Genomic DNA, 57671 nt, shown 5'->3' on the forward strand with positions numbered 1-57671 from the left:
TAAAAGCGATAATTGCTATACATGATACAACACTAGGTCCAGCGTTAGGTGGAACGAGAATGTGGACATACAAAACAGAAGAAGATGCAATTGTAGACGCCCTGCGACTGGCAAAAGGAATGACATATAAAAATGCTGCTGCTGGATTAAATCTCGGTGGTGGAAAAACAGTAATTATTGGTGATCCAAAGAAAGATAAAAACCCCGAAATGTTTCGTGCATTTGGTAGATACATCCAAGGTTTAAATGGTCGTTATATTACTGCGGAAGATGTTGGGACTACAGAAATAGATATGGACCTCATTCATTTAGAAACAGATTTTGTAACGGGTACTTCTTCTTATTCAGGTGCATCCGGCAATCCATCTCCAATCACAGCGCTAGGTTTATATCATGGCATGAAAGCGACTGCCAAAGAGGCTTTCGGATCTGAGTCACTTGAAGGTAAATCTGTGGCAGTTCAAGGTGTTGGAAATGTAGCATATCATCTATGTGATTTTTTACATAAAGAAGGTGCAGACTTAATTGTAACGGATATTAATAAAGAGTCTGTAAAACGAGCAGTAGATGATTTTGGTGCAAGGGCTGTAGACCCAGATGAGATTTATGGAGTAGAGTGCGATATTTATGCTCCGTGTGCACTAGGAGCTACAATTAACGATGAGACATTAGACAAGTTAAAAGCAAAAGCCGTAGCAGGCTCTGCTAACAACCAATTAATGACAACAAAACATGGTGATATGTTACATGAACGAGGAATTGTTTATGCACCAGATTATGTTATTAATGCGGGTGGAGTTATTAATGTTGCTGATGAATTGGTAGGTTATAACAGGGAAAGAGCAATGAAAAAAGTAGAAATGGTTTATGACAATGTAGAAAAGGTGTTTGAGATTTCAAAAAGAGATAACATACCTACACATGTTGCAGCAGATCGAATGGCAGAAGAACGCATTCAATCAGTACGTAACTCTAGAAGTCAGTTTCTACTAAACGAAAAACATATATTGAAATTTAATTAAGAAAGACAAGTCGTTGGAGGTTGTCTCGTGCAAACAAATAGAAGAATATTGGTGATTCAGCCAGAATTATACGCAACAACTATCGGCGTGTTTGAAAACGAAAGGCTTCTGTATGAGCAAACAATTCATCACAGTGAAGAAGAGATAAATAAATTTACTAGAATAATGGACCAAGTTTCTCATCGAAAACATACTCTTTTGCATCAATTAGATCTTGATGGTATAAACATATCAAAATTTAGTGCCGTTTGTGGAAGAGGTGGTTTACTCCAACCTATAACGGGTGGAACATATGCTATAAATGAAAAAATGCTTTATGATTTAAAAACAGCTTCTTTTGGAGAGCATGTCTCTAATTTAGGTGCAGTTATAGCGGATAGTATTGCTAAAGGATTAAACATTCCAGCATATATCGTTGATCCGCCTGTTGTCGATGAAATGCAGCCAATAGCCCGTATATCGGGAATTCCTGAAATTGAAAGGAAAAGTATATTTCATGCTTTGAACCATAGACAAGCAGGAAGGTTAGCTTCCAAACGTCTAGGAAAAACGTATAATGAGCTGAATCTCATTGTAATTCATATTGCACGAGGCATTACGATTGGCGCACATAGAAACGGGAAAATAATTGATGTTACTAATGGATTAGAAGGGGAAGGACCTTTTACTATTGATCGTTGTGGAGGTATTCCTATTGGAAGGATTTTACAATATGGGATAGAAAAATCTGATCAGATCGAGGATTGGGAACAGAAATTAATAAAACAAGCTGGCTTAAAAGCATATCTTCACACCGAGGATCCTAAGGTTATAGAATTAAATTTATTAAAAGAAGATCCTTGGACAATAGAAGTTATGCAAGCATTAGCATATCAAATTGCAAAAGAAATAGGTTCAATGAGTACAGTTTTAAATGGAGAAATAGATGGCATAGTTTTCACGGGGAATGTAGAAGAAGATGATTTTGTAATGAAAGAAGTCATTACAAGAATTAATTGGATTGCAGATATTATGGTTTTTCCAGGTAATAATGAATTGGAGGCTATGAATGAAGGAGTTCTTCAAGTAATTCGAGGAGAAGTCCCCGTGAAGACCTACCCGTAAAAAGGAGGGACATTAATGGCAACGGAGTACGATTTAGTAATTATTGGTGGAGGAACTGGTGGTTATGTTGCTGCCATTCGAGCTTCACAATTAAAAATGAAAGTTGCAATTGTTGAAAAAGCTGAATTAGGGGGAACTTGTCTACATCGTGGATGTATTCCCTCAAAAGCATTACTTCGAAGTGCTGAAGTATACCAACAAACACTTCATGCAGATGAATTTGGGGTCCAAGTAGAAAAGCCAAGTCTGGATTTTACAAAAGTTCAACAACGCAAACAGAAGATTATTGATCAATTACATCAAGGAGTCCAAAGTTTAATGAAAAAGGGTAAAATTGATGTTTATCAAGGCTTTGGAAGAATACTAGGTCCAAGTATATTTTCACCAATGCCTGGAACGATTTCAGTTGAATATAGTGATGGTAAAGAAAACGATATGCTTTTACCGAAAAATGTTCTGATTGCAACGGGATCAAGACCTAATCACTTATCAGGTCTTGAATTTGACCACAACCAAATATTAAGTTCGGATGATGCATTAACTTTAGATACACTTCCTCATTCTATGTTAATCATTGGTGGTGGAGTTATTGGTATTGAGTGGGCATCCATGTTAAACGATTTTGGAGTAGATGTTACTATTCTGGAATATCAAGATAGAATACTCTCTACAGAAGATACCGAAATTTCTAAGGAAATGAGCAAATTATTAACCAAAAAAGGGATAAAAATTATTACAAATGCGAATGTAAAAGCGGATTCTGTAAAGAAAGATAAGGGAGTTTCATTACAGGTAGATGTTAATGGAGAAACCCAAGCTTACCAAGCAGATAAAGTCCTTATGTCTGTAGGAAGAAAAGGAAATATAGAGAATATTGGCCTTGAGAATACGGACATTGTAACAGAGAAGAATTTGATAAGGACAAATGAGTTTTACCAAACGAAGGAGTCACATATCTATGCGATTGGTGATGTAATTGGTGGGCTTCAGTTAGCGCATGTTGCATCTCATGAAGGATTAAAAGCTGTAGAACATATGGCAGGGCATACTGTTGATAAAATGGATATCACATCAATTCCTTCATGTGTTTATTCGAGTCCTGAAGCAGCAAGTATTGGTTTAACAGAAGCGCAGGCAAAAGAGAATGACTATGAAGTAAAAGTGGGCAAATTTCCATTTAAAGCAGTTGGTAAGGCATTAGTTCACGGAGAAAGCGAAGGGTTTGTAAAAATCATTTCAGATAGAAAGACAAATGATTTATTGGGAGTTCATATGATAGGACCACATGTTACAGATATGATTGCTGAAGCAGGTCTTGCTAAATTTTTAGATGCTACTCCTTGGGAAATTGGTGAGAGCATACACCCACATCCAACGTTGTCAGAAGTAATTGGTGAAGCTGCACTTGCAGTAGAAGGAAATCAAATTCATGGTTAATTTAAGGAGGGACATGCGATGTCTGAGTCTCAACTAGGAGTAAGTAATGATATTGCTCTAGAGATGTATGAAATGATGTTATTGGCAAGAAAATTAGACGAGAGAATGTGGCTGTTAAACCGTGCTGGAAAAATTCCTTTTGTTATCTCGTGTCAAGGTCAAGAAGCTGCACAAGTGGGTGCTGCCTTAGCGTTAAATCGTACCTCGGATTATATTGCTCCGTATTACCGTGATTTAGGAGTAGTATTATCTTTTGGTATGAGTGCAAGGGATGTTATGTTATCAGCTTTTGCAAAATCCGAAGATCCGAATTCAGGTGGCAGACAAATGCCTGGCCACTTTGGACAAAAGAAAAACCGAATTCTTACTGGCTCATCACCCGTTACAACACAGTTACCACATGCTGTTGGAGTAGCATTAGCGGCAAAGATGGATAAAGAATCACTTGTATCTTTTGTTACATTAGGAGAAGGATCTTCAAATCAGGGAGATTTTCATGAAGGCCTTAACTTTGCAGGAGTTCACAAACTTCCCGTCATCACAATGGTGGAAAATAACAAGTATGCTATTTCCGTACCTTATGACCGCCAAGTAGCCAGTGAAACTATATCTGAAAGGGCAAGTTCTTATGGAATGCCTGGCATCACAGTGGATGGAAATGACCCCGTGGCTGTATATCATGCAATTGCAGAAGCAAGAGATAGAGCGGTAAATGGAGAAGGTCCGACTTTAGTTGAAGCGATTACGTACCGATTAACGGCGCATTCAAGTGATGATGACGATCGAGCATACCGTGAAAAAAATGAGGTAGAAGAAGCAAAGAAGAGAGATTCCATCATTACATTTGCGACTACTTTAAAAGAGGCTGGAGTACTTAGAGATGAAAAAGAGCAAGAAATCATGGCTCGTATTGATGAAATTGTTAATGAAGCAACGGATTATGCAGAAAATGCTTCCTATGCAAAACCAGAAGATGCTTTAAGATATGTTTATGAGGAAGAGTAGGGAGGAGGATGAGTTATGCCAGTAATGTCTTATATTCAGGCAATTACGACCGCAATAAAAGAAGAAATGCATAGAGATAAAGATGTTTTTGTCTTAGGAGAAGATGTTGGTAAAAAAGGTGGCGTTTTTAAAGCAACAGATGGGTTATTTGAGGAATTTGGTGAAGATCGAGTTTTAGACACCCCTTTAGCGGAATCAGCGATCGCTGGTGTAGCAATTGGTGCTGCGATGTATGGTAAAAGACCAATCGCAGAAATGCAATTCGCTGACTTTATTATGCCAGCGGTAAATCAGATTATTTCAGAAGCGGCTAAAATACGATACCGTTCTAATAATGATTGGAGTGTACCCTTAACAGTAAGAGCACCTTATGGTGGAGGAGTACACGGCGCACTATATCATTCTCAGTCTGTAGAAGCTGTTTTCGCTAATCAACCAGGACTAAAAATTGTTATGCCATCGACTCCATATGATGCTAAAGGACTTTTAAAAGCAGCAATTCGTGATAATGATCCGGTACTATTTTTTGAACATAAACGTGCTTATCGCTTGCTAAAAGAAGAAGTTCCTGAAGATGATTACGTACTTCCTATTGGAAAAGCAGACGTTAAACGTGAAGGAGAAGATATTACTGTTATTACGTATGGACTTTGTGTTCACTTTGCACTTCAAGCTGCTGAAAAATTAGCAGAAGAAGGTATTGAAGCGCATATTTTAGATCTTAGAACAGTTTATCCATTGGATAAAGAAGCAATTCGTCAAGCTGCAAGTAAAACTGGTAAAGTACTTCTAATTACTGAGGATAATAAAGAAGGAAGTATTATCGGAGAAGTTGCGGCAATTATTTCTGAATCATGTTTATTTGATCTAGATGCTCCAATTCAACGATTAGCTGGTCCAGATATTCCTGCTATGCCGTATGCACCAACGATGGAAAAGTATTTTATGGTTAATCCAGATAAAGTAGAAAAAGCAATGCGAGAGCTCGCAGAATACTAATTGGAGGTATACCGATGTCAGTAGAAAAAATTAACATGCCTCAGTTAGGAGAAAGTGTTACAGAAGGTACGATAAACACTTGGCTCGTAGCGGTAGGTGATAAAGTTAATAAATATGATCCCATAGCTGAAGTGATGACAGATAAAGTAAATGCGGAAGTTCCTTCATCATTTACAGGTGTGATTAAGGAATTAAATGCAGAAGAAGGAGAAACGGTAGAAGTAGGTCAGTTGATTTGCTACATCGAAACAGAAGAATCAGTTTCAGCAAATGGAACCACAAATAATAAAGGACATGCGCAAGATAATATAGAAAATGAGAATAATTCCAAAGAAAACGATGAATTTATGAAAAAAAGATACTCTCCAGCAGTACTTCGATTAGCTCAGGAAAACGAGATTGATTTAACAATGATTAATGGTACTGGGCGTATGGGGAGGATAACAAGAAAAGATGTAGAGAAATTAATTAAAGAAGGTAAAACAACTTCACCTACAGAAAAAGACAGTTCTCGTAAATCATCACAAAAAATAGATACCATATCAGCACCATCTTCTACGAGTCCTGTGGTTAGTGAAACGGGGGATAAGGAGATACCTGTAAAAGGTGTTCGAAAAGTAATTGCGGATAATATGGTTCGTTCAAAACAAGAAATCCCTCATGCATGGATGCAAGTAGAAGTAGATGTAACGAATATGATGAAGTATCGCAATTCTATTAAAGACAAATTTAAATCTGATGAAGGTTATAGTTTGACGCCATTTGCATTTTTTATAAAAGCCGTTTCTCAAGCTTTAAGAGAATTTCCAGAGTTAAACAGTGCTTGGGCTGGAGATAAAATAATTCAGAAAAAAGATATTCATCTTTCAATTGCTGTAGCCAAGGAAAATGAATTATTCGTTCCTGTAATAAAAAATGCAGATGAAAAAACAATAAAAGCAGTAGCTCGTGATATTTATGAACTTGCGAATAAAGCACGAACTGGGAAATTAACATCTGAGGATATGCAAGGTGGAACATTCACAGTAAATAATACTGGAACATTTGGCTCGGTTTCTTCAATGGGGGTAATTAATTACCCACAAGCAGCTATATTGCAAGTAGAATCGATTATTCGTAAACCAGTAATTATCGATGATATGTTTGCTGCCAGGGACATGGTTAACCTTTCTTTATCACTAGATCACCGTATATTAGATGGTTTAGTATGTGGTAGATTTCTTGCCAGAGTGAAAGAAATTCTAGAAGATATGAATGCTAATACGATTTCTCTTTATTAGGAAATTAATAAATTGAAATTTATGGATGATGCTGATAAGCTAGACCTATATACATTTCATATTAAAAGGATGGGTTATCATGGATTTCAATTTATTTATGCAGGATGTTGTAGATGCTGCTCGAAAGGATATAACGGAAGCTGGTTATCAAGAATTAAAAACAGAAGAAGAAGTTGACCAAGCGTTAAATCGTGAAGGTACGACATTAGTGATGGTAAATTCCACTTGTGGATGTGCAGGCGGTGTTGCTCGTCCAGCCGCAACGAATTCTATTCATTATGATAAACGACCAGATCATCTGGTAACTGTTTTCGCTGGGCAAGACCGTGAAGCAACGGAAAAAGCACGTACGTACTTTGAAGGTTTTCCGCCATCTTCACCATCTTTTGCATTGTTGAAAGATGGGAAAATTGTAACGATGATTGAAAGACATGACATCGAAGGCTTTAGTGCTATGGAAGTTACTGGAAAGCTACAAACATTATTTGATCAACACTGTGAAGAAATATAAGTCTAAGAACATAAGAATTTATTAAAGTTTATGCAGCAATTAAAATGTGAGTTACTCCAAAGTTAACAGACACAGAAGATGGTAGTTGAAAATATGTTTTAATTTTCACCGTTATCCAGAGACCATGCCAGGGGGAATACTCACATTTTTGCTGCAAACATATTTAGATGTAAATTTCATCTGTATTTAGAAATTTTGAGGGAGTAATGAAAGTTGAAAATTGGTTACCGCACAATAAAAACTGCAATTGGGACGCCAGTTTCCATAACACTTGCGCAACTTTTTGGTTTAACCAACTTTGTGTCAGCTGGAATATTAACAATATTATGTATACAGCCATCTAGAAAAAGATCATTGATGAGTGCATGGCAGCGTTTTCTTGCGTGTGTACTTGCAATGGTCTTTTCGTTTATTTTTTTCGAACTAATTGGTTATTCTCCGATCTCCATTTTTATCATGTTACTATTATTTATTCCTGTAACTGTATTTTTTAAAGTAACCCCGGGAATTGCTTCTAGTTCAGTAGTTACTCTAAATTTGTACAGTACTTCATCGATTACTGGGCCACTATTAGCTGACCAGTTACTTTTAATCACAATTGGTATTGGAACTGGTCTTTTATTAAACCTGTACATGCCGAGTCTTGATAAGATGTTGAAAACAAACCAAGATAAGTTAGAAGAAAATTTTAGTCGTATACTTTATGAGTATTCCTTATATATTCGTGATAAAGATTCTAGTTGGAAAGGTGAAGAAATTACCGATACGGAAGATATACTAACAAAAGCGAATACTTTAGTACAACGAGATAGAGAAAATCATTTATTACGAAGTGATCACACGTATTTTGATTATTTTCAAATGAGAAAAAGACAGTTTGAATTATTAAAAAAGATGTTACCATTAGTTACCCATTTACCGAACACAGATTATATATCCAATCGTATTGCAGACTTCTTTGAAAAATTATCTACTTCAGTGCATCCTGGAAATACTGCCATATTGTTTTTAGAGGAATTAAGACAACTTAGAAGAGAATTTCATGAAGAAGAACTGCCAACAAATCGAGAGGAATTTGAAACTCGAGCAAATTTATTTCAGTTACTACATGAAATAGAAGAGTACCTTATAATAAAAAATAAATTTAAGAAAACGGATATTCCTCCACGAAAATCTCATAAAGAAAAAAATCGAGAAAATAGCTTGTCTTAATGACTGCTATTCTCTCGATTTTTAAATAATAAATGCTAATCCAGCTGTTATCGTTGAGATTAACATAAGAAAAATCATAATATAAATAATGAATTTTGTTCTACGCTCACGCTTCGAACGTTTTTTCTTCAATGATTGATTCCCTTTAGAAGTCACAATGGCTCCTCCTTTAATTCACCGAAATTCAAATTTCTCTAATCTTTATTCTATCGTGAATTATTAATTAGAACAAGCTACATTTATGTTTTTATTTAAATTAAAGAATAAATACAAAAAAAATTTTATATCATGAATTACATGAGTAGGTTTTATTAAAGTTATTGATTCAAATAGGGGGGAGTTTATGCAAATTGGTCATATAGGAATTGCAGTTTATCAATTACAACCAGCCATATATAAATTCACACAGGAATTAGGGTTTCGGGTTGTAAGTGAGCAAATTATTTCACAAGAAGGAATTCGTATAGCGAAATTAATGAATGGTGATGTTTGTATTGAATTAATGGAACCTATGGATGATCACTCCTCGATATCGAATTTTTTAAGTCAACGTGGTGAAGGTATTCATCATTTGGCATTACAAGTTGAAAATTATCTTACTTATATTCTATCTGTATCAAAAAGCTCTGTACAAATGATTAAACCTACTATAAGACTTGGAGCTGATCAACGAAGAGTCACGTTTTTACATCCTCGTTCTCTGCATGGTGTTTTAGTTGAAATTTGTGACTTGTAAAAGGAGGGACAATTATAGATACTTATAAGAAATTAGAAGAACTTCAGCAAAGAAGAAAAATAGTTTTTAGAGGGGGAGGGAGTGAAAAGAATACTGAGCAACACCGAAAAGGAAAATTAACTGCTAGAGAAAGAATTGATACATTAGTAGATGAAGGTTCATTTATAGAGCTCTATCCATTTATGAAGAAATCTGAAGATAGTACTGATCCACCAGGAGAAGGCGTTGTCGTAGGCTATGCGACTATAAACCAAAAACCAATATATGTTTTTGCCCATGACTTCACCGTCCGAGGAGGTTCATTAGGTGAATTGCAAGGGAAAAAGATAGCATCCATGATGGATCTAGCAGCCAAAACAAAAGTACCAATTATTGGTTTGAATGAATCTGCTGGTGCTCGTATTCAAGAAGGGGTAACTGCGTTGGATGGTTATGGGCAAATATTTTATCGTAATGTTAAATACTCTGGAGTTATTCCACAAATATCTATCATTTTAGGCCCTAATGCAGGTGGAGCAGTATATTCTCCTGCACTAACTGATTTTATAATTATGGTGAAGGACATTTCTCAAATGTATATTACTGGCCCAAAAGTTATTGAAGCGATTACGAAAGAAACTGTTTCTGCAGAAGAATTAGGCGGAACATATATGCACTCTGTGGTAAATGGTAATTGTCATTTTCTAGCAACAGATGAACTAGAGGCTTTTCAAATTACAACAAAACTTCTCACATTTATTAAGTCAACGACTATGTCAAAACAGTTAACTAATAAAGATTATTGTGGTAGTTTATCTGATCTTGTGCCTAGTGAATCAGGTAAAACATATGATGTTATACCGATTATAGAGAAAATTGTTGATGACGGAAGCTTTTTAGAAGTACATAAATTTTTCGCGAAAAATATCGTAGTCGGTTTTGCATCAATGTTAGGTAAAACCATTGGGGTTGTTTCCAATCAACCGAAACATATGGCTGGAGGAATTGATTCCAACGCCAGTGATAAAGCAGCACGATTCATCAGATTCTGTGACTGCTTTGATATTCCAATTATAACTCTAGAGGATGTAACTGGATTTTACCCAGGGATACGTTATGAGAAAGAAGGAATAATACGTCATGGAGCGAAGTTAGTTTATGCATTTGCTGAGGCAACAGTACCTAAAATAACTGTGATACTACGTAAAGCTTATGGAGGAGCCTTTGTTGCAATGAATAGTAAAGCTTTAGGGGCGGATCTGCTATTTGCATGGCCAAATGCAGAAATTGCGGTTATGGGACCAGAAAGTGCTTCTAGTGTTTTTGAAACAGACGAAAAAGATAATCAAATATTAACAACAAGTCCATATTACGCTGCTGCGAAAGGAATGGTGGATGACATTATTGACCCAAGAGAAACAAGAATTAAATTAATACAATCTCTTATTATGTTAGAACATAAAAAAGAAACAGGTCCTAACCGAAAACATGGAAACATTCCACTGTAAAAAAAGAATATTTTGTAGTAGCCTATAATAGGGAGGTATTCAATTATGCTAGTAAATGAACAACGATTAGTAGATGAATTTCTAGAATTAGTACAAGTAGATTCTGAAACAGGATTTGAAGCAGAAATCGCTAAATTATTGGTGAAGAAATTTTCAGACCTTGGAGTGCAGGTGGAAGAAGACGACACCATGGAGCAAACCGGTCATGGTGCAGGTAATTTAATTTGTACATGGGAAGGAAATGTAGAGGGAGCTGATTCTATTTATTTTACTTCTCATATGGATACAGTAGTTCCAGGTAAAGGCATTAAACCACTAATTAAAGATGGCGTGATTTCTACAGATGGGTCGACGATTCTAGGTGCAGATGATAAAGCTGGTTTAGCATCTATGTTAGAGATGATTCGTGTAGTAAATGAGAATAATATTCCACATGGGCAAATCCAATTTATTATCACAGTAGGTGAAGAATCTGGATTAGTTGGAGCAAAAGCACTAGATAGTACAAAACTTGATGCTTCTTATGGTTATGCTCTAGACAGTAATGGGGAAGTAGGAGATATAATAGTAGCCGCTCCTACTCAAGCAAAGGTACACGCGATAATTAAAGGGAAAACTGCACATGCTGGTCTAGAACCAGAAAAAGGTATTTCAGCAATTACTTTAGCAGCAAAAGCTATATCTAATATGCCGTTGGGGCGGATCGATAATGAAACAACAGCAAATATCGGTCGATTCGAAGGTGGTAAGCAAACAAATATCGTAGTTGATCATGTAGAGATATTAGCAGAAGCTCGTTCATTAGTCCCGGAAAAAATGGAAGCACAAGTTAAAAAAATGAAAAAAGCCTTTGAAGAAACAGCCAAAACTTATGGGGGCTCTGCTGAAGTTACCACTGTAGTAGCTTATCCTGGATTTAATCATAAAGAGGGAGAACAAGTTGTTGAAGTGGCTCGTAAAGCAGCAAAAGCAATAGGTCGCGAAAGCAAATTAGAAAAAAGTGGTGGCGGTAGTGATGCGAATATTATCGCTGGATTTGGTATTCCTACTGTTAATTTAGCTGTTGGTTATGAACAAATTCATACCACAGATGAACATATTAAAGTAGAAGATTTAGTAAAAGTTACCGAGTTAATAACAGAAATCGTAAAGGAAGCTTCTAATCAATAATGTGAAGTGGAGGTATTGGCACCCTATTCGTAGAGAAGGGGTGCTTTTCCTCATAAAGGAAGGTTATTTATGCAACCAACTAAAGCCAGAAAACATCGTATTATTTTTCATATTGATATGAATTGTTTTTATGCTTCTGTAGAAATGGCATTTAATCCATCGTTAAAAGGAAAGCCGCTTGCAATTGCAGGAAACCCTGAAGAAAGAAAGGGCATTATTGTAACAAGTAGTTATGAAGCAAGAGGAAAAGGTGTAAAAACAACCATGCCGATATGGCAAGCGAAAAAGCTTTGTCCAGAATTGATTCTAATGCGTCCAAATTTTGAGCGTTATCGAGCAGCATCACGTGAAATTTTTAAAATGTTAGCAGAGATTACACCATATGTTCAGCCGGTATCGATTGATGAAGGATATATGGATATTACAGATACGATTTATGCGAAAGATCCATTGGTTACAGCGAATCAATTACAGCAACGAATTTTAAGCGAACTTGATATTCCTTGTAGTATTGGAATAGCACCAAATAAATTTCTTGCTAAAATGGCATCTGATATGAAGAAGCCGCTCGGGATAACAGTGCTTCGAAAAAGAGAGGTAGAGAAATTACTTTGGCCAATGTCAGTAGAAGAAATGTATGGGGTAGGAGAAAAAACAGCAGAGAAGTTAAATAGTATAGAAATTAAAACAATAGGAGACCTAGCTAAGAAAGATGTATATGAACTAAAACAACTTTTAGGTGTTAATGGAGAACGATTGCAAAATCGTGCCAATGGAATAGACAACCGCTTAGTAGATCCTGAAGCCGTCCATGATTTTAAAAGTATTGGCAGCTCTCAAACATTGCCTCACGATTCCACAGATGTAACAGAACTTAAACAATTAATTCATGAATTAGTCGACAATGTAGAACGAAGAGTGAAACGTAAGGAAGCTGCTGGTAAAACGGTCCAAATTACAATACGATATCATGATAGAAAAACGATTACAAGGAGCAAAAAGTTATATAACTATATTGATAATCATTCGGAGATATTATTTGTGGCGAAAGAGCTTTTTGAACAACATTGGAATGAAGAACCTGTCCGTTTATTGGGGGTATCATTACAAGATATGGAAACAAAAAGAAATATAGGAGAACAGTTAGATTTATTCACGTATGAATCAATAGAAAAGAAAGAAAAGCTCCAGGTAACAGTTGATAAATTAACAAAAAAATATGGTTCGAATATTATTACTAAGAATACAAATGAGAGTCAAGATAATCAGCAACCACGTACTAGTTTTCAAAAAGACTTTCTAGATGATTATAAAAAGCCATAAATCCTATTCTAATAAAGAATGGAAATATGGCTTTTTAATATGAATGGATACAGGATCTAACTAAGGATATAACACTTATCCATAAATTAAGTTAAAAACTTTTTGACGATATTTGAAGAAATCTTACCACCAGGATAACGAAATGGTATATCAAATTTAGTTGTCTGTTTCATGATGCTCTTATGATGTGAAAAAGTATCAAAACTTGCTTTTCCATGATAAGCACCCATACCACTAGCACCTACTCCTCCAAAGGGAAGATGAGGGTTAGCTAGGTGATAGATGGTATCGTTAATAGCTCCACCACCAAAAGAGACATATTCCATCACTTGCTGTTGCATTTTTTCATTCTCTCCAAAGTAATATAGTGCTAGAGGCTTTTCTTTTAGTTTAATTTGATATAAAGCATCTTCAATATTTGTATAAGTTAATACAGGTAGGATTGGTCCAAAGATCTCTTCTTTCATAATGGCTTCATCCCATGTGATTTTATCTAATATAGTCGGTTCAATGGATAATGAATCTCGATTAAATTCTCCACCGTGTACGATTGTACCATTTGAAAGAAAATTTGTTAATCGATCAAAATGACCTTCATGAATAATTCTCGTGTATGCTTCATTTTGAAGAGGATCTTTACCATACATGGATTTGATGTGTTTTTTCATCGCTTTCAATAGCTTAAATTTAGCTTTTTCATGTACAAGAATATAGTCTGGAGCTACACAAGTTTGACCCGCATTTGTGTATTTTCCCCATACAATACGTTTGGCTGCAACTTGTATGTTCGCATCTTCGTCAACTATAGCAGGACTTTTACCTCCTAATTCAAGTGTCACAGGAGTAAGAAATTCACTAGCTGCACGCATTACAATCTTACCAATTGCAGCACCGCCGGTGAAAAATATATGATCAAAACGCTGCTTTAATAATGCTTCTGTTTCATTTTTGGCACCTTGAACAACAGTTAGGAATGAACTATCAAATGTATTTTGAACCATTTCAGCGATTAATTCCGAAGTATGAGGCGCATGTTCAGATGGCTTAATGATTACGGTATTGCCAGCTGCTATAGCACCAATAACTGGGGCTAAAGATAATTGTAATGGATAATTCCAAGGAGCTATGACAAGGATAACTCCTAAAGGTTCTTTCATAATATAACTTTTTGATCCTTTATGGGTAATCGGATTTGTGACTTTATCTGGTTGCATCCACTGACGTAGGTTCTTTAACATGTTGTCAATTTCCGAGTACAGAATACCCAACTCTGACGTAATAACTTCGTGTTTCGATTTATTCAGATCATGTTTCAACGCTCGAAAAATATGACTTTCATATTCTTTTAGCATATCTTTCATTTTTTCTAACTGTTGTTTTCGAAAAGAGTAATCAACCGTATTGCCATGATTATAATAGGCTCGTTGATTTTCGACTATTGATTGATACCTTTCTAATAATTCCATTACGTTTGTCTCTCCTCTATCTATAAAAATCTATATTTCATAAACACTAAAATCATTTGCTAACCAAGTACTTGGAAAAATTTCTCTTGCAGCTTCAATGATTGAATCTGCATCCTCTTCCTGGTAGCGGGAGGATATATGAGTTAAATATAATCTGTTTACATTTGCTTTTTTGGCTAGTTTTGCTGCTTGTACATTTGTTGAATGTTTATACTCAAATGCTAATAATTCTTTTTCTTGAGTAAATGTTGACTCATGTATAAGTATATCACTGAACTTAATAAATGGAATATTTTCAAGTGAATAGCGTGTATCTCCTAGAATTGATATTATCTTTCCTTTTTTTGGAGGTCCAAGGACATCATCACGATAAATGATAGATCCATTATCTAATTTGGTGATTTCATTCTCCTTTATTTGTTGATAAATTGGGCCAGGAGAAATACCAAATTCCTTTAATTTTTCTACTAAAAGTTCACCTGGTTTATCTTTTTCATTTATACGATATCCATAACTAGCAATACCATGTTGTAATTTTTTTGTTTCAACAACCATTTCTTTTGTTTCAAATAATTGACCGTCTTCTGTTATTTCTTTAATCGTTATTGGATATGTAAGATTTGTCTGACTAATACGTAAAGTGGATTCCACAAATTCTTTGATCCCAACTGGTCCATAAATACTAAGTGGTTGATTTTCACCTGATTGAAAGGCACGGCTACTTAATAATCCAGGTAGACCATAGATATGATCCCCGTGAAGATGTGTAATAAATATCTTCGTAATCTTTCTTGGTTTTAAGTTGGTATGTAATATCTGATGTTGTGTTGCTTCCCCACAATCAAATAACCAAACTTCATTAATTTCTTGAGTCATATTTAAAGCAACAGCAGAAACATTTCTTGTTTTTGAAGGGAGTCCAGCACCGGTTCCAAGGAAGACGAGTTCCATGTATTCACCAACTTTCTATTTATAAATAAGATTGATAGATGGTTTTCGCAACATCTGGTACATCTGTAAAAATACTATCACATTTATATTGAAAACAAAGGTGTATATGTTTTAGTTTGTTTACGGTATATACCCTTAGAGGCATATTCTCTGTTTTTGCTTGTTGAACAAGTTTTGGTTGTAAGAGACGGTACTTTATATGGATGGCATTTGCACCTAAAGATCGAGAAAATAATGGAAGTTGGTGCCTAGACTTATTTGTTAGCCAACCGATATTCGTATCTGTGCTAATCTTATTTAAACGTTGAATACTTCTAGTTGAAAAAGTAGAAAAAAACGTACGATCCAGCAATCCATATCTTTCAACAAGGTTGTAAGTAAGTATTTCTAAGTGTGGATAATCAATTTGATTATTTTTTAATTCCAGATGTAATAATAATGGTTTATCCGCTATCCATAAAAGAAATTCCTCTAATGACATTATGAATTCCCCGTTATATTCGTTTCCAAACCAACTACCTACATCCATTGTTTTTAACTCGTTATATGTATATTCTTGAATATATCCTCTTTTTCTTGCAGTGCGTTTTATCTTTTCATCGTGGAATAATACAGGTATTCCATCTTTTGATAATTGAACATCTGTTTCAATACCATCCGCATTCATTTGATAAGCAAGCTCAAAAGAAGCTCTTGTATTCTCAGGTGCGTATTTACTTGCTCCTCGATGGGCTATAATCTTTGTCATTGTTTCACCCCTTCACATTATTGTGTTTGATTTTTGGAAAGAAGTCAATTAACAAGGATTTACACACGATGCAATCCGCGGTACAATATTTGTATAAAAAGACGTTCTATAAAGAGGTTTTTATAATGAAGATTAATCAACGTTTATTGGATAAAAAAATAGTAATTACTGGCGCCTCTAGCGGTATAGGAGAGATCTTAGCTAAAAAGATAGCAAGCCAAGGAGGTTTTCCTATTTTGGTGGCACGCTCTCGTGATAAACTCGTAACTATTCAAAAAGAAATTGATCAATTGTATAATCAAAAGAGTGCTATTTACCCTATTGACTTAACTGACAATAATAAAATTGATCACTTAATACCAATTATTTTTAATGAAAATAAACAAGTAGATGGATTAATTAATAATGCAGGTGTTGGAGTTTTCGATTCAATAGAAGATATGAATTATGATGACTTATTAGAAATGTTTCAATTAAACGTATTTGCTGGGATTCAATTATCACAAAGTATATTACCATACTTTAGAAAAACGAATGCTAATACGCAAATTGTAAATGTCATTTCTCAAGCTGCAAAAATTTCTACACCTAAATCTGCTGCGTATGCATCATCTAAACAAGCTATGCTAGGGTTTACAAACGTATTAAGATTGGAATGTAAAATGTCATCGATTAGTATCATGGCAGTAAATTTAGGTCCAGTAAGAACGAACTTTTTTGAACGAGCAGATAAAGATGGTACTTATAAGCAAAATGTAGAGAGGTATATGTTAGACCCAGAACGAGTAGCAGATAAAATCGTTACACATTTATTTACAAGTAAACGCGAGATTAACATGCCATTGTGGATGGAATTAGGAAGTATCTTCTATCGATTAATACCAGGAGTTATGGAAGCAGTTTTAAGGAAACAATTCGATAAAAAATAATAGAGGTGCGATATATGAAATTAGAATTTACGAATGAGGCGAAAGAATTATTACAGAAACAATATGAACAGGGGGATAATTTATATTTGTTTTACGATACGGAAGGTGTATGCGGTGTAAATGGTGTCCCCACAGTGCGTTGGGTTACTAGCTTACCTGATAATGCAGAAGCTATTGACACAAATACATTTCCAACTTATGTTAATCGCGAACAGAAAGTATTTTTTTATAATGAATTAAAACTAGATGTACGCGGGAGCCTATTTCGATTATATAGCAATGAAGGTATATTAAACCCTTCAATAACAATTAATAAGAATGAATAAGCTGAGGCAGCGCCCCTTTGCAAAGACGAGTTGAAAAAGCAACTTAGCAAAGGGTTTTCCTTTTTCATAAAAAGCTTAACCGTCTTACTAGTATTATGCGGGCGCCTCAATCAAATTCATTCAAGAATAGTTATTATCTTACACTGTTTATATTCATCGATGCTTCTCGTAGGTTTGTGCTTTTGTAATCTCTTGTAATCGATGATAAATAGTATCATCTATACGGTCCGTTTTATTATATTCATGAATATTTTCTTCTAATTGGTCTAATGAGCTAGCCCCGAATACGGTTGAAGTAATAGCTGGGTGATCACCGACATAATGCATAGCTAGCTCTTGTATAGAATAATCGGAACGAATTTCATGTAGTCTATCATTCAAGTTTTTTAATTCCGTATAACTATAATTTAAATAACCATTTTCTCCTTTTTTGTCAATAACATCCTTCATTTTATTACTTATCATCCCTTTTGCAAGTGGACCTCTACACACCACACTAATGTTATTTTCCAGTGCTAAAGGTAGTATTTCTTCTTCTGGTCTACGATCTAGAAGGCTATATTGTGTCATTAATACATCAATAGAAGAGCGATTGGCATATTCTCTTATAACGTTAGGTCGAATAGATGAAATACCATACGTGCGTATCAAGCCAGCTGTTTTTAATTCTTCAAAAGCTTCAATTGTCTCGTCAATTGGATCATCAATGGTTCCTCCGTGTAACATACATACATCAAGATAATCTATTTGAAGTCGTTTTAAGCTGTCACGAACAGCATGATGAATATATTCTTTCGAAGGATCCCAAAACCAATCTTTTGAACCTTCTTGAAAATGGTTTCCTACTTTTGAAGTAATGACTACTTGATCACGTTGATGCTTGATCGATTTACCTACGATCTGTTCATTTATACCAAAATCGTATAAATCAGCTGTATCTAAGTGATTTATTCCGTTCTCTACAGCTGCATCGATTATTTTATTTGCATGTTGATAGTCTGAGCCAAGTGACATGCATCCTAATGTTAATTCAGATATACTTATGTTAGATTTACCTAGTAAATTATAACGCATTATTTGCCTCCTTATCATATGGATTATATGATTATTGTAGAATTAGTAAGAAAAGAAAACAACCTTTACACACATAGTAGATAAGAAAGGAAGAAAAACACATGCATAAATTTGAAGAAAAGACCATTTCATCAGAATCTATATTTAATGGAAATGTAATAGATTTAAAAGTAGATGAAGTAGAATTACCGAATGGGAAAACTTCGAAGAGAGAAATCGTCAATCACCCAGGAGCAGTAGGGATTATTCCAATTACGAAAGATGGAAATATTATTTTAGTAGAACAGTACCGCAAACCATTAGAAAAAGCACTATGTGAAATCCCTGCTGGTAAACTAGAAGAGCGCGAAAATCCCTTAACAGCAGCTGTACGTGAATTAGAAGAAGAAACAGGATTTACTACTACCAATCTTTCTTTTGTCACATCATTTTATACATCACCCGGTTTTGCGAATGAACTAATTTATATCTATATCACAGATGACTTAATTCCTTTAGAACAACCACCTACAGGAGATGATGATGAATTTGTGGAAGTAAGAGAAGTTTCCTTGGATCAAGCAAAGCAAATGGTATTGAATCAAGAAATACATGATGCAAAAACAAATTATGCTATATTATACTTACATTCTCTAAAAAAAGGGTAACTTATATGTAATCTATTAAAAATATAAAATAAGTTATTTTTATGTTGAAATCCTCATAGATTAAATTATAGATAATTATTTTAGGAGGATTTTGATGCATAAGAGCTATGTAGTCTTTAATCACTTTAAACAGCATGCAACCATTTATATATTTATGACTATATTATTTTTAACTGGCATAGTTTTTGGTGCCGTTATAGTAAATAGTATGGACGTAGTTCAAAAACAAGATTTATTTTTCTATTTGGAACGGTTTTTCATCCAAACAACAGAGGAAGGGTCGACTTTAAACAATAGAGATATACTATGGCAAAGCTTCTTTTACCATATAAAATATTTAGGCTTAATGTTTATTTTTGCATTAAGTGTAATCGGACTTCCAATTGTGTGGATATTAATTTTTATTAAAGGAATGGTTGTAGGTTTTTCTGTAGGTTTTATAGTGAATTGGTTAGGAATGGACGGATTAATTTTGTCCGCGATTTCAATAGCTCCACAAAACATTTTTATTATTCCTATTTATATTATCGCTGGAAGTATATGCATGATATTCTCATTGGGATTATTAGGTAAATTAGTTGCTAAACGAAATAACACCTCTTTATCACAACCATTTTTTAAATTAACAACTTCGTTTGTTATTTTAATTGTTTGTACGGGAATCGCAGCTATCATAGAAGCTTATATTTCGAACACGATAATGGTTGAGTGGATCCAAAGAGTTTACTTATAGTAAATATTATATTATAATTATTATAATTTAAAAGTGATAATACACTTTGACACGTTCTATTTGAAAGATTATAATATAGTTGGGTAAAGAGGGAGGCGACTATCCATGGAACATCGGATTGAACATATAAAAAAACAGCTACACTCGCATAGCTATAAACTAACTCCCCAAAGGGAAGCAACTGTACGTGTGCTTCTTGAACGAGAAGAAGATCACCTCAGTGCTGAAGATGTATATTTACTCGTAAAAGAAAAGTCACCAGAAATTGGATTGGCTACAGTGTATCGTACATTAGAGTTGCTTTCGGAGCTGAAAATTGTAGATAAAATTAACTTTGGTGATGGCGTTTCTCGATACGATTTACGTAAAGAAGGCGCAAAACATTTTCATCATCATTTAGTATGTATTGAATGTGGTTCTGTTGAAGAAATTGAGAATGATTTATTAGAAGATGTAGAACGTATCGTGCAAACAGATTGGGGATTTGAAGTGAAAGACCATCGGCTAACGTTTCACGGTATATGTAAACAATGCCAAGAAGTTATTGTTAAAGCAACATAGTATGCCTTTTTCCATTGGAAAAAGGCAATATTTTTTGTTTCATAATTGATTGTAATATTTATGGATAGGACAAGCATATTCTTTCAATAGAATAAATAATTGGGAGATATGTGATGCATAAACTAATAATTGATATGATAAAAATATTTTTGTTATTTATGATTAGTGCTTGTATCTTTTATTACGCACTACAACTTATGCACAAAGAATATTTATATATACACCGATTTGATCCGCCACAGGGTCCAGCAGTAAAAGTCTTTCAAGAAAATAACGGATTATTTGACCTACTTCCTTTAAATTTTTTAGGAGATGAGTAATATTATGTTAGAATACGCTATTGAAGATTTCTTTCATTTTCTTCGTATTGAACGTGGATTGTCTGAAAATACATTAAGTTCTTATAAAAGAGATTTGACGAATTACTTGCAATATATGAAAGACCATGATAAAACTGCATCGTGGGATAAGATTTCTAGAACAGATATTATGGGGTTTCTTTATATGTTAAAAGATCAAGAGAAATCAACAGCAACCATTTCTAGACATATTTCTTCAATTCGTTCTTTTCATCAATTTTTAATTCGGGAACAGATTACTTCAAATGATCCGAGTTTACATATTGAAACACCTAAAAAAGATCGTAAACTCCCGGATACCTTATCTCAAGATGAAGTAGATCGATTATTAGACATCGATATGAATTCCAAACTTTCCATTCGAAATAAAGCAATGTTAGAATTACTATATGCTACCGGTCTGCGAGTATCAGAGTTGATTTCTTTAAAAGTAAGTGATTTACATTTAACGATGGGTTTTGTGCAATGCTTCGGGAAAGGTTCTAAAGAAAGAATTGTTCCGCTCGGAGATACGGCAAAATATTATCTAGAAAAGTATATTTCTGAGGCAAGAGACAGCTTGATTAAAAAGAATAGACAAGAGGATTCTTTGTTTGTCAATCAACATGGAAGAAGATTAACTAGGCAAGGTTTTTGGAAAATCTTAAAAGGGCTTACATTAGAGGCTGGGATACTAAAAAAGATTACACCACATACACTTCGCCACTCTTTTGCTACACATTTATTAGAAAACGGGGCAGACTTACGTTTAGTCCAAGAGATGTTAGGACATGCAGATATATCAACAACTCAAATTTATACACATGTTACAAAGGCTCGCTTAAAAGATATGTACCAAACTTATCATCCAAGAGCCTAATTTTTTTCAGATATGTTGTCTGACATCTAACATCAAATAGAGGGAACATAGTTATAGCGTGTTTCGGGAATATACATAACAGGAGGTATGAACAAACTATGAATAATTTTAAACGAGTATTTTTAATTGTAATGGATTCAGTAGGAATTGGAGAAGCTCCCGATGCAAAAGATTTTAATGATATAGGAGCAGATACATTAGGACATATTGCAGAGAAAATGAAGGGATTAAATATGCCTACATTGGAAAGTCTTGGATTAAGTAATATCCGAATGATTAAAGGTATTGAGCCCGCAGTTCAACCAAAAGCTCATTATACAAAAATGCAAGAAGCATCTAATGGTAAAGATACAATGACTGGACATTGGGAAATTATGGGATTGCATATAGAAAACCCATTTCGTACATTTCCGGATGGGTTTCCGGATGAATTAATCCAAGAGTTAGAACAAAAAACTGGTCGTAAGGTGATTGGAAATAAACCGGCATCTGGTACAGAGATTCTTGATGAACTTGGAAAGCAACATATGGATACTGGGTCGCTAATTGTTTATACATCGGCGGATTCTGTATTGCAAATTGCTGCACATGAAGAGATTATTCCAATAGATGAGCAATATAAGATTTGTGAAATTGCGAGAGAACTAACTTTAGATGAAAAATACATGGTTGGAAGAGTAATTGCACGGCCGTTTGTTGGTGTACCTGGTGCATTTGAACGTACACCGAATCGTCATGATTATGCGTTGAAGCCATTTGGCAGAACAGTAATGAATGAATTAAAGGATAATAATTATGATGTCTTAGCATTAGGTAAAATATCAGACATTTATGATGGTGAAGGTGTTACAGAAACGATCCGAACCAAAGATAATAATGATGGTATGGTACAATTACGAAAGTCAATGGATAAATCGTTTAATGGCTTAAATTTCTTAAATCTTGTTGATTTTGACGCAAAATATGGGCATCGAAGAGATGCAATAGGGTATGGAAAAGCTTTAGAAGAGTTTGATCAACAGCTACCAGAGATTATTGAACAGCTACATGATGATGATCTTCTGATAATTACAGCTGATCATGGAAATGACCCAATTCATCATGGTACTGACCACACAAGAGAATACGTGCCATTACTCGTTTATCATAACCAAATTAACCAGGCAAAAGAATTACCTATTAGAAGAACGTTCGCCGACATAGGAGCAACTGTTGCAGATAACTTTGGGATTAAGTTACCTGAATATGGGGAAAGTTTTTTGAACGATATTAAATAAAGGGGAAGATAAAATGGAAAATCAATATATTCAAGAAGCAGCAAGTTTTATAAAAGATAAAATGAATAGAGAACCATCAATTGGTTTAATTTTAGGATCGGGCCTAGGTGTATTGGCAGATGAAATTGAAGAGGCAGTCTCCATTGAATATAAAGATATCCCTCACTTTCCAACATCAACTGTGTCTGGTCATAAAGGACAATTAGTAATTGGCACTATGGAAGGGAAGCAAGTAATTGCGATGCAGGGTCGTTTTCATTATTACGAAGGGTATACCATGCAACAAGTAACATTTCCTGTTCGAGTCATGAAGGAATTAAATATTGAAAAATTAATTGTTACAAACGCAGCTGGTGGGGTAAATGAATCTTTTTCTGCCGGTGATTTAATGTTAATTACAGATCATATTAACCAAATGGGAGATAACCCGTTAATTGGTCCAAATGATGAAAGACATGGCCCTCGTTTTCCTGATATGTCGACTGCATATGATAAAGATTTATTGCAACTTGCAAAAAACGTTGCTAAAGACTTAGATTTAACAGTACAACAAGGTGTGTACGTAGGTAATAGTGGACCTGTGTATGAAACACCGGCAGAGGTAAGAATGTTACGTGTACTAGGTGGCGATGCAGTGGGAATGTCAACTGTTCCCGAAGTGACTGTAGCTAACCACACTGGAATAAAAGTGCTTGGTATTTCTTGTATTTCAAATATGGCGGCAGGTATATTAGATCAGCCTTTAACACATGACGAAGTGATTGAAACTACAGATAAAGTTAGAGAGAGCTTTTTACAATTTGTTCGCAATATCATTCAATCAATGTGATTTGGTACTATTTTGGAGAGGATGTTGAAGTTATGAATACAGTAGAAATTATTAATAAAAAAAAATATGGAGAAGTGTTAAGTTACGATGAGATAAAACATGTGATTACTGGGTATGTAGAAGGTAATATTCCAGATTATCAAGTATCTTCTCTATTGATGGCAATTTATTTTAATGGTTTAACGAATCAAGAGACATCTGATTTAACTGAAATTATGGTGAACTCCGGAGATCAGATAGATATGTCTTTCTTAAATACTATTGTGGTCGATAAGCATTCTACAGGTGGCGTAGGTGATAAAGTTAGCTTAATTGTTGCACCAATTATTGCTTCATTAGGTATCCCATTTGCAAAAATGAGTGGAAGAGGGCTAGGTCACACTGGTGGAACAGTAGACAAGTTAGAATCTATTAAAGGATTTCACACTGAATTACCATTAGATACATTTAAAGAGCAGGTAAAAGAGCATGGTATCGCACTAGTTGGACAATCAGGAAACTTAGTGCCAGCGGATAAAAAATTATATGCATTACGTGATGTAACGGGTACAGTAGATTCGATTCCTTTAATTGCTAGTTCTATTATGAGTAAAAAAATTGCCTCAGGAGCAGACTCAATTGTATTAGATATAAAAGTAGGTAATGGAGCTTTTATGAAAACAGTAGAAGAAGCCGAAAAATTGGCTACTGCTATGGTTGAAATTGGCAAAAAATTAGATCGTGAAACTGTTGCTGTGCTTACAAGAATGGACCAGCCTTTAGGAGATGAAGTTGGTAATGCTAATGAAGTTATTGAAGCGATAAAATTACTACGTGATAGTGATTATAGCAAAGATATTTATGATGTTTCTGTGGAAATTGCTTCACAAATGGTATTACTTGCGAAAAAAGCTTCTACGATTGAAGAAGCTAGAAGTTTGGTATCTGATGTTATTGCAAATGGAACAGCTTATAAAAAATTAGTTGAATTTGTTGAAGCGCAAGATGGAGATATAACGAGTGTAAATGAATTAAAAGTGAAGCAATCAATTGAAGTATTAAGTGATGAGGAAGGGTATTACGCTTCTGTAAACACACAAGCAATTGGTGAAGCTGCTATGCTACTTGGTGCAGGTAGAGAGACAAAAGAAGATCAAATTGACCATCAAGTAGGAATAACATTCCATGTGAAGTTAGGAGATGCAATTAAAAAAGGAGACAAAATTGCAACCATCCATACAAATAAACAAAATAACGATGAAGTTATTCAAAAAATCAAGAAAGCAATGACCTATACAACAGAAGCTGTCGAATCTAAAGATAGTGTTATTAAAATTATAAAATAGTAATTTTAATTAATCATTTAAAACTTCATGTTAAACAGAAAGAACCTAAAATCCTCTTAATTCGGGGTTTTAGGTTCTTTTATGTGAGTTGATATATGTGTAATCAGAGCAAATTAAGCTGAGTATCATATTTTTAATTCTTAATTTAAGAATAACTTAAAACGGATTTGTTGCCCATTGAAGAGATTGTTTTATAAAAATACGAGGATGCAACTTTAATTGAGATACGATAAATTCAGCTATATCTTCTGGTTGCATAAACTTGTCTTCGTTTTTTTCAGATAATTCATTTCCAAATACCAATTCTGTAGCTACTAAACTTGGATTCATCGTGAATACACGTATATTATTTGGACGAACTTCCTGCATTAATGCTTCTGCCATACCTTGTATTGCAAATTTTGAACCACTATAAGCCGTAGAACCAGCTGTACCTTTTAGACCATTACTGGAAGAAATCATAATAATATCTCCTTGATTTTTGTCCTTCATATGTGGTAACACCCGATGGGTCACATGGTATGTTCCAAAGACGTTTACATGGAATATTTTTTTCCATTCAGAAGAGGTGACTTCATCTAAATTTCCATAAGTTGATATACCTGCATTATTAATGAGTATATCAGCTTTTCCAAGATTATTTTCCAGCCGTGTAATGGCAATATCTACTTGTTCTTCATCACTAATATCCACTGTTTCATATTGTGACCGAACTCCCATTTTTTTAATACTTTCTGATACATCTATTAATTTGTTTTCAGAACGAGCCAATAACCCAATATGCACTCCTTGTTTGGCCAATTCTATTGCAGTTGCTTTCCCTATTCCACTACTTGCTCCCGTAATATATGCAATTTTTCCTTTAATAGATTGTCCCAAATGTAGTCCACTCCAATCTTTTTCACTCATGCACAAATTATACGAAATAAATAGCTTGCTTTCAAAATAAATGTTCATCGATTTTTAAGCAGGGATAATTTCATCAGAGGTATGAAAACTCTAATTGAAGGAAAAACTAACGGTATATATTGAAGTTGGAGGTAAGGCTATGAGAAAGATACGAAATGTAATGATAATTGGGATATTAGGTGTATTACTTTTTGGTCATACCGTGTCAGCAGAAGAAATTGGACAGGAGATTAATCTAATTGAAGATGCTACTTCTGGGATACTTATTGAACAAGACACTGGAACAATTCTCTATGATAAAAACGCACACGAACAACTTGCCCCAGCAAGTATGACAAAAATAATGACATTGCTTTTAGTGATGGAATCCTTAGAAAAAGGGGACATAGCAAAAGAAGATGTTGTTATTGTTAGTGAAAAAGCTGCTTCTATGGGTGGGTCTCAGATATTTTTGGAAGCTGGAGAAGAAATGACAGTAAATGATTTATTAAAAGGGGTTGCAGTAGCCTCTGGTAATGATGCAAGTGTAGCTTTAGCAGAAAAAATAGCTGGTAGTGAAGAAGCGTTCGTAAATAAGATGAATGAAAAAGCAAAAGAATTAAATTTAAAAAATACATTATTCCAAAATACTACTGGATTGCCTGAAGAGAATCATTATAGTAGTGCTTATGATATGGGAGTTATGGCAAACGAACTTCTAAAGCACGAGTCAATTACAGAATATACATCTATCTATGAGGATTACCTTCGCCAAGGAAAAGACAATGAATTTTGGCTTGTTAATACAAATAAATTAGTTCGTTTTTACAAAGGCGCAGACGGGTTAAAGACTGGTTACACTAGTGAAGCGAAATATTGCTTAACAGCCACAGCTCAACGAGATGACATGCGCGTTATCGCTGTAGTAATGGGGGCTGAATCACCAAAGGAAAGGAATCGTATGGTAACAGAACTGCTTGATTATGCTTTCCACAGTTATGAAACGAATCCTTTGTTTTCAAAAGGGGACAAGGTAACTGAAGTGGATTTATTAAAAGCTGATCAATCTACTATAGATATCGTTACAGACCATTCTGTAAGTACTTTGCACAAGAAAGGGGATAAAGAGAAAGATATTTCTACAGAGGTAAAGTTACAAGAATCTTGGACATTTCCTGTTAAAAAAGGGGATGAGGTAGGTAAATTAATAATTAAAGATGGAGATACAATAATATCTGAAGTACCTTTAACTGTTAGTAAAAATATCGAAAAAGCATCTTTTAGTGATCTGATGAAAAGATCTTTACAAGAATTGGTGAAACATTAATAATAAAGTAACATTTCCACTTCTTTTGTCGACAGGCAGGAATTAGCTCATTACTTGAAGAAATTAGCTATCTAAGAAATTTTTTTAAGGGAGGAATCGTGAAACATGGCACTTCATTCTGACTTTGATGTTGTAGGGGATGTCCTCATCGTCAGACTTTCTGGGGAATTGGATCATCATGAGACGGAGGCTTTACGAGATATATGGAAGGATATGATATATAATAATCCGATTAAACACGTTATTTTAAATCTAGAACAAGTAAGTTTTATGGATTCTTCTGGATTAGGAGTAGTACTAGGAAGGTATAAAGAGGTAATACAATTAGGAGGAGAAATGATGGTCTGTTCTGTCTCTCCTCCAATTCAAAGGTTATTTGAAATGTCAGGCCTTTTTAAAATTGTTCGTAAAGCAGATAATGAGCAATATGCACTGGAAGCATTGGGGGTGGCATCATGAATAATGAAATGTCTCTTTCGTTTGCAAGTGTAAGTGAAAATGAAGCATTTGCACGTGTCGCAGTAGCTTCATTTATAACACAGTTAGATCCGACAATGGATGAGTTGACAGAAATTAAGACAGTTGTTTCAGAAGCAGTAACGAATTCAATTATCCATGGATACCATAATGAACCTCAACATAGAGTTTACATTGAATGCGTACTTCATGATGATGAAATTGAATTAACCATTCGTGATGAAGGGGTCGGTATCGAAAATATTGATGAAGCAAGAGAACCTTTGTATACTTCAAAACCAGAACTTGAACGATCTGGAATGGGGTTTACAATTATTGAAAATTTCATGGATTCTGTGGAAGTTATTTCTGCTCCCGAAAAAGGTACTTCCGTATATATGACCAAACAACTTTCGAAATCAAAAACTGTATATAATTAAGGTCTAATTATGAATGTGAATAAAACACGGGAGCGGGAGCAGCTATCCGATGAGCAGGTAAAAGAACTTATACGCATGAGCCAGCAAGGAGATCAAACAGCGAGAGATCGTTTAGTAGAAAAAAATATACGACTTGTCTGGTCAGTAGTTCAACGTTTTATTAATCGGGGGTACGATCCGGATGATTTATTTCAAATTGGAAGTATTGGTTTAATTAAATCGATCGACAAATTTGATTTAAGTTATGATGTTAAATTTTCCACTTATGCAGTACCGATGATTATCGGAGAGATTCAGCGTTTTATTCGTGATGATGGTAGTATCAAAGTAAGTAGATCTTTAAAGGAAATAGGAAATAAAATAAGAAGAAAAAAAGATGAAATGACGAAACAGTATGGTCGTTCTCCGACCGTAAATGAACTAGCAGAGGCTCTTGAGTTGCAACCGGAAGAAATTGTGCATGCACAGGAAGCAGCGAAGTCACCACAATCAATTTATGAAACGGTGTTTGAAAACGATGGCGATCCAATCACTTTGTTAGATCAGATTGCAGAGCAAGATTCTAAGTGGTTTGAGAAACTATCATTACAAGAGGCCATTCGAAGTTTAACAGAACGTGAGCGTTTAATTATTTATCTTCGTTACTATAAAGATAAGACACAAACAGAGGTAGCAGAAAGATTAGGGATTTCGCAGGTACAAGTATCACGACTAGAGAAAAAGATCTTAGAAGATATGAAAAAAAATATGGATTCAAGTTAATACGTAAATGAGTCTTCTCTTTGGAAGGCTCTATTTTTTATGCTCATTATAACAACTTGGTCAAAAGACGGATAATAATATAAGAAAGAAGTTTCACTTTATGAAATGATTTTTAATAAAAACGTTTGATTTGACTAATACTATAATCAATATACATTACAGGAAAGAAGGCTGAATTTATGGCTGATATTGTCTACTTACGGATGCATAAAAAAGTGAATATTGCCCATAAAAAGCAATTGTACTTAGAAGATATTGCTCACATTTCTTCTAACGTTTCCTATAAAAAAAAACTTGAATTGACACCAATTTATCGTATCACTGATAAGGATGAAAACATTCTGATCATTGATAGCTTTTTGATTGTCGATCATTTAATCTCCATATTCTCTGATATCGAAATTCAATTAATAGGATCTGAACAGACAATTATTCATATCCAAAAAAGGAAAAAGCAAACCAACCTCTGGATCGTATCTTTTGTATGGTTATTACTTTTTGTTGGTACTGCTATGACTATCATGAATTTTCACTATGATGTAAGTATGCAACAGGTACAGCAAAAGATTCATTTACTCTTAACTGGCAGAGAAAACGAATTTCCTCTTTGGATTCAAATACCATATTCCTTAGGATTAGGAGTAGGAACGCTTTTATTTTTCAATCATTGGTTTAATAAACGATTTAATGAAGAACCAAGCCCCTTAGAAATAGAGATTTTTAATTATCAACAAGATATTAATCAGTACATCACCTATATGGAAAATGATTTAAATGATCCAAGAAATCTTTCTTAGATTTTTACAAGTTTTCATTGGTTTTAGTGGTGGTTTAGCAGTTGGGGCAGGCTTTGTAGCTTTTATAACAGTACTAGGAATTATCCCCCGTCTAGTACAGTTAAGTAAATCAGAAGCATTTACAAAAGCATATGGAGGATCAGTAATTTTCGGGTTGTTAATTGGCACATATTTCTCCTTTGCGTCTATAACGCTTAATCAGACGATTATAACACTTTTATTCTGGGGATTATTACATGGGATATTTAATGGCATGTTAGCAGCAGCCTTAACGGAAGTATTAAATGTTTTTCCTATCCTGACGCGGAGAATTGGCATGGACAAGTTTGTATTAATTTTTATGATGGCATTATTACTAGGTAAAGTGTTTGGTTCCTTATTTCAGTGGATCGTATTTGTAAGATAAACAAAAAGGCGGGTTATTGTTTTTATGAGTAAATTAAAATCACAACAAAAGCGTATGATTTCACCAAAAATTGAAGAAAATTACAATTATATGAAGACTAAACTTGGGATTAAAACCTCCTTTGATATTGGTTATCGTGAACTTATAATTTTAAAGCAACGTATTCATATATATTATGTTACTGGACTTTGTGATGCATCTGTTGTACAGGAAATGCTAAAGAAGTTAGTGGAAATTAATGATGTAGAAACAAATAAAAAAATGCTTCCAGAAATAATTGAGAATAGACTTGTGCATCAACAAGTAGAATCAGTAAAAACAATGGATGAAGTAGTTGATCAAGTACTAAGTGGTCTTATTGCAGTGTTTATAGACGGAGAACGATCTGCTCAAATTGTTGATGTTCGTAATTATCCAGGAAGAACTCCAGAAGAACCAGATACAGAAAAAGTCATCCGTGGATCAAGAGACGGATTTACTGAAAATATAATTGAAAATACGGCACTTACTCGAAGAAGACTAAGAGATGAAAATCTAAGAAATGAAATGGTGAAAGTTGGAGAGAGGTCGAAAACTGACGTATGTATTACTTATTTACAAGATGTAGCTGATGATGGGTTAATTGAACTGATTAAAAATCATATCAGTCAAATTAAGCTAGACGGAATTTCCATGGCAGAAAAAACATTAGAGGAGTTTTTAATTTTAAGAAGATGGAATATATATCCTTTAGTTCGATATACAGAACGTCCAGATGTGGCTGCAAGTCATTTATTAGAAGGTCATGTTCTCATATTTGTAGATACATCACCTAGTGCAATAATACTTCCGACGACTTTTTTTCATCATCTTCAACATGCAGAAGAATATCGACAAGTACCATCTATAGGTACGTTTATAAGAGTGGTTCGCTTTATGGCAGTATTAGCAGCGTTATTTTTACTTCCAACTTGGGTACTTTTTGCTATCGAACCATCACTTTTACCTGAAGGTCTAAGTTTTATTGGTCCGAATGATGAAGGAAATGTTCCAATTGTTATACAAGTACTCTTAGCAATGATTGGTATAGAATTTTTAAGGATGGCAGCGATTCACACTCCAACGCCTTTATCAACATCTATGGGTTTAATTGCAGCAGTATTAATTGGAGAAATCGCAATTGAAGTTGGATTATTTTCACCAGAAGTTATACTTTATGTGTCAACAGCTTCCATAGGTAATTATGTTACTCCGAGTTATGAAATTAGTGTAGCAAATAAGGTTGTTAGTATGACTCTCGTGATTATAGTTGGATTGTTTGGTTTACCGGGATATATGATCTCAATAACTTTATACATTCTATTTCTAATTCAAATAAAGTCATTGAAAACACCATATCTATGGCCGTTTATTCCATTTAATCCAAAAGCAATGATTCAAATCCTTATCCGCGTACCTGTTCCTTATACGAAGAGTAGACCAAGTATTGTTCATCCTAAAAATAATTACCGTCAGCCTTAACTAGGAAGAGCTTGTTCAAACATTGTTTGAATAAGCTTTTACTAATTGATGGTTTAGGGGTGTATTGATATAATTCTCGCTTTTGTTTTTGACGGTGTTGTGATAAAGTGTTTTTATTATTTGAAATTACGGGGGAAATTTGAATTATGATAATAGATACTCACCCTTTCACAGTTAATGAAAAAGGACATTTAGAAATAGGTGGCTTGGATACACTTGATTTAGCAAAGAAATACGGTACTCCTTTGTATGTATATGATGTTGCGCTTATCAGAAATAATGCTCGATCATTTGTCCAAGCATTCACGGATACTGGTATCAAAGGAAAGGTAGCTTATGCAAGTAAAGCATTTTCTTCCATAGCTATGCTTCAAGTGGCTAAACAGGAAGGATTATGCCTTGATGTTATATCAGAAGGAGAATTATATACAGCTTTACAAGCTGACTTCCCAACTGAACGAATACATATGCATGGGAATAATAAAAGTTTGGAAGAGATTAGAATGGCAGTAGATTATGAAATTGGATGTATTGTCATTGATAATTTTCATGATATTGATTTATTGGAAGAAGTTTTGGCAGAAAAACAAAAACAAATGGATGTATTAATCCGTGTAACGCCTGGTGTAGAGTCAAAAACACATCAATATATCATGACTGGAAATGAAGATTCTAAGTTTGGATTTGATTTACAAAACGGACAAGCTGAACAAGCATTTAAACGATTATACGAGCATCAGCGAATTCGGTTTCAAGGACTGCACTGCCATATAGGCTCACAAATATTTGAAACCAGTGGATTTCAAGTGGCTACGGATTTATTATTTTCAGAACTGGAAAAATGGAATAATAAATATCAGTATCAACCTAATGTTCTCAACTTAGGTGGAGGATTTGGAATTCGTTATACAAAAGATGACCAACCATTACCATTAGATAATTATATTAAAAGTATGGCAGACGCTGTACAAGCGCATGTCCAAAAGCTTTCGATGAAGATGCCAGAGATTTGGATTGAGCCAGGTAGATCTATTGTGGGAAATGCTGGTATCACCTTATATACGATTGGATCAAACAAACAGATCCCAGGTATAAGAGAATACTATTCTATTGATGGTGGAATGGCAGATAATATAAGGCCCGCTTTATACAATGCTGGATATGAGGCTGTTATTGCGAATCATCCCAAAAAACCTATTGTAAAAGAAGTCTCTATTGCTGGTAAATGTTGTGAATCTGGTGACATGCTTATCTGGGATTTACCAGTTCCAGAAATTAATAGTGGTGATGTATTAGCCGTCTTCTCAACAGGTGCTTATAGTTACTCTATGGCCAGTCATTATAATCGACTTCCCAATGCTGCTGTAGTATTTGTAGAAAATGGAAGAGATCAATTGGTCGTTAGAAGAGAAACGTATCAAGATGTAGTTCGTAATGATTTATCCTACGAATAAGGAGTTATTCATTTATATATTTGACAAGAAGTGATAAAATAAGAAAGAATCTTATGATATAAGGAGATAATTACTATGAAAACAGGATATATTTTAATGGAAAATGGAAATAAAATTGAATTTGAACTTTATCCAGAAGAAGCACCAAATACCGTTGCGAATTTTGAAAAACTTGCTTCTGATCAGTTTTATGATGGACTTACTTTTCATCGAGTGATTCCAGGATTTGTAAGCCAAGGAGGATGTCCTGTAGGAAATGGTACTGGTTCAGCTGGATACACAATAAAGTGTGAAACGGAAGGTAATCCGCATAAACATGAAGAAGGTTCTTTATCAATGGCACATGCTGGTAAAGATACTGGAAGCAGTCAATTTTTCATTGTTCATGAGCCTCAACCTCATCTTGATGGAGTCCATACTGTATTTGGTAAAGTAACATCAGGGATTGAACATGCAAAAGCAATGCGTAATGGTGATACGATGCAAGAGATTCGTATTAATTCTTAATCGGTTATAATAATGAGCTTAATAGATATAGTTTTATTTTTGTTTATTATTGCTCCGATTATTACCCTGATACATGAATTTGGTCATGTTTCAGGGTCGTTTGTTTATAAAGCAACACATATTTTTATACATATTGGCCGGGGAGCACCTATAATAAAAAAGAAGATAGGGTATCTTCAATTCAACATAAATTCCCTTTACATGTTAGGTGGGGGAAGTAATTATCATTTTAATCACGACTTGCTACCATACCAGCGAGCATTAATTGCTTTTTTAGGACCTTTATTTAATTTCATCGTATTTTTAATGCTATTATTTCTGTTTGGAATACATAGCGATTATCTGTTGATTAGCTTAGCTATATGGTTTAATCTTTGGTTAGCAATTGTTAATATGATTCCTTTTCAATGGAAAAATAAAGCCTCTGACGGTTTAGTAATATGGGATGCTATCAAAGATATTTATACTAATTATAAAATGAACAAAGTTGACAAATAATTTATAGCATGACATAAATAATATATAGTCAGTTGGTATTGTACTATTGTCTACCTATAATATAGAATTACCATTACAGCAATTTAATGAGGGGTAATTATGTTAATTCGTTATAAAAAAAATCATGAAAAGATTGCAATGGGCTTATTGTCTTTTATGCCTGAAGTAAAGAAAGACGTAAAAAAATTACAGCAAACAATTAAAGATTATGAACAAATTGATCATTGGCATCTACATTTGTGGAAAGAAGATGATGATGTATTAGGCGCAATTGGTGTTCAGATTTTGGACGAAACATCATTAGTAATTCAACATATTTCCGTGAATCCATCTCATCGCAACAGTGGAATTGGTCAAAAGATGATTCGTGAAATTCAACGTATCTATGGTAATAAGTATGAAATTACACCGACTGAGGAAATTCAAAATTTCTTTAAAAAGTGTATAGATAGTTCAGAGGTCGATAGCAAGGAATAAATGGTAAAAACCCAGCCCATTGACTAATGGGCTGGGTTTTTTCGTCAGCTGCAGCAACTGCTTGAAAAACTTTAACGCTTTTATTTAAGCTCTGCCTCTTAGAACCAAGCAGCACCGACAATAACTAACAAGATAAACAATACAACGATTAACGCGAATCCTCCTGCATAACCATATCCACCACTCATGTTTAACTGCCTCCTTTGTGTTCATTACATAAATGTTTTGTGATAACATTTATACTACGCTACAGCTTATGTAAGATATGTATACTGTGTATGGGCGCAACTCACATATCTAATTTTTTTTTGAAAGGAAATTATATTATGCACGAAGGATATAAAGTAAAACTTGATACATTTGAAGGTCCGTTGGATTTATTATTACATTTAATTAACCAATATGAAATCGATATATATGATATTCCTGTCGCTCAAATTACACAACAATACATGGAGTATATACATACTATGCAGCACTTAGAATTAAACATAGCTAGTGAGTATTTAGTAATGGCTTCTACATTATTAGCAATAAAAAGTCAAATGCTTTTGCCTAAACAAGAATTAGAAGAAAATCTTGATGAAGAGTATATGGAAGATCCGAGAGAAGAATTAATGCAACGATTGATCGAGTACCGAAAGTATAAAGAAATAGCAGAACGGCTAAAAGAAAAAGAAAACGAGGAAATTCAATTATACACTCGTCCACCAGCTGTCTTTGAATTCAAAGATGTACCAGAGAAGGTTACAACAAATCAAACCGATATTTCTATATTTGATATGATTGGTGCATTAAATAAAATGTTAAAAAGAAAAGAATGGACTGAACCACATGACACGACAGTACAGCGAATGGATATTCCCATTGAGACAAGAATGAAAGATGTGCTTCGACAGGTGCAATCCTCGACAAATGGATTGGTGTTTGATAAGTTATTTCCTTCGCCGACGAAAAGTTATATTGTTGTTACTTTTGTAGCAGTTTTAGAATTAATGAAGGACAAACAAATATTCGCTGTACAAAAACGACATTTTGAAGACCTGTATCTATTTAGCATGGAGGAATTTACGTGAATATGAATGAATTAAAAGGAGTTACAGAAGGATTACTATTTGCCAGTGGAGATGAAGGCGTTACGTTAAAACAATTAAGCAAAATACTAGATATTGGAGTAGACACGGTGGAACACTTATTAGAGGAATTAAGATTTGAATATGAGCGAGAAGACCGTGGTTTAATGATAATTCAATCAAATGATATTCTTCATTTAACTACAAAACCAGAACATAGCTCTTATTTTAAACGTTTAATTGATTCTCCTCGTACAAGTAAAATGTCACAAGCAGCTTTGGAAACACTTGCTATAATAGCTTATCGTCAGCCGATAACAAGAGCGGAGATTGATGAGATTAGAGGAGTTCGGAGTGAACGACCTCTCCAAACTCTAATTACACGAAGTTTGATTGAAGAATCAGGTAGAAAAGACACGGTTGGTAGGCCAGTGCTGTTTCAAACAAGCAAAGAATTTCTTACTTTTTTTGGTTTGGCATCGTTGGATGAATTACCACCTCTACCTGAAAATATTGACCCAGATAAAGAAGAACGAGAAGCAGATTTATTTTTCGAACGATTTCAAGATGAAGTATAAATGATATTGAATCACCCAAATCCCTTTACGGGATTTTTTTATTTTTAAAAATCTTTATGAAGCAATTTTCAGCTAACATACGATTTTCACGCAAAATATCTTATTATGATATTGACACAATTGCCAAGTATTATTTAGCAAACGAATTATTTATTAGTGATATTTAAATATAATGCTCGGTGCTTGGACTATGGAAAACAAACAAAGCAACATTCGGATATCATAAAGTTGATTCTTTTAGATAAATAAATAATTATCGCTTGTATTCATAACCATTTTTGACTTGCATAAGATAATTATAGAAAAGATATCTAGGAGGACAAGAACTAATGCGTGTATTCATTGGATCATTAACATTTTTAATATTAATCATGAGTTTTCCTTCGTATGGACAAGCATTGCCGTCTGTATCTGCAAATAACGCAGTATTAATAGAACAATCTACTGGTAGAGTGTTATTTGAGAAAAATGCTAATGAAGAAGCTTCCATAGCCAGCATTACAAAAATTATGACAGCAATTATCGCTATAGAATCTGGAATGTTAGATGAACAAGTAACTACTTCAAGAAAAGCGATTTATACAGAAGGGTCCTCTATCTATCTGGAACAGGGTGAAGAAATTCCTTTAAAAGATTTAGTTTATGGATTAATGCTTCGATCCGGAAATGATGCAGCGGTAGCAATAGCTGAACATGTAGGAGGTAGTGAAGAAGGATTTGTTTACTTGATGAACGAAAAAGCCAAGTGGTTAGGAATGGAAAACACGCATTTTGATAATCCTCATGGTTTAGATTCAGACACACATTATTCAAGTGCATATGATATGGCAATTCTAATGAAATATGCCATGGATGATCCGATGTTTCGAGAAGTTAGTGGGTCCGATTCGTATCTTTCGGAAAACAGAACCTATCATTGGCAAAATAAAAATAAACTACTGACTCGATTATATAATTATTGTACAGGCGGAAAAACTGGTTATACAAAGGCTACCGGACGAACATTAGTCACTTCAGCTCATAAAAATGGCATGGATTTAATTGCAGTTACTTTAGATGCTCCTGATGATTGGCAAGATCATATTAGCATGTTTGAGTGGGGCTTTGATCAATTTGAAATGAAAACAGTACAAGAGGAAGGAACAGCACTTTATCATATTGAACCTAAAACAAGTACCGTATATGGTAACTATAAAAATGCTGTGAACCTCCCCTTACTAAAAGATGGTAATGAAAAAGTCGATGTGAAAAATTATTTTTTATCAGAGGAGAAAAGTGAATTGAAGCAAGCGATTGGGAAATCGGTTTATTATATAAACAATCAAGAAGTGTATGAATCGTATATTTATCCGGGAGAACAACAAAAAAAAGACTCTATCTTTGATAACTTAAAAACAGTATTTGAATCGATAATTGGAAGAGAAGCTATATGATCAATTGGATTTGGATCTCTATGGCAGTTATTGGCATCGTCTATGCTATGTTTAGCGGAAATATGGAGGAAGTAAATCAAGCAATCTTTGAAAGTGCTGGTGATGCTGTTACATTATCCATTGGACTTATTAGTATATTAGTTTTTTGGTTAGGTATGATGAGAATTGCTAAAGAGGCAGGATTACTAGATTTATTAGCAAAAGTATTTCGTCCCATTGTCGTTCGAATATTCCCTGATATACCGAAAGATCATCCTGCAATTGGCTATATCCTTTCAAATATGACAGCAAATATGTTTGGGCTAGGAAATGCAGCAACACCGATTGGTATTAAAGCAATGGAAGAGATGAAAAAACTAAATAAAGATAATGATACCGCTTCTCGATCGATGATTACTTTTCTCACATTGAATACGACAGGACTTACCATAGTGCCTACAACAGTAATTGGGATTCGAATGCAATATGATTCTGCATCTCCAACAGAAATTGTCTCTGCAACCATAATGGCCACTATCATTGCCACAACTGCAGGTCTGATGATAGATCGCTTTTATCATTATAAAAGTACTTGGGGGAAAAATTAATGGAGATTATAACATCTATTAGTATTTGGATTATTCCTTGTTTTATATTGGTTATTCTACTAATGGCAGCGGTACGAAAAATACCTGCCTATGATTTATTTGTGGAAGGAGGGAAAGAGGGTGTCAAAACGGCATTTTCTTTGCTTCCTTTTTTAGTTGGTATGATTGTTGCAATTTCTATTCTCAGGAGTTCTGGTGCAATGGAAGCTTTTGTTCAATTAATCTCACCAATCTTATCTATCTTTGGGATTCCATCTGAAGTTTTGCCACTTGCATTAATAAGGCCAATATCTGGAACCGCAGCATTAGGAATGACTACGGAACTGATTTCTACTTATGGCCCCGATTCTTTTATAGGAAGAATTGCTTCTGTTATGCAAGGAAGCACTGATACGACATTATACATTATTACTGTCTATTTTGGAGCTGTAGGAATTAAAAAGATTCGATATGCTTTAAAGGTTGGATTACTTGCAGATCTAATTGCTATACTTTCTACAATAGTTCTTGTTAAAATAATGTTTGGATAATACACTTGATAGCGTTAATATAATATTAACGCTATTATTATGGTTAAATACAAAAAGAATGGTGATTAGAATGACGAACAATGGTGAAAGACTTCAAAAAGTAATCGCACAGAGTGGGGTTACTTCACGTAGAAAAGCAGAACAACTGATTCTTGATGGAAAAGTTAAAGTGAATGGAGAAACCGTTCAAGAGATGGGAGTTAAAGTTACAGCGAATGATGAAATTGTTGTAGACGGTGTCCCACTTGAAAAAGAAACTCCTGTTTATTTTCTTTTATACAAGCCAAGAGGGGTTATTTCAAGTGTGAAAGATGATAAAGGCAGGAAAGTAGTTATCGATTATTTTAATACCGTAGAACAACGGATCTTTCCAATAGGAAGATTGGATTATGATACTTCTGGAGTTTTACTATTAACGAACGATGGAGATTTTGCTAACCTACTTATGCATCCTCGTCATGAAATGGACAAGGTATATATTGCGAAGGTGAAAGGTATACCAAATAAAAAGGAATTAGCTTTATTACAAAAAGGAATACGTTCAGATAAAGATGTACTAAAAGCAGTTCAAGTAAATTTACTATCTACAGACCATCAAAAGAAGACGTCCATTATAGAAATAACATTACATGAAGGGAAAAATCGTCAAGTCCGTCGTATGTTAGAAGAACTGGGCTACCCAGTCATAAAATTAAAACGTGAACGTTATGACTTTATTGGATTAGAAGGCTTAAATGCAGGAGAATATCGAGCCTTAACTCCTAAAGAAGTTAATCAGTTACGTGCCCATGCTCAAAAATTGTAAGATAATGGTCAAATTTACAAATAGTCTTAAATGATATAATGACCTGGGAGGGAGTGTTACATTGGATATTCAACAAAATAAGACAAACAAACAGAAGAAAAAAAGAAATCGCTTCATTTTTAGGTCATCCATATTACTAATTTTAGTAGCAGCAGTAGTATTCGCTATTGTTTCAAATATGAAAGATGATAACAAAATATACCGTGTTGGTGATGCTGCTCCCGATTTTCAACTGAAACAGATTAGCGGTGAAGTAGATCAATCAACGGTCCAGTTAAGCGACTTAGAGGGAAAAGGTGTCATGCTGAACTTTTGGGCAACATGGTGCGAACCATGTAAAGCAGAAATGCCTTACATGCAAGATTTATATCCGGAATATAAAGAAAAAGGCGTTGAGATTGTTGCAGTAAGTCTAGATGGGACAGAATTAGTTGTAGATCAATTTATTGATGAATACGACTTAACATTTCCAGTTCCTCATGATAAGAATGGAGAGGTAAAGGATCTTTATAAAATTGGTCCAATGCCTACTACTTATTTTATTAATCCTGATGGGGAAATAGAAGAGATTGTCCAGGGGGCACTAACCCTAGATAGGTTAGAAGGATATTTAAATGATATTACTCCGCAAAAGAATTAAGAATGGCCTTGGGATGGAGGGATAGTATGAATAAGATAAAATGTGAGTGTGGTCATGTTAATCCCGAAGGAACAGTATTATGTGAATCTTGTGGAAAACCCGTTGAAGGGAACCAACATATTGATGGAAACCAAGATTCCAAACTGTTAAATATGAGATATGATGGATCAGCTCGTCGTTCACAAACATATAAAAAGTCAATTGTAGATAAAATCTGGAGTTTCTTTTCATCTGTAAAAGTAGGAGTTTGGTTGATTGTTATCGCTTTAGTCGCATCTATTTTTGGAACTATTTTTCCACAGGAAGAATTTATTCCGCAAAATGCAGTATCTCGTGATCCAGCTATCTTTTATGAAGATCGTTATGGTATCTTAGGTTTAATATATTACCAGCTTGGTTTTCATAATTTATATAGCTCATGGTGGTATATGGTACTTATTGCATTAATTGGTATTTCGTTAGTGATTTGTAGTTTAGATCGATTTGTACCATTATTTCGAGCGTTACGAAATCAAAGCGCTAAAAAGCATGTTAAGTTTTTATCAAGACAACGGTTATATAGTGAAACTGATCAAGTAAGCAAAGAAGAAATTGATCAATTAGCATCGAACTTAAAAAAATCAAGATACAAGCTTACCTATGATAATGGCCATATTCTAGCTGAAAAGGGTAGATTCTCCCGCTGGGGTCCTTACGTAAATCATATTGGTTTAATTATTATACTTTTGGCAGCGCTATTGCGAACAACCCCCCTTATGTTTTCAGAGGAGTACATTTGGATTAGAGAAGGGGAGCAGATGGTAATCCCAGGAACAGATGGTCAATATTACATAAAGAATGAACAGTTTGTCATGGAAACTCATGATCCTGAAGACGAAAGGTTTCAAGAAGCAATTTTAAAAGAGGGAGAAATACCGAGTAATTTCCAGTCAGATGTAATCATTTACGAAGCAAAAAGTACAGATATTCCAGGTGCAGAACCAGAATTAGAGGAACAATCTAGGCAATCGATACGAATGAATGAACCAGCAAAATTTGATGGTTACACTCTTTACCAATCAGGTTATCAAGTAAATGAATTTGAATCATTTACATTTAAGATTCATGAGACAGACGATGAAAATGAATCAGCTTTAACAACATTTTCAATAGACCTATCAGAACCGCAATCTACCTATGAATTAGATAATGGGTTTAGAGTAGAGGTAACAAATTATTTTCCTGATTATGTGATGACAGAAGAGGGAAATCCCGTTTCACAAACAAATCATCCGAGGAATCCTGCGTTTGTATTAACCTTATTCCCGCCAGAGTCCGAAACGGGCGAAGTAAGCTTTTTAGGAATAGGTAAAAATATCGACGCTACTGGAGAGAATGATTATAAGATTAGCATGGAAGATTTTGAACTAAGAGATGCAAGTGGTTTAACATTGAATGCTGACCGGACGTTACCTTTCTTTATCGTAGGTGCCGCTATCTTTATGATTGGAGTCATTCAAGGCATGTATTGGCAACATCGACGTGTATGGATTCATCCGACGGAAAATGGTGTATTCTTAGCTGGACATACCAATAAAAATTGGTTTGGGGTTAAGAAGGATATTGAAAAATCACTAGAAGGTACTTCAATTAAAATGGTTAATGATCAACAAGAACTGGAGGAATAGTTGCTTAAAAAAGCAACTACTCCAGTATTAGGAGGATAAACAATGGATTTATTAAGTATTAGTAATGGATCGTTATTTATAGCGTTTATTTTATACTTGATTGCGACATTCTTTTTTGGTGGCGCCATTCGTCAAAATAAGAAAGAACGACATCAAAAATCGCTTTCAGGCTCAATTGGCTTATATATTACCATTGCGGGTTTTGTCTCACAACTTGTTTATTTCTTTACACGTTGGACCGTGACAGGACATGCACCTGTAAGTAACTTGTTCGAGTTTACAACATTCTTAGGTATGTCAATGATACTAGCATTTATCATTATATATATTTATTACAAAACTGCATTTCTAGGATTATTTGCATTACCAATTACAATGATAATTATTGCTTATGCTAGTATGTTTTCGACAGAAGTATCACCTTTAGTTCCATCATTACAAAGTTACTGGTTAAGTATTCATGTAACGACTGTAGCGCTTGGACAAGGGATTCTGTTTATCAGTTTTGTCGCTGGACTAATGTATTTAATCCGTCAAATTGATCAATCAAAAGTTTCGTTACGTAATATTTCACTAGAAATCGTTTTATATTGTCTATTTTTATTTATTGGTTTTATTGTTATCACATCTGCATTTAATATGGCATCCTATCAAGCCACTTTTGAATATACGGAAAATGGCGCAACAACGACGACAGAATATCATCTTCCGGCAATTGCAGGACCTAATAATGCTGAATTATTAACGGAAAATGCAATGTCACCTATAATTGATGCTCCTCAATGGATGCAAGGTGCTGATGCTGGCAGAAAATTTAATACAGTTGTTTGGTCATTCATTACAGGATCAGCCATTTATTTATTAACGTTGTTATTTACAAGAAAACGAATTGGAGAAAAACTACAACCAGTATTAAAAGGTGTAAAACCAGATATGCTTGATGAGATCATGTATCGTTCTGTGGCAATTGGATTTCCAGTATTCACACTGGGTGGACTAATCTTTGCTGCAATCTGGGCACAAATTGCCTGGGGCAGATTTTGGGGTTGGGATCCAAAAGAAGTTTGGGCACTCATAACGTGGTTCTTCTATGCTGCTTTCTTACATTTAAGATTATCAAGAGGCTGGCATGGTGAAAAATCTGCATGGCTAGCAGTAGTAGGCTTTGCAATTATCATGTTTAACTTAATTGTTGTCAACTTAGTACTAGCAGGTCTACATTCTTATGCTTAATTGACAAAATAAGTTTTTAAATACTATCCGAACTATACATCGCATAGATTGTTGTATGCGTTTGATAGTTCGGATTTTTTATAGGTATTATTAATTGAGCTAGGTTCATAATTGCTAATTTTATTTAAAAACGAACATTTTAGTAAAAATTATATTTAATGTTCATATTATAGCTACTACTTGACTTTGATTGAATGGAAGACGGCGACTCCAGCAGAAACAGCACGAGCTGAAGATTCACTTTATACGTTTTCTTCTCTTCAAGAGCTGAAGTCGTGTCTGCGGAAAACGTCCGTCTTCAATGAAAATAAAATAGCGAACATGTGGATGTTACTTAAAATATCTTATTATGAAATTAATTCAAATAAAAAAATTCTCATCACATAATTATGTGAACATATTATGAACACTAGAATTCTTAACTTTTATTATAGATTCGTTTATAATTTATATAGAATTGACCTGAGGAGGTTCGATGATGGATATAACACACAGAATACTAGTAGTTGACGATGAAGATAGAATACGTCGATTAATTAAAATGTACTTAGAAAAAGAAGATTTTGAAGTAGATGAAGCAGCTGATGGAAATGTTGCTTTAGAAAAAGCGTTAGCTAATGATTATGATGTGATTATATTAGATATTATGATGCCTGAAAAAGACGGTATTGAAGTATGTAAAGAATTACGTAAGGAAAAGGATACACCTGTGATCATGTTAACTGCTAAAGGTGAGGAATCGAACCGTGTACAAGGGTTTGAGGTTGGAGCTGATGATTATATTGTAAAGCCATTCAGTCCAAGAGAAGCTGTGCTTCGAGTAAAAGCACTACTTCGAAGAGTATCAGCGAAAGCTTATCAAGAAGTAGATACATCATCTAAAAATATGCTTGTATTTCCACATCTGACAATTGATCATGATGCACATCGAGTAGCAGCCGATAATCAAGAAGTAAGCTTAACTCCAAAAGAATATGAGCTATTGTGCTTTTTAGCAAACGCTCCAGATAAAGTATTTAATAGAGAACAGCTGTTAAAAGAAGTATGGCAATATGAGTTTTTTGGTGATTTACGAACTGTAGATACACACGTAAAGAGACTCAGAGAAAAATTAAATACAGTATCTAAAGAAGCGGCACAAATGATCGTGACAGTTTGGGGTGTAGGATACAAATTTGAGGTAGAGGATAGCTGATGTTTTGGAAAAGTGTTGTAGGTAAACTGTCTTTAACCATTTTATTATTAGTATCTTTTGTTCTATGTGTGCTCACCTTTTTCCTTATGCAGTTCTTTGATAACTACCATATACAAGAAGCTGAAAATGAAATGAAACAAATGGCAACAAAAATATCTTCCCTAGTAGAAACCGATTATGAACAGCCTTTTATTGAGGAAGTGACAGAGATGTTGAAAGACCCTTCTAGTCGAGTTGCTATTATGTATTCTGAACAAGATAACTGGATATCAGATAGCAATGATGAGAATCTTCAAGAATTTAATGTAGACTGGTTAGAAGGACAAGAAGAAATTTTCACTGTCATTGAGGAAAAACAACAAATTAGTAATCAATTTTATACAACTAATAATACAGAAGTAATTCTTGTAGGGGCACCAATTGATGATGGCGGAGCAGTATTTGTTTATAAATCACTAGATATGATTAATCAGACTAAAGATCAAACGACGAAACTTATTTTATTGAGTGCAGGGATTGCCATACTTTTAACTACATTTTTTGCTGTCTTTTTATCCACGCGTATCACTTCGCCATTGATAAAGATGAAAGAAGCAGCACATAACTTAACAAGAGGGGAATTTAATACAAAAGTTCCTGTACTTACACGTGATGAAATTGGTGAACTAGCAATTGAATTTAACCGCATGGGACGACAATTAAATTATCATATTAATGCGTTACGCCAGGAAAAAGAACAACTTTCCAGTATTGTCAGTTCTATGGCAGATGGTGTATTTACATTAAGCCGTGAAGGCGAAGTTTTGGTTATTAATCCACCAGCAAAGAAATATATGGATGAATGGTTTTATCAAAATCCCGAAGAAACGAAGAAACTGAATCATTTACCAACAGAAGTGAAGGAAGCCTTGCTAGAAGTCATTACAAAAGAACATGCCGTCCTGAAAGAGTCTGCAGTACAAGGTCGCAGTTATGTAATGCTCGTTACACCATTATATGATGACTCCCATGTACGTGGATGTGTTGCAGTAATCCGAGATATGACGGAGGAAAGAAGACTAGATAAGTTGAGAAAAGATTTTATTGCAAATGTTTCTCATGAACTTCGTACTCCTATTTCGATGCTACAGGGATATAGTGAGGCAATCGTAGATGATGTCGCTAGTTCAAAAGAAGAGAAAAATGAATTAGCACAGATTATTTATGAAGAATCACTAAGAATGGGAAGGTTAGTCAATGAATTGCTTGATTTAGCAAGGATGGAGGCAGGTCAAATTCAGTTACGTTTGGATTCTGTAGCTATCCAACCATTTATTGAAAGAATCGTTCATAAGTTTCAAGGGATTTCTCGTGATGAAATGGTCGATTTGGAACTAACAACAAATATCGAACATCAAATTGGGGAAATGGATCCGGATCGTATAGAACAAGTTTTAACTAATTTAATCGATAATGCAATTCGACATACCTCAAATAATGGATTTGTAAAAGTTTTTGCTACTAGTAATCAAGATAAATTATATGTAGAAGTGAAAGATAGTGGTAGTGGGATTCCAGAAGAAGACTTACCGTTTATATTTGAACGCTTCTACAAAGCGGACAAATCACGAGTGAAAAAAGAAAAACAAGGAACTGGTTTAGGTTTAGCCATTGCTAAAAATATTATTGACGCTCATCATGGATCAATCTATGTAAAAAGTAAACTAGATGTTGGTACAACGTTTAGTTTTGAAATTCCAATAAAGCAGAAATAACATTGAAAAATTATGGTAATATATTGAAAAGACTGGAACAAAAGTTTTACGCAATATGAAATACCGAATGTTACTCTGATTGATTTCCAATGCAGACGGTCTCTTTCTGTAAACTTCGGCTTTACGCTTTCAAAGTAGAAAAGGAGATGGTATTTTTGAAAAAATGGTTTTCATATGTAGGGGTATTGTTACTATCGATAGGATTACTTTTAGGTTGTGCAAATGATACTGCCGAGGAAAACAATAGTAATACGAGAGTTAGCACAAATGAATCTTCTCAAGAATTGGCTGAAGATGAAGTTCGTATAACAATATCAATTGATCATGGAAGTGAACATATAAATGAGGAATCAATCTCCATTGAAGAAGGAGATATTCTATTAGACGTATTAGAAGAAAACTTTTATATAGAATCAGATGACAGTGGATTTATTACATCCATTGAACGTGTGGAAGCTAGTGATGAAGAAAAGACAGCTTGGATATATACAGTGAATGGTGAAATGGCTACCGTAGGTGCTGGTGATTATGAATTATCACCAGGAGATGAGGTTGTTTTTGATTTGCAGTCTTGGGAATAGGTTATGAATACGTATAAACTAACACTTCTGGCAATTCTAAGCGCGTTAGCAGTTGGTGGCAGGTACGCATTTCAATTTCTTCCCAATGTACAGCCAGTTACAGCTATTATAATTGTTTGTGGAGTTCTATTAGGTCCATTGTCTTCTATCATCGTTGGATTACTAACTACTTTTTTGTCCAATATGTTATTAGGCATGGGTATATGGACAATATGGCAAATGATTTCCTGGTGTATGATAGGTTTAATAAGTGGTTTAATTGGTAAATATGTAACGAAAATCCCACTGTGGTTTATTGTAACATTTGGTATCTTTTCTGGTTATTTATATGGATTTGTTATCTCATTAACAACCTATCAAGTAACTGGTTATTTTATTCCTTATTATATAGCCGGACTACCATTTGATACAGCACATGCAATAGGTAATGGAATATTCCTTTTATTGCTATATCCAATAGTAAAGCAATTATTAAAAGAATATAATGACAATCACTTCCCAACAAAACCATAATGTAAAACTTTAATCTATGGGGGATTCGTTATTCCCGCACACGTAATGTTACTTGCATAGGAAAATTTTACAAACAGTCATACCCTATAGAGAAGACTATTAGTCTCACCTATAGGGTATTTTTCTGGTCGATGATATAATTGTAAATAAAAAGATAGAAGAGCATATCCTAATATATCCATTGTTCTATCAATTTTCAAATCAACGATCAATCGTTATAATAAGTTATATACTTTCAGTGTAAATAAAAGAACTCCACTGATGGTAGTCTCCCTATATACAAGGAGGTCATTATGTTTCTTGAACGTATTATTTTATATTGTTTTGAGAAAATCCAAGCAGAGCGTTCTGCATCAAGTATTTATTATTTGTTAACTGCTAAAAAATCAATTCAAACTGTTCAAGATGCTTATTTGTACAGAATTGATTCTTTTTATGGTATCTTGCCTTCGTTATCAAAAGAAACATATGATAAGAAGATTGTTCATTTACATCGTCATCATTACTTAACACAAATGGATAATAGTTATTTTGAAACAACAACAAAAGGTAAAGAATTTGTAGATATGCAACCAGCCCAAATAGAAGGATTTCACGGAATAGAATATCATCAACTAGTACAGCCATTTACAGATCGATTACTACTTTTAATTCAAACTATAGCAAATACATATCAACGGAATTATAATTTTATACCAACCACAGATAAGTGGATTGCTGAAAGTTTTGTAAAACGAAAATTTCATTTATATAAAGATCACTTAGACATAATTCAAACTCGATTATATCAAGAGCTGCATCAACAACTTTTGTTACTTGGTGATACAGAAGCTTCTATTTTTGTAGATCGACTATCTGGGTACAATTACTATGGATTGAGTATGGAACAACTATCTCAGAAATATAAACTTGATCATGAAAACATTGAGTTATTGCTTTCTAAAGTAATCATGCAATTCCTTTACAATATACATACAAAACTTGATAAGTATCCGATAATGCAGTCAATAATTGAAGACTTACGAGATGACCATACAACCTTAAGTAGTAGCGCGGCTAAAACTTATACCTTATTAAAAAAAGGACATCAAATTAATGATATCGTTCGTATTAGAAATTTAAAGATAAATACAATTCAAGACCATATTGTAGAAATAGCAATCCGGGATCATCATTTTCCTATTTATAATTTTGTTAGTAAAGAAACAGTAGAAATTATTTTTCAAGCAATGAAGAGGTCAAATACCTTTCGTCTTCGAGAAATTAAACAATGCTTGGATACTAATGTTAGTTATTTTGAAATTCGACTTACTTTAGCTTTAATAGGAACGAGTAGGGGGGAAACCAATGATAGAGTCCAAATTTAACTTGCAGGAAGCTCTAAAATATTATTTCCAATATGATAGTTTTCGCCAAGGGCAGGAAGAGATTATTACAGATGTAATGAATGGTAATGATGTGCTCGGTGTACTACCAACAGGTTCTGGCAAGTCAATCTGCTACCAGCTTCCAGCAATTTTACAAAATGGAGTGACAATCGTTGTATCGCCGTTAATATCTTTAATGATAGACCAGGTAAAGGAATTAAAAGCAAAGGGAATTAAGGACGCTATTGCATTAAACAGTTTTCTCTCTAGAGAGGAAAGGCACAATGTTCTAAATAATTTAGGAAATTATCGTCTAATTTATCTCTCTCCCGAATGGGCTCAGAATTCTATTTTTATTGATAAACTGCAGCAAATTAATGTCACATTATTCGTAATTGATGAGGCTCACTGTATATCACAATGGGGACATGAGTTTCGCCCAGACTACTTAAAACTTCATGACATCATTGCTAAGCTGGAAAATCCTACTATCTTGGCATTAAGTGCGACCGCTACGCCAGATGTACAAGACGATATCATTAATAGTTTAAATAGAACCCGTATAACGAAGCATATCTTTCCAATGGATAGAGATAATATCGCTTTTTGTATAGAAAAGATTGAAAGTATGAACGAAAAGAAAGATCGAATTCAGGAAATAATTCAACAATACCATGTACCGACTTTGATTTATTTCACAAGTCGTTATTTAGCTGAGGAAACCTCTAGATGGTTATCATCCACCATACAAAATAGAAATATTGCGTATTATCATGGTGGAATGGAAGCGACCGATCGAATACATATTCAACAACAATTTATGAATAACCAGCTAGATGTGATTTGTTGTACAAGTGCTTTTGGTATGGGTATCAATAAACCTGATATAAGACTTGTTATTCATTATCATTTACCTTCACAAATAGAGTCTTATATCCAAGAAGTTGGAAGAGCAGGGAGAGATGGAAAAGAGAGTGTGGCAGTGATCTTATATGCTAGTGGTGACTGGGCATTACCTAGACAAATTATTCAACAAGAACTGCCAACAAAAGAAGATGTATACCGAATTGTTGATTGGCTACAGGGCTTATCAAATCAAGGTCATCATACCATTATTGATGAAGAAGTAATTTCCCATCTTCAGATTAGTGAAGTTCAATGGAGGTTCATACGGTCACAGATAGAAAAACATGATATGATAGTGGAAAATCAATTGATTACAGAAGATGTTAGTATAGAAATGATAAAAAAAGAGATAAGTAATTATATAGAAGAACGAGTAACCTATAAAGAGAAGAAATTGGCGGAGATGATCAACTGGGTAAATAGTGATCAATGCTATCGTCAAAAACTGTACATGCCTTTTCAAGACAGCTATCGCCCCAGTGTAGGACAATGTTGTAGTAATTGTTATTTTCAGTGGAGTGAGTGGCTACCGGAAACAACCGAGAATAGAACTACTGAGTTTTTATCTTGGGAAAGTAAATTACAATCTATTTTTCATATTACCGAGGTAGAACATGAAACAAGATGAGATTATTAAGCAATTATCGGATAAAGAATTACGATATCAATTAGTTTTTTCACAAATTTTATTTTTAGTTATAAGTATTGTGTTAAGTCTTATTTTATTTCCTTCTTGGAAAGTATGGTTGGATTACTTCGATGCTAACGTGAATGAAATATTATTAATCGGCTTTGGTTCGGCATTCATTGTGATTGTTTTTGATATTATACTGATGAGCGTTTTTCCAAATGAATCTTTTGACGATGGTGGAATTAATAAACGAATTTTTAAAAAGCAACCTATCTTGTTCATTATTGGATTTACATTGTTAGTTGCAATTTGTGAAGAATTATTATTCCGAGGAACAATTCAAACTACTTTTGGTTATGTATTTGCAAGTCTTTTATTTGCTTTGGTACATATCCGATATTTAAAAAAAACGGTATTATTTTTATCAATAGTTTTAGTAAGCTTTTTTATTGGTTGGATATTTGAACGTACAGAAAATTTACTTATTACAATTACCGCTCATTTTATCATTGATTTAGTATTAGGTTTAATTATCCGTTTCAAGAAATGAGGTGCTTAGCATGTCGAATATTACTGAAGAGGTAAAGAAAGATCAAGCTGATGACTTAAGAAAAGCGGTAGAAGAACTAAATGATAGTTCTAATCAAGAATTTAACAGTGACTCAATACAAATATCCAAGCATAAAGAGTTGGAAATGGATATATTAAACTTACCACCAAGAAAAGATGTTCATTATAATTCTAAGCGCATGCGATTGAAATTAAATTTTTCTTTATTTCGTCTTATAATGGTAATTATCATATTATCCGTGCTGGTTTCAGGTATCTTATGGATAGTTGATTTTAATATTTTTTTGATTGAATAAATGAAACAAGTTTGAACTGTTCATCACTAGGATAAAATGCATATAGTATATAAAGTGCTTCTAAACATCCACTATATTCTGTGCAGTGTAATGTAGAATGAGCACTTCGATAAGGGGGAGGATGCAGGATGCGAATAGAACGAGTTTCTACAGATCAATTTAAGATTTTTTTAACGTTCGATGATCTCATTGAACGTGGTTTTACAAGAGAAGATTTATGGCATGATGCATCAAATGTTCGAAGCTTATTCAGTGATATGATGTATGAAGCAAGTAGTGAACTTGGTATTGAATTAGAGGGAATGCTATTAGTTCAAGTTCATTTAATGCAAGCTCAAGGAATGCATATATTTGTAACTCAACAATATGAAGATAATAATGAAGATGAGGATTATATTGAAATGAAGGTTACATTGGATGAGAGTAAAGAGTTAATTTTCTCCTTTATTGACTTTGAAGATATAATTTCTGTTATATCTTATCTAGATCCTATGGGATTGGAAAACATAAGACTTTATCATATGGATGATAGATATTATATGATTTTAGATCACATTGAATTATCACTTGTCGATAAAGAAGATATAATTGGAGTCATGTCTGAATACGCTAACCCTAGTATAGTCACATCTCACCGAATCGAGGAATATGGGAAACTAATTATGAAAGAGAATACTGTTCAACAAATTAAGCGTTTCTTTTACTAATAATACGATTCGAATAGAATTGATTATAAATAAGCGAGATTATTTAGAATAATTCCATTATAAGAACATCTGATAATAGGGGTCAGATTTGATTTATGTTATTGCATATTCTGTTTGAAAGTGTATACTAATTTTTGAGTGGGCAAAACAAGGATATATATTGTAGGAGGTTAATTCATGGTAGCCGATAAAGCAGCAGATTCTTCAAATGTGAATCAAGAAAATATGGATGTTTTAAATACAACACAAACTATTATTAAGAGTGCATTGGATAAACTTGGTTACCCCGAAGAAGTATTTGAACTATTGAAAGAACCAATGCGGATTCTAACAGTCCGTATTCCAGTAAGAATGGATGACGGAAATGTAAAAGTATTTACAGGTTATCGTGCTCAACATAATGATGCAGTTGGCCCTACCAAAGGTGGTATACGTTTTCATCCTGATGTTACAGAGACAGAAGTAAAGGCGCTTTCTATTTGGATGAGTTTAAAATCGGGGATTGTTGATCTTCCTTATGGTGGAGCTAAAGGTGGAATTATTTGCGATCCTCGTGAAATGTCTTTCCGTGAATTAGAAGCATTGAGCCGTGGTTATGTGCGTGCGGTTAGTCAAATTGTAGGACCGACAAAAGATATTCCAGCACCTGATGTGTTTACTAACTCACAAATTATGGCGTGGATGATGGATGAGTATAGTAAAATTGATGAATTTAACAATCCAGGGTTTATTACTGGTAAACCAATTGTTCTTGGTGGATCACATGGAAGAGAATCTGCTACAGCAAAAGGTGTAACGATTGTATTAAATGAAGCAGCTAAAAAGAAAGGGATAGATATTAAAGGAGCCCGTGTTGTTATCCAAGGTTTTGGAAATGCTGGAAGCTTCTTAGCAAAGTTTTTACACGATGCAGGTGCGAAAGTTGTCGCAATATCTGATGCTTATGGGGCCTTGTACGATCCAGAAGGATTAGATATCGATTATTTATTAGATCGTAGAGACAGTTTTGGTACTGTTACGAAATTATTTAATAATACTATTTCCAATGATGCATTATTTGAATTAGACTGTGATATTATTGTTCCGGCTGCTGTTGAGAATCAGATTACCCGTGAAAATGCACATAATATTAAAGCTTCGATAGTAGTTGAAGCAGCTAATGGACCTACAACAATGGAAGCAACTAAAATCCTAACTGAACGTGATATATTGATTGTACCGGATGTTTTAGCTTCTGCAGGTGGAGTTACTGTATCCTACTTTGAATGGGTACAAAATAACCAAGGATTCTATTGGTCAGAAGAAGAAATCGATAACAAATTACACGAAATAATGATAAAATCATTTAACAACATTTATAACATGTCTAGAACACGAAGAATTGATATGAGGTTAGCTGCTTATATGGTTGGTGTAAGAAAGATGGCAGAAGCATCTCGTTTCCGTGGTTGGGTGTAAATGTATTGTTTATAATAAATAAGTAAGTATGAATGACGCTAGACATAATAAATAGAAAAAATTCAAATACTGAACAATTCAGAGCACGTAAAACTTTGAAACCATATATAGTGTCTGCAGAAGAAAGCAGATCGAGAGGTTGACTCAAACAATTGCACGAGGGAATTTCATCCATCCAGTTGTTTTCTTTGAATAATTTCTTTTATGTCAGGCGTCATTTTAAATCTGGCAGGGAAAGAAGGGCAATTCATGCAACAGGAGGAAGTAATTATAATTGGTGCAGGTCCATGTGGTATGGCTACTGCTCTAGAATTACAAAAAGAAGGAATAGAACCATTACTATTAGAAAAAGGAAATGTTGTCCAAACCATAAGTAATTATCCTACACATCAGACTTTTTTTAGTTCAAGCGACAGACTTGAGATTGGTGATGTTCCTTTTATTACAGAAAATAAAAAACCAGTAAGAAATCAAGCAATGGTATATTATAGAGAAGTTGCACAAAGAAAAAATCTACGTATACGACCATATGAGAAAGTAATAGAACTGCTTAAAGATAAAAATGGCACAGGTTATACTATTACAACATCAAATATACACGAAGAACTAAACGTATATTACGCATCCTATGTCATATTAGCAACGGGTTATTATGATCAACCAAATTTTTTAGAGGTTCCTGGAGAATCCAAGCCAAAAGTTACGCATTATTTTAAAGAAGCGCATCCTTACTTTGATCAAAACGTAGTTGTTATTGGAGGTAAAAATTCCTCCGTAGATGCCACAATTGAGTTACATAAAGCTGGCGCTCATGTGACAGTCTTATATCGAGGTAACCATTACTCTAAAAGTATTAAACCATGGATATTGCCTGAATTTGAGTCTTTAGTTCGTAATGGTAAAGTAGATATGATATTTGAAGCTACGGTGACAAAAATTAGTGACCATACATTAACGTACGAAGTCCATGGGAATACATATACAATTGATAATGATTTTGTATTTGCTATGACGGGATATCAACCAAACTATTCCTTATTAAGACAAGCGGGAGTGGAAATAAACAAGGAAACAGGGAAGCCTCAATTTGATGAAAATACCTTGGAAACAAATATGGAAAATTTGTATATTGCTGGAGTAATTGCTGCAGGATATGACAATAATAAGGTCTTTATTGAAAATGGTCGCTTTCATGGAATTCCAATAACAAAATCAATTTTATATAAAAAAAAGAATATATGAAAACAAATCCACGAAGACTCTTTACTTTGTGGATTTTTTACAGTTAGCTTTCTATATAACTTATATTAAAAAAATGATTCTATTCAGCATTTATACTTATAAGATAAAATATACTTGAAAGATTTTCTTTGGCAAAGGATAATATAGTAAGAAATAATTACATAAAAAGAAGGGTTAGCAATGACTAAAAAAATCTTACTATTAGCTACTGGTGGTACCATAGCAAGCGAAAAAAAACCAAACAGTGATAAATTAGAATCAGGAGTACTAACCGGGGAAGAATTACTAGAGAAATGCGATATTCCTAATGGAATCGAGGTAGTCGTCCATTCTATATTTCAAAAAGCAAGCATACACTTAACATTTCAAGATTTACTTGTATTAAAATCAAAAATGGATGAACTTTTATTAAACAATAGCTTTGATGGAATAGTCATTACACAAGGAACTGACACATTAGAAGAATCTTCTTACTTTATGAATCTAATCACAGATTATCATATTCCAATTGTTTTTACAGGTTCACAGCGCTCTCCGATAGAAATAGGTACAGATTCTTATATTAATATAAAAAATGCAGTTCTAACTGCTTGTAGTGAAGAATTAAATGAAGTTGGGGTCACAGTAGTATTTAATGAGCGTATTTTTCATTCACGTTATGTTCGTAAGGAACACGCTTCAAATATTCAGGGATTTAATGCATTTGGATATGGCTATTTAGGAATTATTGATAATAATCAAGTACGCGTATTTCAAAAGCCTACTTTCAAAGATAATTATCAACTACGAAAGGACTTACCTGAAGTAGATATTATCAAAGTGTATATGAATGCTGATGGTAAATATATTAAAGCAGCTAGAGAAAATCAAGTTGATGGAATTGTCATTGAAGGCGTTGGAAGAGGACAAGTATCCCCAACGATGATGCAGGAAATTAGACAATGTATTGAAGAAGGTATTGCAGTGGTTATCACAACAACAGCAGTAGAGGGAGAAGTTTATCCAACTTACGACTATCCAGGAAGTACGTATGATTTATTACAGAATGGTGTTATTTTAGGAAAAGATTATGATAGTAAAAAAGCGCGAATCAAGCTCATGGTAGGACTTGCTAGTGAAGTACCCTTACATACACTTTTTCATCCATTTTAAGTAAGTGTTTAATCTCCATAGCAGACGATTGCTTTTAGAATGCACCTGATTAAGCTAACTTGAAAAATAAGCCCACAATTTCTAAGTGGATCTTCAAGCTCCATACGGAGCAGGAGTCGTCGTCTTCCATTCCAATCAAATTCAAGTTGTTCTTCTATTCCAAACATTAATATCTAACTATTATTAAAAATGCATTGTCTAAAATGCAATTATGGAATTCATTCATGTAATTATAATTACTAGATACTAAGGTGAACGAATTGGGTTTAGAGAAGAGGTATATTTATGTTGTCTATATTATCAGTTGGTATAGCTCCTGCAATAGCTTTGCTATCGTATATTTATTTGAAGGATAAAATAACTGAACCCATCCGGTTAATTATACGGATGTTTATATTAGGTGCTTTACTCGTTCTACCAATTATGTTTATCCAATATGCAATATCTAGTGAATTTAATTACAATTCTATTTTTGTCGAGGCTTTTTTTCAAATTGCTTTACTTGAAGAGTTTTTTAAATGGTTTGTATTTATGTTTGTAATGTATCAACATGAAGAATTTGATAATCATTATGATGGTATTGTTTATGCCAGTTCACTTAGTTTAGGGTTTGCTTCTATCGAGAATATTCTTTATTTAATTACCAATGGAATAGAGTATGCATTTATGCGCGCCATTTTCCCAGTGTCTTCTCATGCGTTATTTGGGATTATTATGGGATATTATTTAGGGAAAGCCAAGACACATCCAGATAACAAAAATAGAAATCTCACTCTCGCATTTTTAATACCATTTCTTCTGCATGGAGCATATAATTTTATTTTAAAAGGATTCAGTAGTTTTATATTAATTTTGACTCCTTTTATGGTTATATGTTGGATATTTGCGTTATACAGGTTAAAACGAGCTAATGAAAATACATTAACTAATTAGAATAAACTACCTAACAATCATTTCGTTGATTGTTAGGTAGTTTTTTATTATTTCTATTCTGAATGAATAAAAAAGGAAATAACACAAAAAATAGTGGTGCATCCTATAACAAGGAACGGAGGAAATAAAAATGCATCAAACATATAAGGCGATCATGTTAATACTTGTTGTTTGTAGTAGTCTCACTTTGTATTTTGTGCAGACAGACAATACAAAAACATATGCATTTAGTAATCAAGTAATCCAACAAGGTGCGGTTGGTGAAGATGTTATTGAGCTACAAGCTAGACTACAGTATTTAGGTTTTTATAACGGTAATATTGATGGTGTCTTTGGTTGGGGTACGTATTGGGCCTTACGAAATTTCCAATATGAATTTGGAATGGAAATAGATGGTATGGCAGGGCAAACAACGAAGGATAAATTGGTGCAAGCAAGTAATTATGATAAAGAATATGTAAATGAGCAAATAAACAAAGGAAATCAGTTTACACACTATGGTGGAGGAGATAGGAACACAGATGATCAAAGTAATCCTGGTGGTGGAAATACAAGCGAAGGCAATGGTGGAACTACCGCTGTAAATGTTCCGCAGGGTTATTCTCAAAATGATATTCAACTAATGGCAAATGCAGTATATGGTGAAGCAAGAGGTGAACCTTATGAAGGTCAAGTGGCTGTAGCAGCTGTTATCCTTAACCGGTTAAATAGTGCGTTATTTCCAGATACAGTGTCAGGTGTTATCTTTGAACCTCGTGCTTTTACGGCAGTAGCCGATGGCCAGATTTGGTTAGAGCCGAATGAAAGAGCTAAAGAAGCCGTTCTAGACGCTATTAATGGTTGGGATCCATCTGGAAATGCCCTTTACTATTTTAATCCTGATACTGCAACTTCTGGCTGGATATGGACGAGACCACAGATTAAACAAATTGGAAAAC

At 34.1% G+C, this 57671-nt stretch carries 63 protein-coding genes (2 of these 63 cut by a window edge); 56 read left to right on the plus strand and 7 right to left on the minus strand.

Translation table 11 applies throughout. The features are described from left to right. The 8 genes from AQ616_RS05970 to AQ616_RS06005 form a co-directional block, all read left to right on the plus strand. Positions 1-1022, plus strand: partial view of a Leu/Phe/Val dehydrogenase gene (locus tag AQ616_RS05970; protein WP_069685272.1) — the 3' portion only. Its footprint begins 73 nt before the window's first position; only the last 1022 of its 1095 coding nucleotides appear in the window; its start codon lies off the left edge, out of view; its stop codon occupies positions 1020-1022. A 27-nt stretch (positions 1023-1049) separates the two neighbouring features. Further along, positions 1050-2126: a butyrate kinase gene (buk, locus tag AQ616_RS05975; protein ID WP_069685273.1), complete on the plus strand. Its 1077-nt coding sequence runs from the start codon at positions 1050-1052 to the stop codon at positions 2124-2126. A 15-nt stretch (positions 2127-2141) separates the two neighbouring features. Beyond that, positions 2142-3563 (plus strand): dihydrolipoyl dehydrogenase, encoded by a 1422-nt coding sequence (gene lpdA, locus AQ616_RS05980; protein ID WP_069685274.1) that lies wholly within the window; start codon positions 2142-2144, stop codon positions 3561-3563. Positions 3564-3581: 18 nt separating this feature from the next. Continuing rightward, on the plus strand, positions 3582-4568 hold the full coding sequence (locus AQ616_RS05985) for a thiamine pyrophosphate-dependent dehydrogenase E1 component subunit alpha (protein WP_069685275.1): 987 nt from the start codon (positions 3582-3584) through the stop codon (positions 4566-4568). A 15-nt stretch (positions 4569-4583) separates the two neighbouring features. Continuing rightward, positions 4584-5567, plus strand: coding sequence for an alpha-ketoacid dehydrogenase subunit beta (locus AQ616_RS05990; RefSeq protein WP_069685276.1), 984 nt, complete (start codon positions 4584-4586; stop codon positions 5565-5567). Between the two features lie 14 nt (positions 5568-5581). Next, positions 5582-6847 carry a dihydrolipoamide acetyltransferase family protein gene (locus tag AQ616_RS05995; RefSeq protein WP_069685277.1) on the plus strand — a complete coding sequence of 422 codons (1266 nt, stop codon included), beginning with the start codon at positions 5582-5584 and terminating at the stop codon, positions 6845-6847. A gap of 79 nt (positions 6848-6926) precedes the next feature. After that, positions 6927-7358 carry a BrxA/BrxB family bacilliredoxin gene (locus tag AQ616_RS06000; protein ID WP_017796977.1) on the plus strand — a complete coding sequence of 144 codons (432 nt, stop codon included), beginning with the start codon at positions 6927-6929 and terminating at the stop codon, positions 7356-7358. A 213-nt stretch (positions 7359-7571) separates the two neighbouring features. Continuing rightward, the gene (locus AQ616_RS06005; protein WP_017796976.1) at positions 7572-8570 is read left to right on the plus strand and encodes an aromatic acid exporter family protein; all 999 of its coding nucleotides are present in this window, start codon (positions 7572-7574) and stop codon (positions 8568-8570) included. A 21-nt stretch (positions 8571-8591) separates the two neighbouring features. On the opposite strand, the gene prli42 is transcribed toward AQ616_RS06005, so the two are convergent. Beyond that, complete coding sequence (gene prli42, locus AQ616_RS19400; RefSeq protein WP_017796975.1) at positions 8592-8726, minus strand: stressosome-associated protein Prli42; 135 nt, start codon at positions 8724-8726, stop codon at positions 8592-8594. 187 nt (positions 8727-8913) lie between these two features. Here prli42 and AQ616_RS06010 point away from each other — a divergent pair, with 187 nt between their 5' ends. The 4 genes from AQ616_RS06010 to AQ616_RS06025 all read left to right on the plus strand — a co-directional run bounded on the left by AQ616_RS06010 (position 8914) and on the right by AQ616_RS06025 (position 13286). After that, positions 8914-9306 carry a VOC family protein gene (locus tag AQ616_RS06010; protein ID WP_017796974.1) on the plus strand — a complete coding sequence of 131 codons (393 nt, stop codon included), beginning with the start codon at positions 8914-8916 and terminating at the stop codon, positions 9304-9306. Between the two features lie 11 nt (positions 9307-9317). Then, positions 9318-10793: an acyl-CoA carboxylase subunit beta gene (locus AQ616_RS06015; protein ID WP_069685278.1), complete on the plus strand. Its 1476-nt coding sequence runs from the start codon at positions 9318-9320 to the stop codon at positions 10791-10793. 45 nt (positions 10794-10838) lie between these two features. Next, a complete protein-coding gene (locus AQ616_RS06020; RefSeq protein WP_069685279.1) occupies positions 10839-11963 on the plus strand; it encodes a M20/M25/M40 family metallo-hydrolase in 1125 nt (374 codons plus the stop codon). Between the two features lie 69 nt (positions 11964-12032). After that, positions 12033-13286, plus strand: a complete 1254-nt coding sequence (locus AQ616_RS06025) for a DNA polymerase IV (protein WP_069685280.1) — start codon at positions 12033-12035, stop codon at positions 13284-13286. Between the two features lie 86 nt (positions 13287-13372). On the opposite strand, the gene AQ616_RS06030 is transcribed toward AQ616_RS06025, so the two are convergent. Genes AQ616_RS06030 through AQ616_RS06040 form a run of 3 tightly spaced genes read right to left on the minus strand, consistent with a single transcriptional unit; the run spans position 13373 to position 16451 of the window. Next, positions 13373-14752 carry an aldehyde dehydrogenase gene (locus AQ616_RS06030; protein ID WP_017796970.1) on the minus strand — a complete coding sequence of 460 codons (1380 nt, stop codon included), beginning with the start codon at positions 14750-14752 and terminating at the stop codon, positions 13373-13375. Positions 14753-14782: 30 nt separating this feature from the next. Next, positions 14783-15703, minus strand: coding sequence for a ribonuclease Z (gene rnz / locus AQ616_RS06035; RefSeq protein WP_017796969.1), 921 nt, complete (start codon positions 15701-15703; stop codon positions 14783-14785). A 19-nt stretch (positions 15704-15722) separates the two neighbouring features. Next, complete coding sequence (locus tag AQ616_RS06040) at positions 15723-16451, minus strand: glycerophosphodiester phosphodiesterase (protein ID WP_069685281.1); 729 nt, start codon at positions 16449-16451, stop codon at positions 15723-15725. A gap of 125 nt (positions 16452-16576) precedes the next feature. On the opposite strand from AQ616_RS06040, the gene AQ616_RS06045 reads away from it, so the two are divergent. After that, positions 16577-17380, plus strand: coding sequence for an SDR family NAD(P)-dependent oxidoreductase (locus AQ616_RS06045; protein WP_017796967.1), 804 nt, complete (start codon positions 16577-16579; stop codon positions 17378-17380). 14 nt (positions 17381-17394) lie between these two features. Continuing rightward, positions 17395-17706: an iron-sulfur cluster biosynthesis family protein gene (locus tag AQ616_RS06050; RefSeq protein ID WP_017796966.1), complete on the plus strand. Its 312-nt coding sequence runs from the start codon at positions 17395-17397 to the stop codon at positions 17704-17706. A 153-nt stretch (positions 17707-17859) separates the two neighbouring features. On the opposite strand, the gene AQ616_RS06055 is transcribed toward AQ616_RS06050, so the two are convergent. Then, a complete protein-coding gene (locus AQ616_RS06055) occupies positions 17860-18780 on the minus strand; it encodes an aldo/keto reductase (protein WP_017796965.1) in 921 nt (306 codons plus the stop codon). A gap of 101 nt (positions 18781-18881) precedes the next feature. Here AQ616_RS06055 and AQ616_RS06060 point away from each other — a divergent pair, with 101 nt between their 5' ends. From AQ616_RS06060 to AQ616_RS06095, 8 genes are all read left to right on the plus strand, one after another. Next, a complete protein-coding gene (locus AQ616_RS06060; protein ID WP_017796964.1) occupies positions 18882-19427 on the plus strand; it encodes an NUDIX hydrolase in 546 nt (181 codons plus the stop codon). 94 nt (positions 19428-19521) lie between these two features. Continuing rightward, positions 19522-20160, plus strand: coding sequence for a stage II sporulation protein M (spoIIM, locus tag AQ616_RS06065; protein ID WP_017796963.1), 639 nt, complete (start codon positions 19522-19524; stop codon positions 20158-20160). Positions 20161-20265: 105 nt separating this feature from the next. Continuing rightward, positions 20266-20721 (plus strand): ferric iron uptake transcriptional regulator, encoded by a 456-nt coding sequence (gene fur / locus AQ616_RS06070; RefSeq protein ID WP_069685282.1) that lies wholly within the window; start codon positions 20266-20268, stop codon positions 20719-20721. Positions 20722-20834: 113 nt separating this feature from the next. Beyond that, positions 20835-21041 carry a DUF4227 family protein gene (locus AQ616_RS06075; protein ID WP_069685283.1) on the plus strand — a complete coding sequence of 69 codons (207 nt, stop codon included), beginning with the start codon at positions 20835-20837 and terminating at the stop codon, positions 21039-21041. A 4-nt stretch (positions 21042-21045) separates the two neighbouring features. Then, positions 21046-21939: a site-specific tyrosine recombinase XerD gene (xerD, locus tag AQ616_RS06080; protein ID WP_017796960.1), complete on the plus strand. Its 894-nt coding sequence runs from the start codon at positions 21046-21048 to the stop codon at positions 21937-21939. 98 nt (positions 21940-22037) lie between these two features. Then, entirely contained in the window at positions 22038-23216 is a 1179-nt protein-coding gene (gene deoB, locus AQ616_RS06085; protein ID WP_069685284.1) for a phosphopentomutase, read from the plus strand. A gap of 13 nt (positions 23217-23229) precedes the next feature. Beyond that, on the plus strand, positions 23230-24045 hold the full coding sequence (locus tag AQ616_RS06090; protein ID WP_069685285.1) for a purine-nucleoside phosphorylase: 816 nt from the start codon (positions 23230-23232) through the stop codon (positions 24043-24045). A 32-nt stretch (positions 24046-24077) separates the two neighbouring features. After that, positions 24078-25370 carry a pyrimidine-nucleoside phosphorylase gene (locus AQ616_RS06095; protein WP_069685286.1) on the plus strand — a complete coding sequence of 431 codons (1293 nt, stop codon included), beginning with the start codon at positions 24078-24080 and terminating at the stop codon, positions 25368-25370. 156 nt (positions 25371-25526) lie between these two features. Here the strand turns inward: AQ616_RS06095 and AQ616_RS06100 are convergent, their stop codons facing one another. Continuing rightward, the gene (locus AQ616_RS06100) at positions 25527-26249 is read right to left on the minus strand and encodes a 3-ketoacyl-ACP reductase (protein ID WP_069685287.1); all 723 of its coding nucleotides are present in this window, start codon (positions 26247-26249) and stop codon (positions 25527-25529) included. Positions 26250-26418: 169 nt separating this feature from the next. Between AQ616_RS06100 and AQ616_RS06105 the strand changes: the two genes are divergently transcribed. From AQ616_RS06105 to AQ616_RS06155, 11 genes are all read left to right on the plus strand, one after another. Further along, a complete protein-coding gene (locus AQ616_RS06105) occupies positions 26419-27585 on the plus strand; it encodes a D-alanyl-D-alanine carboxypeptidase family protein (RefSeq protein ID WP_069685288.1) in 1167 nt (388 codons plus the stop codon). Positions 27586-27690: 105 nt separating this feature from the next. Then, on the plus strand, positions 27691-28044 hold the full coding sequence (spoIIAA, locus tag AQ616_RS06110) for an anti-sigma F factor antagonist (RefSeq protein WP_017796954.1): 354 nt from the start codon (positions 27691-27693) through the stop codon (positions 28042-28044). Next, complete coding sequence (spoIIAB, locus tag AQ616_RS06115) at positions 28041-28481, plus strand: anti-sigma F factor (RefSeq protein WP_017796953.1); 441 nt, start codon at positions 28041-28043, stop codon at positions 28479-28481. Before spoIIAA ends, spoIIAB begins: the two co-directional genes overlap by 4 nt. Positions 28482-28490: 9 nt before the next feature. Then, positions 28491-29243: an RNA polymerase sporulation sigma factor SigF gene (sigF, locus tag AQ616_RS06120; protein ID WP_017796952.1), complete on the plus strand. Its 753-nt coding sequence runs from the start codon at positions 28491-28493 to the stop codon at positions 29241-29243. Between the two features lie 179 nt (positions 29244-29422). After that, positions 29423-30040, plus strand: coding sequence for a stage V sporulation protein AA (locus tag AQ616_RS06125; protein WP_017796951.1), 618 nt, complete (start codon positions 29423-29425; stop codon positions 30038-30040). After that, positions 30018-30446 (plus strand): stage V sporulation protein AB, encoded by a 429-nt coding sequence (locus AQ616_RS06130; RefSeq protein ID WP_069685289.1) that lies wholly within the window; start codon positions 30018-30020, stop codon positions 30444-30446. Before AQ616_RS06125 ends, AQ616_RS06130 begins: the two co-directional genes overlap by 23 nt. A 24-nt stretch (positions 30447-30470) precedes the next feature. Next, entirely contained in the window at positions 30471-31946 is a 1476-nt protein-coding gene (locus AQ616_RS06135) for a spore germination protein (protein ID WP_017796949.1), read from the plus strand. Positions 31947-32092: 146 nt separating this feature from the next. Then, a complete protein-coding gene (gene lysA, locus AQ616_RS06140; RefSeq protein ID WP_017796948.1) occupies positions 32093-33400 on the plus strand; it encodes a diaminopimelate decarboxylase in 1308 nt (435 codons plus the stop codon). A gap of 75 nt (positions 33401-33475) precedes the next feature. After that, a complete protein-coding gene (locus tag AQ616_RS06145) occupies positions 33476-33907 on the plus strand; it encodes a peptidylprolyl isomerase (protein WP_017796947.1) in 432 nt (143 codons plus the stop codon). A gap of 12 nt (positions 33908-33919) precedes the next feature. After that, positions 33920-34405 carry a zinc metalloprotease gene (locus AQ616_RS06150; RefSeq protein WP_069685290.1) on the plus strand — a complete coding sequence of 162 codons (486 nt, stop codon included), beginning with the start codon at positions 33920-33922 and terminating at the stop codon, positions 34403-34405. Positions 34406-34504: 99 nt separating this feature from the next. Next, positions 34505-34882 carry a GNAT family N-acetyltransferase gene (locus AQ616_RS06155; RefSeq protein WP_069685291.1) on the plus strand — a complete coding sequence of 126 codons (378 nt, stop codon included), beginning with the start codon at positions 34505-34507 and terminating at the stop codon, positions 34880-34882. 98 nt (positions 34883-34980) lie between these two features. Here AQ616_RS06155 and AQ616_RS06160 read toward each other — a convergent pair whose 3' ends face one another. Next, positions 34981-35070, minus strand: a complete 90-nt coding sequence (locus AQ616_RS06160; protein ID WP_011066227.1) for a YjcZ family sporulation protein — start codon at positions 35068-35070, stop codon at positions 34981-34983. Between the two features lie 138 nt (positions 35071-35208). Between AQ616_RS06160 and AQ616_RS06165 the strand changes: the two genes are divergently transcribed. The 23 genes from AQ616_RS06165 to sleB form a co-directional block, all read left to right on the plus strand. Then, positions 35209-35958, plus strand: a complete 750-nt coding sequence (locus AQ616_RS06165; RefSeq protein ID WP_017796944.1) for a segregation/condensation protein A — start codon at positions 35209-35211, stop codon at positions 35956-35958. Then, positions 35955-36533 carry an SMC-Scp complex subunit ScpB gene (scpB, locus tag AQ616_RS06170; RefSeq protein WP_017796943.1) on the plus strand — a complete coding sequence of 193 codons (579 nt, stop codon included), beginning with the start codon at positions 35955-35957 and terminating at the stop codon, positions 36531-36533. Before AQ616_RS06165 ends, scpB begins: the two co-directional genes overlap by 4 nt. A gap of 329 nt (positions 36534-36862) precedes the next feature. Continuing rightward, positions 36863-37966: a D-alanyl-D-alanine carboxypeptidase family protein gene (locus AQ616_RS06175; RefSeq protein WP_017796942.1), complete on the plus strand. Its 1104-nt coding sequence runs from the start codon at positions 36863-36865 to the stop codon at positions 37964-37966. Further along, the gene (locus AQ616_RS06180; protein WP_017796941.1) at positions 37963-38553 is read left to right on the plus strand and encodes a nucleoside recognition domain-containing protein; all 591 of its coding nucleotides are present in this window, start codon (positions 37963-37965) and stop codon (positions 38551-38553) included. The genes AQ616_RS06175 and AQ616_RS06180 overlap by 4 nt, the downstream gene beginning before the upstream one ends. Continuing rightward, complete coding sequence (locus tag AQ616_RS06185; RefSeq protein ID WP_017796940.1) at positions 38553-39083, plus strand: spore maturation protein; 531 nt, start codon at positions 38553-38555, stop codon at positions 39081-39083. The genes AQ616_RS06180 and AQ616_RS06185 overlap by 1 nt, the downstream gene beginning before the upstream one ends. A gap of 70 nt (positions 39084-39153) precedes the next feature. Further along, positions 39154-39888 (plus strand): pseudouridine synthase, encoded by a 735-nt coding sequence (locus AQ616_RS06190; RefSeq protein ID WP_069685292.1) that lies wholly within the window; start codon positions 39154-39156, stop codon positions 39886-39888. 61 nt (positions 39889-39949) lie between these two features. After that, a complete protein-coding gene (gene resA, locus AQ616_RS06195; RefSeq protein WP_017796938.1) occupies positions 39950-40528 on the plus strand; it encodes a thiol-disulfide oxidoreductase ResA in 579 nt (192 codons plus the stop codon). Positions 40529-40554: 26 nt separating this feature from the next. After that, positions 40555-42195 carry a cytochrome c biogenesis protein ResB gene (resB, locus tag AQ616_RS06200; RefSeq protein ID WP_017796937.1) on the plus strand — a complete coding sequence of 547 codons (1641 nt, stop codon included), beginning with the start codon at positions 40555-40557 and terminating at the stop codon, positions 42193-42195. A gap of 42 nt (positions 42196-42237) precedes the next feature. Then, the gene (ccsB, locus tag AQ616_RS06205; protein WP_017796936.1) at positions 42238-43428 is read left to right on the plus strand and encodes a c-type cytochrome biogenesis protein CcsB; all 1191 of its coding nucleotides are present in this window, start codon (positions 42238-42240) and stop codon (positions 43426-43428) included. A 478-nt stretch (positions 43429-43906) separates the two neighbouring features. Then, complete coding sequence (locus tag AQ616_RS06210; RefSeq protein ID WP_069685293.1) at positions 43907-44623, plus strand: response regulator transcription factor; 717 nt, start codon at positions 43907-43909, stop codon at positions 44621-44623. Continuing rightward, positions 44623-46377: an ATP-binding protein gene (locus AQ616_RS06215; protein WP_069685294.1), complete on the plus strand. Its 1755-nt coding sequence runs from the start codon at positions 44623-44625 to the stop codon at positions 46375-46377. The genes AQ616_RS06210 and AQ616_RS06215 overlap by 1 nt, the downstream gene beginning before the upstream one ends. A 146-nt stretch (positions 46378-46523) precedes the next feature. Further along, complete coding sequence (locus AQ616_RS06220) at positions 46524-46958, plus strand: DUF4430 domain-containing protein (protein ID WP_240490470.1); 435 nt, start codon at positions 46524-46526, stop codon at positions 46956-46958. Positions 46959-46961: 3 nt separating this feature from the next. Then, a complete protein-coding gene (locus tag AQ616_RS06225; RefSeq protein WP_017796932.1) occupies positions 46962-47471 on the plus strand; it encodes an ECF transporter S component in 510 nt (169 codons plus the stop codon). Positions 47472-47764: 293 nt separating this feature from the next. Continuing rightward, positions 47765-48838, plus strand: a complete 1074-nt coding sequence (locus AQ616_RS06230) for a YpbB family protein (protein WP_069685295.1) — start codon at positions 47765-47767, stop codon at positions 48836-48838. After that, positions 48819-50372, plus strand: coding sequence for a RecQ family ATP-dependent DNA helicase (locus AQ616_RS06235; RefSeq protein WP_069685296.1), 1554 nt, complete (start codon positions 48819-48821; stop codon positions 50370-50372). The genes AQ616_RS06230 and AQ616_RS06235 overlap by 20 nt, the downstream gene beginning before the upstream one ends. Next, entirely contained in the window at positions 50359-50925 is a 567-nt protein-coding gene (locus tag AQ616_RS06240; RefSeq protein WP_017796929.1) for a CPBP family intramembrane glutamic endopeptidase, read from the plus strand. The genes AQ616_RS06235 and AQ616_RS06240 overlap by 14 nt, the downstream gene beginning before the upstream one ends. Before the next feature lie 10 nt (positions 50926-50935). Beyond that, the gene (locus AQ616_RS06245; RefSeq protein ID WP_017796928.1) at positions 50936-51241 is read left to right on the plus strand and encodes a hypothetical protein; all 306 of its coding nucleotides are present in this window, start codon (positions 50936-50938) and stop codon (positions 51239-51241) included. Positions 51242-51369: 128 nt separating this feature from the next. Then, entirely contained in the window at positions 51370-51948 is a 579-nt protein-coding gene (locus AQ616_RS06250) for a genetic competence negative regulator (RefSeq protein WP_017796927.1), read from the plus strand. Between the two features lie 177 nt (positions 51949-52125). Then, positions 52126-53406, plus strand: coding sequence for a Glu/Leu/Phe/Val family dehydrogenase (locus AQ616_RS06255; RefSeq protein ID WP_017796926.1), 1281 nt, complete (start codon positions 52126-52128; stop codon positions 53404-53406). A gap of 249 nt (positions 53407-53655) precedes the next feature. Next, positions 53656-54648, plus strand: coding sequence for a YpdA family putative bacillithiol disulfide reductase (locus tag AQ616_RS06260; RefSeq protein ID WP_017796925.1), 993 nt, complete (start codon positions 53656-53658; stop codon positions 54646-54648). A 180-nt stretch (positions 54649-54828) separates the two neighbouring features. Further along, positions 54829-55800 (plus strand): asparaginase, encoded by a 972-nt coding sequence (locus AQ616_RS06265; protein ID WP_069685297.1) that lies wholly within the window; start codon positions 54829-54831, stop codon positions 55798-55800. Positions 55801-56085: 285 nt separating this feature from the next. Then, positions 56086-56733 carry a glutamic-type intramembrane protease PrsW gene (gene prsW, locus AQ616_RS06270; RefSeq protein ID WP_017796923.1) on the plus strand — a complete coding sequence of 216 codons (648 nt, stop codon included), beginning with the start codon at positions 56086-56088 and terminating at the stop codon, positions 56731-56733. 130 nt (positions 56734-56863) lie between these two features. Next, positions 56864-57671, plus strand: partial view of a spore cortex-lytic enzyme gene (sleB, locus tag AQ616_RS06275; RefSeq protein WP_017796922.1) — the 5' portion only. The gene runs 17 nt beyond the window's last position; 808 of the gene's 825 nt are visible here — the first part of the coding sequence; the start codon lies at positions 56864-56866; its stop codon lies beyond the right edge, outside the window.

The organism is Oceanobacillus sp. E9, from assembly GCF_001741975.1.
GTDB lineage: Bacteria > Bacillota > Bacilli > Bacillales > Amphibacillaceae > Oceanobacillus > Oceanobacillus kimchii.

What these genes read in the sequence shown, in the direction of transcription:
- AQ616_RS06265 (WP_069685297.1), top strand. Translation starts at nt 54,829, where the DNA reads ATGACTAAAAAAATCTTACTATTAGCTACTGGTGGTACCATAGCAAGC.
- AQ616_RS06260 (WP_017796925.1), top strand. Translation starts at nt 53,656, where the DNA reads ATGCAACAGGAGGAAGTAATTATAATTGGTGCAGGTCCATGTGGTATG.
- AQ616_RS06245 (WP_017796928.1), top strand. Translation starts at nt 50,936, where the DNA reads ATGTCGAATATTACTGAAGAGGTAAAGAAAGATCAAGCTGATGACTTA.
- AQ616_RS06045 (WP_017796967.1), top strand. Translation starts at nt 16,577, where the DNA reads ATGAAGATTAATCAACGTTTATTGGATAAAAAAATAGTAATTACTGGC.
- AQ616_RS06000 (WP_017796977.1), top strand. Translation starts at nt 6,927, where the DNA reads ATGGATTTCAATTTATTTATGCAGGATGTTGTAGATGCTGCTCGAAAG.
- AQ616_RS06105 (WP_069685288.1), top strand. Translation starts at nt 26,419, where the DNA reads ATGAGAAAGATACGAAATGTAATGATAATTGGGATATTAGGTGTATTA.
- ccsB (WP_017796936.1), top strand. Translation starts at nt 42,238, where the DNA reads ATGGATTTATTAAGTATTAGTAATGGATCGTTATTTATAGCGTTTATT.
- spoIIAA (WP_017796954.1), top strand. Translation starts at nt 27,691, where the DNA reads ATGGCACTTCATTCTGACTTTGATGTTGTAGGGGATGTCCTCATCGTC.
- AQ616_RS06130 (WP_069685289.1), top strand. Translation starts at nt 30,018, where the DNA reads ATGATCCAAGAAATCTTTCTTAGATTTTTACAAGTTTTCATTGGTTTT.
- AQ616_RS06060 (WP_017796964.1), top strand. Translation starts at nt 18,882, where the DNA reads ATGCATAAATTTGAAGAAAAGACCATTTCATCAGAATCTATATTTAAT.
- AQ616_RS05990 (WP_069685276.1), top strand. Translation starts at nt 4,584, where the DNA reads ATGCCAGTAATGTCTTATATTCAGGCAATTACGACCGCAATAAAAGAA.
- AQ616_RS06250 (WP_017796927.1), top strand. Translation starts at nt 51,370, where the DNA reads ATGCGAATAGAACGAGTTTCTACAGATCAATTTAAGATTTTTTTAACG.
- AQ616_RS06240 (WP_017796929.1), top strand. Translation starts at nt 50,359, where the DNA reads ATGAAACAAGATGAGATTATTAAGCAATTATCGGATAAAGAATTACGA.
- AQ616_RS06155 (WP_069685291.1), top strand. Translation starts at nt 34,505, where the DNA reads ATGTTAATTCGTTATAAAAAAAATCATGAAAAGATTGCAATGGGCTTA.
- AQ616_RS06215 (WP_069685294.1), top strand. Translation starts at nt 44,623, where the DNA reads ATGTTTTGGAAAAGTGTTGTAGGTAAACTGTCTTTAACCATTTTATTA.
- AQ616_RS06025 (WP_069685280.1), top strand. Translation starts at nt 12,033, where the DNA reads ATGCAACCAACTAAAGCCAGAAAACATCGTATTATTTTTCATATTGAT.
- AQ616_RS06090 (WP_069685285.1), top strand. Translation starts at nt 23,230, where the DNA reads ATGGAAAATCAATATATTCAAGAAGCAGCAAGTTTTATAAAAGATAAA.
- lpdA (WP_069685274.1), top strand. Translation starts at nt 2,142, where the DNA reads ATGGCAACGGAGTACGATTTAGTAATTATTGGTGGAGGAACTGGTGGT.
- AQ616_RS06255 (WP_017796926.1), top strand. Translation starts at nt 52,126, where the DNA reads ATGGTAGCCGATAAAGCAGCAGATTCTTCAAATGTGAATCAAGAAAAT.
- AQ616_RS06010 (WP_017796974.1), top strand. Translation starts at nt 8,914, where the DNA reads ATGCAAATTGGTCATATAGGAATTGCAGTTTATCAATTACAACCAGCC.
- AQ616_RS06095 (WP_069685286.1), top strand. Translation starts at nt 24,078, where the DNA reads ATGAATACAGTAGAAATTATTAATAAAAAAAAATATGGAGAAGTGTTA.
- AQ616_RS06145 (WP_017796947.1), top strand. Translation starts at nt 33,476, where the DNA reads ATGAAAACAGGATATATTTTAATGGAAAATGGAAATAAAATTGAATTT.
- xerD (WP_017796960.1), top strand. Translation starts at nt 21,046, where the DNA reads ATGTTAGAATACGCTATTGAAGATTTCTTTCATTTTCTTCGTATTGAA.
- AQ616_RS06210 (WP_069685293.1), top strand. Translation starts at nt 43,907, where the DNA reads ATGGATATAACACACAGAATACTAGTAGTTGACGATGAAGATAGAATA.
- rnz (WP_017796969.1), bottom strand. Translation starts at nt 15,703, where the DNA reads ATGGAACTCGTCTTCCTTGGAACCGGTGCTGGACTCCCTTCAAAAACA.
- spoIIM (WP_017796963.1), top strand. Translation starts at nt 19,522, where the DNA reads ATGCATAAGAGCTATGTAGTCTTTAATCACTTTAAACAGCATGCAACC.
- AQ616_RS06040 (WP_069685281.1), bottom strand. Translation starts at nt 16,451, where the DNA reads ATGACAAAGATTATAGCCCATCGAGGAGCAAGTAAATACGCACCTGAG.
- AQ616_RS06225 (WP_017796932.1), top strand. Translation starts at nt 46,962, where the DNA reads ATGAATACGTATAAACTAACACTTCTGGCAATTCTAAGCGCGTTAGCA.
- resB (WP_017796937.1), top strand. Translation starts at nt 40,555, where the DNA reads ATGAATAAGATAAAATGTGAGTGTGGTCATGTTAATCCCGAAGGAACA.
- AQ616_RS06175 (WP_017796942.1), top strand. Translation starts at nt 36,863, where the DNA reads ATGCGTGTATTCATTGGATCATTAACATTTTTAATATTAATCATGAGT.
- AQ616_RS06235 (WP_069685296.1), top strand. Translation starts at nt 48,819, where the DNA reads ATGATAGAGTCCAAATTTAACTTGCAGGAAGCTCTAAAATATTATTTC.
- AQ616_RS06050 (WP_017796966.1), top strand. Translation starts at nt 17,395, where the DNA reads ATGAAATTAGAATTTACGAATGAGGCGAAAGAATTATTACAGAAACAA.
- prsW (WP_017796923.1), top strand. Translation starts at nt 56,086, where the DNA reads ATGTTGTCTATATTATCAGTTGGTATAGCTCCTGCAATAGCTTTGCTA.
- fur (WP_069685282.1), top strand. Translation starts at nt 20,266, where the DNA reads ATGGAACATCGGATTGAACATATAAAAAAACAGCTACACTCGCATAGC.
- AQ616_RS06020 (WP_069685279.1), top strand. Translation starts at nt 10,839, where the DNA reads ATGCTAGTAAATGAACAACGATTAGTAGATGAATTTCTAGAATTAGTA.
- AQ616_RS05985 (WP_069685275.1), top strand. Translation starts at nt 3,582, where the DNA reads ATGTCTGAGTCTCAACTAGGAGTAAGTAATGATATTGCTCTAGAGATG.
- AQ616_RS06030 (WP_017796970.1), bottom strand. Translation starts at nt 14,752, where the DNA reads ATGGAATTATTAGAAAGGTATCAATCAATAGTCGAAAATCAACGAGCC.
- AQ616_RS06180 (WP_017796941.1), top strand. Translation starts at nt 37,963, where the DNA reads ATGATCAATTGGATTTGGATCTCTATGGCAGTTATTGGCATCGTCTAT.
- sigF (WP_017796952.1), top strand. Translation starts at nt 28,491, where the DNA reads ATGAATGTGAATAAAACACGGGAGCGGGAGCAGCTATCCGATGAGCAG.
- AQ616_RS05995 (WP_069685277.1), top strand. Translation starts at nt 5,582, where the DNA reads ATGTCAGTAGAAAAAATTAACATGCCTCAGTTAGGAGAAAGTGTTACA.
- AQ616_RS06055 (WP_017796965.1), bottom strand. Translation starts at nt 18,780, where the DNA reads ATGCGTTATAATTTACTAGGTAAATCTAACATAAGTATATCTGAATTA.
- AQ616_RS06150 (WP_069685290.1), top strand. Translation starts at nt 33,920, where the DNA reads ATGAGCTTAATAGATATAGTTTTATTTTTGTTTATTATTGCTCCGATT.
- AQ616_RS06230 (WP_069685295.1), top strand. Translation starts at nt 47,765, where the DNA reads ATGTTTCTTGAACGTATTATTTTATATTGTTTTGAGAAAATCCAAGCA.
- AQ616_RS06135 (WP_017796949.1), top strand. Translation starts at nt 30,471, where the DNA reads ATGAGTAAATTAAAATCACAACAAAAGCGTATGATTTCACCAAAAATT.
- AQ616_RS06220 (WP_240490470.1), top strand. Translation starts at nt 46,524, where the DNA reads ATGGTATTTTTGAAAAAATGGTTTTCATATGTAGGGGTATTGTTACTA.
- deoB (WP_069685284.1), top strand. Translation starts at nt 22,038, where the DNA reads ATGAATAATTTTAAACGAGTATTTTTAATTGTAATGGATTCAGTAGGA.
- lysA (WP_017796948.1), top strand. Translation starts at nt 32,093, where the DNA reads ATGATAATAGATACTCACCCTTTCACAGTTAATGAAAAAGGACATTTA.
- spoIIAB (WP_017796953.1), top strand. Translation starts at nt 28,041, where the DNA reads ATGAATAATGAAATGTCTCTTTCGTTTGCAAGTGTAAGTGAAAATGAA.
- AQ616_RS06185 (WP_017796940.1), top strand. Translation starts at nt 38,553, where the DNA reads ATGGAGATTATAACATCTATTAGTATTTGGATTATTCCTTGTTTTATA.
- AQ616_RS06165 (WP_017796944.1), top strand. Translation starts at nt 35,209, where the DNA reads ATGCACGAAGGATATAAAGTAAAACTTGATACATTTGAAGGTCCGTTG.
- AQ616_RS06075 (WP_069685283.1), top strand. Translation starts at nt 20,835, where the DNA reads ATGCATAAACTAATAATTGATATGATAAAAATATTTTTGTTATTTATG.
- AQ616_RS06125 (WP_017796951.1), top strand. Translation starts at nt 29,423, where the DNA reads ATGGCTGATATTGTCTACTTACGGATGCATAAAAAAGTGAATATTGCC.
- AQ616_RS06190 (WP_069685292.1), top strand. Translation starts at nt 39,154, where the DNA reads ATGACGAACAATGGTGAAAGACTTCAAAAAGTAATCGCACAGAGTGGG.
- AQ616_RS06160 (WP_011066227.1), bottom strand. Translation starts at nt 35,070, where the DNA reads ATGAGTGGTGGATATGGTTATGCAGGAGGATTCGCGTTAATCGTTGTA.